Genomic DNA, 56,975 nt, shown 5'->3' with positions numbered 1-56,975 from the left:
CCTCGAGTCCGTCCAGCGCAAGGTGGCCGCCATGCCGTGGGAGAAGTTGGTGGACAAGCTGCGCAGTGGGCCACCACGGCTCAGCCCCTTCCGACTGCCCGGTGTGGACGAGAAGGCCAACCTGTCGGAGTTCTTCGTGCACCACGAGGACGTGCTGCGCGCGGGCGATCATCCGCAGGCACGGCGCGAACTGCCGGACGGGGAGCAGGCCGCCCTCTGGGGGATCCTGCCGCGCATCGGCGCGCTGACGCTGCGCAACGTGCGCACCGGCGTCGTCGCCGACTGCCCCGGCCACGGCCGACGCAGCCTGCGCGGCGCCAAGGACGACCACGGCAGCGTCGTGCTGCACGCAGCACCCGCGGAGGTGCTGCTGCACATCTTCGGCCGCGGCGCGGTCACCGACGTGGAGTTGGACGGGTCCGACGCCGACGTCGCGGCGTTCCGCGAGTCGTCGCTCGGTTTCTGATTCACCCCGACCGCACGAGCTCGTCCGGAGCCCCCGGCGGCCCTCAGCGCACCTCGTGGCCCGCGGCCCGCAGGGCGTCCTTCACGTCGCGGATGGTCAACTCGCCGAAGTGGAAGACCGAGGCCGCGAGCACCGCGTCCGCGCCGGCATCGACGGCCTCCACGAAGTCCTCCACCCGGCCCGCGCCGCCACTGGCCACGATCGGCACGGTGACCTCGGCACGCACCGCACGGATCAGCTCCAGGTCGAAGCCGTCCTTGGTGCCGTCGGCGTCCATCGAGTTGAGCAGGATCTCACCTACTCCGAGTTCGGCCGCACGAGCGCACCACTCGATCGCGTCGAGATCGGTGGACTTCAGCCCGCCGTGGGTGGTCACCTCGAAGTTGCCGTGCTGGGAGCGTCGTACGTCGGCGGACAGCACGAGCACCTGAGAACCGAAGCGGTCCGCGATCTCGGCGATGACCTCCGGTCGCGCGATCGCTCCGGTGTTGATGCCGACCTTGTCCGCGCCGGCCCGCAGCAGGCGGTCCACGTCGTCCACCGTGCGCACTCCCCCGCCGACGGTCAGCGGGATGAACACGTGCTCCGCGGTCCGGCCGACCACGTCGTAGGTCGTCTCGCGTCCCGCGGAGCTCGCCGTCACGTCCAGGAAGGTCAGCTCGTCGGCACCCTGGCGGTCGTAACGATCCGCGAGTTCGACCGGGTCCCCGGCGTCCTGGAGGTTCTCGAAATTCACTCCCTTGACCACGCGTCCGGCATCGACGTCGAGGCAGGGGATGACACGCACGGCAACCGTCATGGGTCAAGGATAGAGACCGCGCCGGAATCACCCGGACGTAGCCCGTCCCACATGATGAGATCGACTTTTCGCGCGGATCCGCCACACCTCTCGACGTCGAGCTATCCACGGCATCATGCGGAAACTGCGTTCCCCCAATCGAATTCGATGGCGGGTGACCAGCACCGATTCCGCTTGACTTGGCAGCACGAGCGCTTAACGTCGAGGGCAGTCATGCCGATACCAATCGAAGTACCGACCCGACCGCAATCCACCCACCACCGCACGACCCGTGCGCTTCGCTCGCACGTTCCCCGCACCGCCGCCCAGTCCGGGTTGGTGGTGCGACCGCCGGAACCGTCCGACGGGGCCCAGATGTGGGCGCTCGCCCGCGATGGCGGCGAGCTCGACCTGAACTCGTCGTACGCCTACCTGTTGATGGCCCGAGATTTTGCGACGACCTGCCGGATCGCGATGTCGGACAACGAGATCGTGGGCTACGTGCTCGGCTTCCGGCCACCGGAGCGGCCATCGCACCTGTTCGTCTGGCAGGTGGCTGTGCGCGGCGACCAGCGGGGGCGTGGCGTGGCTCGCCGGATGATCGGGCACCTGCTCGAGACCACGGAGTCGATCGACGCCCTGGAGGCGACGGTCGAGGAGACCAACAGCGCGTCACGAGCACTGTTCGGCAGCATCGCCCGCCAGCACGATGCGGAACTGACCTGGTCAGAAGGCATTCCGTCTGCGCACTTCCCCGACGGCCATGCCGGCGAGCCGATGCTGCGCATCGCCCCGTTGCGCTGATCGCCTGACCCCAGCAGCACTTTTCCGCCACGGACCACGCTCCGTGGCGCGCGTTCGGAGCGTCTGCCCGAACGTCATTCGATCGACCGAAGGATTGCCATGACCGTGACCACCGACACGACCACCCTCGAGTCCGGTGTCCGGAGCTACTCCCGCACCTGGCCCGTGACGTTCGAGCGCGCGCAGGGCAGCTTCCTGCACACCCCGGACGGGAAGGAGTACCTCGACTTCTTCACCGGCGCCGGAGTGATGAACTACGGGCACAACAACCCGATCCTCAAGGACGCGTTGCTGCAGTACTTGGCCGAGGACAACATCGTTCATTCGCTGGACATGTTCACCACGGCGCGCGAGGACTTCCTGGCCACGTTCACCGAGCAGATCCTGCGGCCACGCGGACTCGACCACACCGTCATGTTCCCCGGCCCCGGCGGCGCCAACGCCGTCGAGGCAGCGCTCAAGCTCGCCCGCAAGGTCACCGGCCGCGAGTCGATCATCAACTTCACCAACGCATTTCACGGTATGACGCTGGGCGCCCTCGCCGTCACCGGAAACTCGATGAAACGGGAGGGTGCGGGTGTACCGCTGGTGCACTCCACGCCCATGCCGTACGACGACTACTTCAACGGCGACATCCCCGACTTCGTCTACTTCGAACGTCTGCTGGCCGACTCCGGCTCGGGCCTCAATACACCGGCGGCGGTCATCGTCGAGACGGTGCAGGGTGAGGGCGGGGTCAACACGGCGCGCCTGGAGTGGCTGCGCCGGCTCTCGGAGATCTGCCGCGAGCACGAGATCCTGTTGATCGTCGACGACATCCAGGTCGGGTGTGGTCGCACGGGTGGCTTCTTCAGCTTCGAGGAGGCCGGCATCGTCCCCGACATCATCTGCCTGTCCAAGGCGATCAGCGGTTACGGCCTTCCGCTGGCCCTTACCCTGCTGCGGCCCGAGCTCGACGTGTGGGACCCGGGCGAGCACAACGGCACCTTCCGTGGTTTCGCGCCGGCGTTCGTGACTGCGGCGGAGGCGATCCGCACCTACTGGGCGGACACGACGCTGGAGGACTCCACGGTGACCAAGGGAGCCTTCGTCGAGGCGACGCTCAACAGCATCGTCGCCAAGCGTCCCGAGGGTGAGCTGACGGCAAAGGGCCGCGGCCTCATCCGCGGTCTGGAGTTCGCCGACCCCGACGCTGCACAGGCGACCTGCCGCAACGCCTTCGACGCGGGGCTGCTCGTGGAGACCTCCGGGCCGCGCGACGAGGTCATCAAGCTGCTACCGCCGCTGACGATCAGCGAGGACGAGCTGACCCGCGGGCTCGCGACCCTGCGCACCGCGACCATGGACGCGCTCGGCTGACGAACGCCGCTGCCCGCCATACGAATCCAAAGCCCACTCGAGAGGAACTTCCCATGCTGGTCCGCTCCATCGACGAGGTCACTGACACCGTCGACGACATCAAGACCGACAACTGGCGCAGCAAGCGCATCGTGCTGGCACGTGAGGGTGTCGGCTTCTCCGTGCACGAGACCACGCTGTACGCCGGGACCGTCAACGACTTCTGGTACGCCAACCACATCGAAGCGGTGTTCATCGTCGAGGGTGAGGGCGAGATCGTGAACAAGGCCACCGGTGAGCGGCACGCGTTGCAGCCCGGCTCGCTCTACCTGCTCAACGACCACGACAAGCACCAGGTGCTGCCGCGCACCGAGATGCGCACGGTGTGCGTCTTCAACCCGCCGGTGACCGGCCGCGAGATCCACGACGAGAACGGCGTCTACCCCTTGGTGCTCGAGGCCTGAGACGCCGACAGCACCACACGATCCACCCGGAAGGACTGCATTTCGTATGACGACCACGACCGCGACCCTCGATGCCTACCCGACCCGCACGCAGGGCGGTGAATTCCTTGCTCGGAGCCACCCGACGGTGTGGGGGTCGGGTACCGACGGCCCGTTCGACGACGTCGCGCTGAAGGCACATGCCCGTCGTGGTTACACGATCCTGCCGGACTTCATCAGCGCCGACGAGGTCTCGGAGTTCAACGCCGAGTTGCATCGGCTGAGCACCGACCGGTCACTTCTCGGTGACGAGCGGATCATCACCGAGAAGGTCTCGGGAGAGGTTCGGTCGATCTTCCAGGTCGAGCAGCTCAGTGCCCGGATCGACGCACTGACCCGTGACCCGCGGTTGCTTGATCGGGCGCGGCAGTTGCTCGGTTCCGAGGTCTACTTGCACCAGACCCGGATCAACTACATGCCGGGTTTCAAGGGCACCGGGTTCTACTGGCACTCGGACTTCGAGACCTGGCACGCCGAGGACGGACTCCCGGCACCGCGTGCGGTGAGTTGCTCGATCGCGCTGACCCGCAACTACCCGTTCAACGGCGGCCTGATGGTGATGCCGGGATCCCACGAGGTCTTCGTGCCCGGCGTCGGCGAGACACCGGCCGACAACCACGCGTCCTCACTGCAGGAGCAGACGGTCGGCGTGCCGAGCGAGGCGTCGATCGCGGCTCTCGCCGAACGCTGCGGGATCGACCAGTTCACCGGCCCGGCCGGTTCGGCGCTCTGGTTCGACTCGAACATCATGCACGCGTCGGCGAACAACATCACGCCGTACCCGCGGTCCAACATCTTCCTGGTCTTCAACAGCGTCGAGAACGCTCCGCAGCAGCCGTTCGCCGCAGCCGCCCCGCGGCCGAACCACATCGCGAACCGGGACGTCACCCCGCTGTCCTGATGCAGCCGGGTCGCCGGGCCGCTCGCCGTCAGGACCCGCCGCTCGCCCGCTAGGTTGCTCCGTGTGAGCGACGGACCCTCGGCCGAGCAGGTGGATCTCGTCGCGGGTCGTGCCCGCGCGATCCGCACCCGTCCGGCGATCGTCGCGATCGACGGGCGCAGCGGCTCCGGCAAGACCACGTTCGCCGCCGCCCTGGCCGCGCGGTTGCCGGATGCCGGCGTCGTCCACCTCGACCACATCTACCCCGGCTGGGACGGCCTGGCCGCAACCCCGGCGCTGCTGGCCGCGCAGGTGCTCGCGCCGCTACGTCGTCACGAACCGGCTGCGTTCCGCCAGTTCGACTGGGAACACGACGAATTCGGCCCCCTGGTCGCAGTGTCCCCGGCCGCTGTGGTGATCGTCGAGGGCGCCGGCAGCAGCGTCGGCCTCGCGCGACCGTATGCCGACCTCCGCGTCTGGCTGGACGCCGACGACGCCACCCGCAAGCATCGCGCGCTCGCCCGCGACGGTGACGCCTACCGACCGCACTGGCAGCGCTGGGCGCTCCAGGAGGAGCAGGTCTTCGGCGCCGACCGCACCCGCGAGCACGCCGACCTGATCCTGCGCACGCAGTAACGTCCGACCCTGCGCAAGCCGGCTCCTTCAGTCGTCGCGCGGGGGGCGGTTGTGGGCCTCGACGAGCGCCGCGAGCCGGCCGGCCTCCGCCTCGGCGAACGCACCGTCGGACCGCTGCACCGCCATCACCGCCAACGTCTCGGTGTCACTGAGTTCCAGGGTCAGCCAGGGTGCGCCGTTGCCGAACTGCACGTTGACGATCTCCGCCCAGTCCAGGTCGCGCGAGACGATCAGGTTGGTGACGTGAAGACCCTCCGGGGTGGGTGTCGCGTGCACGAAGGCGTACCGCAGCAGGAACGCCGCGACCGCCACCGCGAACGCGATCATGGCGACGGAGTCGGGGGTGTTCCAGCCGGTCACTCCCCCGTGCGGGATCCGCAGCGCCACGATGACGAACACCACGACGAGCGCGATCCCCACGCCGATGCTCACGAATCGCGACCTGCGCGGCCGGAACGTTGCATAGGCGGCCATCGCACGGCCGGAGTCCGACGTCACTGCCGTCACAACCGGCAGGCCGCGATCTCGGTGACCAGGATCGCCCGTGCGCCGATCTCGTAGAGCCGGTCCATCACGGCATTCGTGGATGACCGCGGCACCATGGAACGCACCGCGACATACCCCTCGCGATGCAGCGGCGACACGGTCGGCGACTCCAGACCCGGCGTCAACGCACAGGCCTGCTCGACCAGCTCGACCCGTATGTCGTAGTCCATCATCACGTAGCGGCTGGCCGTCTGGACACCCTGCAACCGCCGGATCAGCACTTCGACGGCAGCATCCGGCTCCGCCACCCGGTCCTGCGGCCGGATCAGTACCGCTTCGGAGTGCAGGATCGGGTCGCCGAAGACCTCGAGCCCCGCATTCCGGAGCGTCGTGCCGGTCTCCACGACGTCGGCGATCACGTCGGCGACTCCAAGGGTCACCGCCGTCTCCACGGCTCCGTCGAGATGGACCACGGAGGCGTCGATCCCCTTGTCCGCGAGGTCCTTACCGACCAGGCCGGCGAAGCTGGTCGCGATGCGCTTGCCGTCGAGTTCGTCGACCGACGAGATCTGTCCCGTCCGCGCGGCGTAACGGAAGGTGGACGCACCGAAGCCGAGCTGCATGACTTCGGTCGCGGGGGCACCGGAGTCGAGCAACAGATCCCGGCCGGTGATGCCGACATCGAGGTGACCGCGGCCGACATACACGGCGATGTCACGCGGCCGCAGGTAGAACAACTCCACCTGCTGCTCGGCGTCGACGACCACCAGTTCCTTGGACTCCCGACGCACACGGTAGCCGGACTCGCGCATGATCTGCGCACTCGCCTCGGCGAGCGCGCCCTTGTTGGGCATGGCGACACGGAGCATGTCAGAGGTGGGCATAGACGTCCTCCAGCGTGATGTCCTGGGCGATCATCAGCACCTGCAGGTGGTAGAGCAGTTGGCTGATCTCCTCGGCGGTCCGCTCCACGCCCTCATGCTCAGCTGCCATCCAGACCTCGGCGGCTTCCTCGACGATCTTCTTGCCGATGAAATGCACGCCGGCGTCGAGCTCACGCACGGTGCCCGAATCGGCGGGCCGATCCTTGGCCTTGGTCCTTAGCTCAGCAAACAGCTGATCGAACGTCTTCACGTCAGCCAAGGCTAATTGCACCGGACTTCACTGCTGCAGCTGGACCACACTCTGATCCCTGGTCGGATGGCGTCACGCCCGGCACGCTTAGCTCTCACGCAGGGTCATGGCGGTGGCCACGGCTGCCGTCGCCGCCTCGAACCCCTTGTCCTCGGCGGACCCCGGCAACCCCGCGCGGTCGAGCGCCTGGGCGTCGTCGTCACAGGTCAGCACCCCGAAGCCGACCGGGGTGCCGGTCCGGACCGACACGTCGGTCAGGCCGTGTGTCGCCGCCGTGCACACATAGTCGAAGTGCGGTGTGCCGCCGCGGATCACCACACCGAGCGCCACCAGTGCGTCGTATGACGGGGCGAGCCGCGCGCACGCCACCGACAACTCGAACGTGCCGGGCACCCGGACCACCTCGGCGTCCGGGATCCCGCACGCGTCGAGACCGCGCCGTGCGCCGTCGATCAACCCGTCCATCACCTGCTGGTGCCAGGAAGCCGCCACGACGGCCACTCGCAACCCGCTGCCGTCCACTGCTTCAGGGGCGGGCGCGCCGTGTTTACTCATGCTGTGTCTCCGAGGTGGTGGCCGAGGCGGTCCCGTTTGGTGTCCAGGTACCGGCTGTTGTTGACGGTGCGGCCGGTGACCAGCGGCACCCGCTCCACCTGCAGACCCAGCGCCGCCAGCTGCTTCTCCTTCTGCGGGTTGTTCGTCAGCAGTCGCATCGAGGTGATCCCGAGGTCACGCAGGATCGCGGCGGCGGCGCCGAACTCGCGGTCGTCGATCGGCAGTCCGAGCTCGGTCTGCGCGTCGACGGTGTCGAAGCCGCTGTCCTGCAGCTCGTAGGCGCGCAGCTTGTCGAGCAGGCCGACGCCACGTCCTTCGTGACCGCGCAGGTAGACGATCACCCCGCCGCCGGCGCCGATCCGCCGCATGGACTCGGTCAGCTGTGGACCGCAGTCGCACCGCGTCGAGCCGAATGCGTCGCCGGTGAGGCACTCCGAATGCACGCGGACGAGCGGTGATTCGTCGGAGATCCCGTGGGGTGACACCAGTGCCACGTGATCATGACCGGTGAGCAGGTCGGTGTACCCGAACATCGTGAATGCGCCGTGCGGCGTCGGCAGCTTCGTGCGCGCCCGGCACACCACCCGGTCGTGCAGCCTGCGCCAGGCCACCAGGTCCTCGATCGTGATCACGAGCAGCCCGTCCCGGGCGGCGAGCTCCTCGGCGTCCCCGAGCCGCATCATCGACCCGTCGTCGTGGACGAGTTCGACGATCGCGCCGACCGGGGAGCACCCGGCCAACCGGGCGAGGTCGACGGCGGCCTCGGTGTGGCCGGTGCGTTCGAGCACGCCTCCCTCGCGGGCACGCAACGGGAAGATGTGTCCGGGGCGGGTGAAGTCCGCCACCACCGAGCTCGGGTCGGCCAGCGTGGCAAGGGTCTTCGCCCGCTCGGCGGCGCTGATCCCGGTTGCGAGACCGGTCGCGTCCACGGAGATCGTGTATGCCGTGCCCTTCGGGTCCTGGTTGTCCTGCACCATCGGTGGGAGCCCCAGCCGATCGGCCACGGTATGTGTCATCGGCGCGCAGATCACGCCGGACCCGTGCCGGACGGCCCAGCCGATCCACCGCGCGTCCGCATGCTGCGCGGCCATCACGAGGTCGACCTCGTTCTCCCGGTCGGCGTCGTCCGCGACGAGCACCGGCCTGCCGGCGGCGATTTCGGCCAGGGCGGCCTCGATCGAATCTGTCATGACCTCACCAACTCTTCATCGACGTCGGACGGATCGCCCGCCCGACGGCTGACTCGCAACCACACGAAGAAACCCCAGATGACGAAACATGCGTAGAACGCGTAGAGCGCGGCCGACGGGTAGTACTGGAAGTGGATCAGCTCCGGGACACCGACGAGGTCGACCGCGATCCAGACCAGCCAGAAGTCGTTCCAGCCGCGCGCCATGGCGAACGTCGCCACGATCGAGCCGACGAAGATCCACGCGTCGGCCCAGTAGTACCAGCTCGGCGGTGTCCAGCCGACACCGATCACCCGGCTGCTCCACTGCACGAGAACCACTGCAACCAGCCAGAAGCCGAGATAACCGAGCCGCTCGGCGCCGGTGGCCCAGTGCGGTTGTACGGCCGGGGCGTCCGGGCGACGACCGGCCTTGTTGCGCTGCCAGATCCACCACCCGTAGATCGAGGTGATGATGAAGAACACCTGCCGGCCGGCCTGGCCGAACATCACCTGTCCGCCGTGGGCGGTGAAGCCGAGCGCGAAGAAGACCGTGAAGAGCAACGCGTTGCCGACGATCCCGACCGGCCAGGCCCAGACCTTGCGCCGCATGCCGCCGATGGCCGAGGCCAGCCCGAAGAGGTTTCCGACGATCTCCCGCCAGGTGATGCCGTGCCCGCCGATGGTGATCGACGCGTCGTAGAGGCGCTCGAAGAAGTTCACTGCTGGTCTCCTCGCTGCCCGTTCAGTCCGACCATGCGCTCGACGTACTTGGCGAGCACATCCACCTCGATGTTCACCGGGTCGCCGATCGCACGCTCCCCGAAGGTCGTCAGCTGCAGCGTCGTCGGGATCAGGCACACCGTGAACGCGTCAGCCGTCACCGAGGCGACGGTCAGGGAGACGCCGTCCAGGGCGACCGAACCCTTCTCGGCGACGTATGGCGCCAGCGCCGCCGGCAGCGACAGCCGTAACTCGGTCCAGTGCTCGTGCTCCTGCCGGCCGAGCACCTCGACGACACCGTCGACGTGCCCTTGCACGATGTGGCCGTCCAGCCGTCCGTCGGCGCGCATGGCGCGCTCCAGGTTCACCTGCCCGCCGGGCGTCAGCGCCCCCAGGCTGCTCCGGTCCAGGGTCTCGGCCATCACGTCGACGGTGAACTCGTCCGTGGTGTGTTCCACGACCGTCAGGCACACCCCGTTGACCGCGATCGACGCACCGTGCTCCACCTGGTCGAGCACCCTGTGTGCCTCGAGTGTGAGCCGAGCCGAGTCGCCCTGTCGCTCGATCGCTTTGGCTCTTCCGAGCTCTTCGACGATGCCGGTGAACACGTCACTTCCTCCGATAGGTGAGTCGCACGTCGTCGGCGAGTCGCCGGATGTCGTGCAGGGTCCAGTGGGCGGCGTCCGACAGGGTGTGGACACCGAGATCGGCCACGGCGGCAGTGCCGGAGCCGAGCAGTACGGGTGCGACATACACGACGACTTCGTCGACGAGACCGGCCCGCTGGAAGGCGGCGCCGAGTGTCGCACCGCCTTCGAGCAGGACGGACCGGACGCCGCGTGCGTGCAGGTCCTCGAGCACGACCTCCGGCTCGTGGGTGCGCAGGTGCACCGTCGGCGCGGCGTCGTCCAGCACCCGTGCCGCCGCGGGAAGTTCCCGCTCGCCGACGACGACCCGCAACGGCTGCGGCCCGGTGACGGCACCGGCCGCGGAACGTGCGGTCAGCTGCGGATCGTCCGCGAGCGCGGTGCCGGTGCCGACCATGACGGCGCCCACTCGGGCCCGCAGTTCGTGCACTTCGGCACGGGACTCGGGGTTGCTGATCCACTGGCTCGTCCCGTCGGCCGCGGCCGACCGGCCGTCCAGCGTCATCGCGAACTTCCACACCACCCAGGGCCGTTCGTGGGTGACCGCGAACGACCAGGTCTCGTTGAGGGCTGCGGCCTCGGCGGCCAGCACACCGCCGTGCACCTCGATCCCGCGGTCGCGGAGCACCGCGGCGCCGCCCTGCGCGACCGGGTTCGGGTCCTCCTGCGCGTAGACGACCCGGGACACGCCGGCCGCGCTGAGTGCTGCGGTGCACGGTCCGGTGCGGCCCTGGTGGGCACATGGCTCGAGCGTGACGTAGGCGGTGGCGCCGCGCGCGAGCTCACCGGCGTCGGCGAGTGCCACCACTTCGGCGTGCGGCGTCCCGGCGCCGGCGTGCCAGCCTCGGCCGACGACGGCCTGGTCACGCACGATCACGCACCCGACCCGCGGGTTGGCGTCGGCGACGGGGCCGCGCGCGGCCAGTTCGAGGGCAGCGCGCATCGGCTGCTCGAAAGCTGAGGGGTGCTGCACCGCCTCGTCACTCCTTCCGGTCCGGTCTCACCGGCTCCGGGGATGACGAGCGGTTGCGGTCGGCCAGGATGGCTGGCCTTGCACTGCCGCCGGGGTCTGCCAGAGGGCACACCCCACGTGCGCCTCCCATCCGGACTTTAACCGTCGGTCCTGGAGTTCCACCAGGTCAACCGGCTGCCGAAGCAGTCGGGTCGCGGACTATCACCGCCGGCTCGGAATTTCACCGACCCCGGAGCACGTTCGGCAACATTATGACACTGCAGTCAAGCCCTGCCGCAAGGAGCGTCCACCTGGTGAGTCAGCGGTGGCCGGCGCACGCCTGCGCGAGGCCGCGCAACTCCTCGACCGCGGCGGCTGCGTCCTCCGCCCCGTAAACGGCTGAGCCTGCGACGAATACGTCAGCGCCGGCCGCCGCGCACTGTTCGATCGTGGAGGCGGCGACGCCGCCGTCGACCTCGATGCGGATCTGGCCGCCGCGCCGGCCGATCGCCTCCCGGACCTCGCGCACCTTCGGCATCTGGTCGGCCATGAAGCTCTGCCCGCCGAACCCCGGCTCCACGGTCATGACCAGGACCATGTCGACCACGTCCAGCAACTCCTCGTACGGCGCGAACGGTGTCCCCGGCTTGAGCGCCATACAGGCCTGCGCGCCGGCCGCGTGCAGGTCCTTCGCCAGCGTGCGCGGGTCACGGGCCGCCTCGATGTGGAAGGTCACACTGTGTGCCCCCGCCTCCGCGTACGCGGGCGCCCACCGGTCCGGGTCCTCGATCATCAGGTGGCAGTCGAGCGGGATCGGGCTGACCCGTTGCAGTGCCTCGACGACGGGCAGCCCGAGGGTGAGGTTGGGCACGAAGTGGTAGTCCATCACGTCGACGTGCGCCCAGTCCGCGTTCGCGATCCGGTGCAGGTCGCGCTCGAGATTGGCGAAGTCGGCCGACAGGATGCTCGGTGCGATCAGCACGCGTCCTCCAGGTTTTCTCATGACGAATCGTGGTGCGGTATCTGCTAATTCACTTCTTGCGCAGCAGCGCGAAGAACATCGCGTCGGTGCCGTGCAGGTGCGGCCACAGCTGCACCGCCGGCCCGTCACCGAGATCGGCGAGCTGTGCACCTGCGGCGTCGCGGAAGAGCGGCCGCGCGTCCTCGACGACGACGTCGTCACGGCCCGCGGTCACCGAACGGACCACCTCGGTGGTCTCCGCGACGTGCGGGCTGCACGTGACGTAGGCGACGACACCTCCGGGTTTGGCCGCGTCCAGGGCCGAGGTCAGCAGGTCCGACTGCACGGTGGTGAGGTCGGTGACGTCGCTCGGTGTCCGTCGCCAGCGTGCCTCCGGCCGGCGCCGCAGCGCGCCGAGACCGGTGCACGGTGCGTCGACCAGGACCCGGTCGTAGGTGTTCGGCTCCTCCGCGCCGAGCTCACGGCCGTCGCCGGTGCCGATCATGACCTCGGCACCGGCGTCGATCGCGGCGCGCATGGTCCGCCGCACCAGCTCGGTGCGGTGCTCGCTGACCTCGTTGACGAAGACGGTGACGTCCGGTCGGTCGGCCGACAGCGCGGCCAGCAGTGCCGCCTTGCCACCCGGCCCGGCGCACAGGTCGAGCCACTCCTGCGGCCCCTCACCCTCCCGCGGCGCCGCGGCGAGCGCGAGCGCGACCAGCTGAGAACCCTCGTCCTGCACCGCCGCCCGGGTCTGCCGGACGGCCGGTATGTCGGCCGGGTCACCGCCGGGCAGCACCGCGCCGACGGGTGACAGGGTGGACGCCTCGGCGCCGGCGTCGACCAGCTCCTGCACGGTCGCGAGACCCGGACGGGCGACCAGTGACACCGCCGGTGCGGCGTTGTCCGCCTCCAGTAGCGCGACCAGCGCATCGTCCAGGCTCGCCTCGTCGGCCACTCCCCCGGACCGCAACGCTCCGCGCAACGCCCGCACCACCCAGGCCGGGTGCGAGTACTCGACGGCGAGCGCGTCCTCAAGGGACCGGCCGGCCGTGACCTCTCGGACCCACTCCTCGCGGGTGCGCTCGGTGATCCGCCGCAGCACGGCGTTGACGAAGCCCGAGGCCCCGGTGCCGTTCATCTCGCGTGCCAGGGCCACCGTCTCCGAGGCGGCGGCGTGCGACGGGACCCGCATGCCGAGGATCTGATGGGCGCCGAGACGCAGCGTGTCCAGCACCGGCGGGTCGATCTGCCCGACCGGTCGCCCGGCCGCGAACTCGATGACGGCGTCGTACAGCCCGCGCATCCTGATGGCGCCGTACGTCAGCTCCGTGGCGAACGCGGCGTCCCGTCCGTGCAGGTCCGCCGCCCGGAGCACCTTCGGCAGCTCCAGGTTGGCGTAGGCACCGTCGGCCACCGACCGCATGACCTGCCACGCAGCCTTGCGGGTGGGGTCGCCGCCGCGACGCCGGTCCGCCGGCCGGACGGCGGTGCGGTTCTTGCCGCCGGCGCGTCGTGACGCGGGGCGCTGCCGGCCGCGCTCGTCGCGGTACCCGCCAGGTTGGTCGCTGTTGTTCACCCGAAAGTCTCTCCTTCGTCGACCCGCACACCGCGGGCCCAGTCCGCACCGGGCATCGCCTTCTTGCCGTGCGGCTGGACGACATCCAGCCGCACGGGAGTGCTGCCGGTGCCGACATACACGGCCTTCTTGGTGGCGCGCAGTTCGCCCGCTGCCGGCTGGATGTCGTCCGGCGCGCTCGGCGTCAGGCCGCCGATCTTCAGGCGTGTCCCACGGAACGTCGTCCACGCACCCGGTGCCGGCGTACAGGCTCGAACTCGTCGGTCGATGGCGAAAGCCGGGTCGCTCCAACGGATCTCACCGTCGGCGGCGGTGATCTTCGGCGCCATGGAGACACCGTCGGCGGGTTGCGGCACCGGGGCGATCGAACCGCTCTCCAGCCCGTCGAGTGCTGCGACGAGCAGTCCCGCGCCCGCTTCGGCCAGCCGCCCCAGCAGGTCGCCGCTGGTGTCGGCCGGGCGGATCGTCTCGGTCATCGTGCCCAGCACGGGACCGGTGTCCATGCCTTCTTCGAGCAGGAAGGCCGTCGCGCCGGTCACCTCGTCGCCGTGCAGGATCGCGTGCTGCACCGGGGCGGCGCCGCGCCAGGCCGGCAGCAGCGAGAAGTGCAGGTTGACCCACCCGAGGCGCGGTATGTCGATGACCCTGCGTGGCACCAGTGAGCCGTAGGCGACCACCGGGCACACGTCCGGTTGCAGCGCCGCCAACTCCTCGGCGAAACCCGGGTCCTTGGCCGACCGCGGGGTGAGCACCGGCACGCCCAGCTCCGCACCGAACTCGCCGACCGGTGACGGGCGCAGGGCGCGGCCCCGACCGGCCGGCGCGTCCGGACGCGTGACCACGCCGACGATCTGGTGCGGGGACGCCGCGATCGCGCGCAGGCTGGGCAGCGCCACCTCGGGTGTGCCGGCGAAGACGACACGCATGTCAGGCCCCGTACGACGGGTTGGCGTGCGGACTGTCCCTGACGATCGGCCCGGGCAGGCCGGCCCACTCCGCGTTGCGGATCTCCTTGAGCGCGAGCCTGCGCTGCTCCTTGTCGAGCCGGTCGATGAAGAGGATGCCGTCCAGGTGGTCGGTCTCGTGCTGGATGCAGCGGGCCAGCAGATGGCTGCCCTCGAGGGTGAGCGGCTCGCCATACATGTCGAACCCACGAGCGACCACGGAAACCGACCGGGGCGTCGGCCAGGAGAACGCGGGGATCGACAGGCACCCCTCGTCGTCGGTCTCGAGCTCGCCGGACAGATCCAGGTCGGGGTTGACGAGGTGTCCGAGCACGCCGTCGACGTAATAGGTGAACACCCGCAGCCCCACACCGAGCTGTGGAGCGGCCAGCCCGGCACCGGGTGCATCCATCATCGTCTCGGTCAGGTCGGCGACGAGGGTGCGCAGCTCCTTGTCGAAGGTCGTGACCGGTGCGGCCGGGGTGCGCAGGACGGGGTCACCGTAGAGCCGGATGGGCGTGATCGACATACCGGCTCCTACCGTTCGACCGGGAGCCCGCGCACCAACAGGTCGGCGCGCAGCTCCTCCGGGGTGGTGAACTCGATCGCGTCCAGGCCCGCGAGGGTGGCCGCCTGCACGTTGGCCAGCTTGTCGTCGATGAAGATGCAGTCGTCGAGGCTGCCCAGGTGGCGCACCCGGTCGGCGAGTTCCTCGAAGATCTCCGGGTCGGGCTTGGCGACGCCCTCCTCGCCGGAGACGATGATGTCGTCGAAGAGGTCGAGGAAGTCGAACTTGTCGAGCGCGACCGGGAACGTCTCCGCGGACCAGTTGGTGAGCGCGAGCAGTGGGATCTGCGCGGCGTGCAACTGCTTGAGTATGGCGACCGTGCCGTCGATCGGCGCGCGCAGCGACTCGCCGAAATTGGCTCGGTAGGAACGGATCTCGTCCGCGAGGTGCGGGAACTGCGCCGTTGCGGCGGCCTCACCGTCGGCGAACGTGCGGCCCGCGTCCTGCGCGTGGTTCCAGGCGCCGAAGTCGAACTCCCCGCCGGTGAGGAACGCCTCGGCACGCTCGTCACCGACACCCGCTGCGATCGCCGGCCGGGGGTCCCAGTCGATCAGCACGTTGCCGAGGTCGAAGACGACGGCGTCGACCGGTGACGGCTTCAGGTTCGGGTCCTCTGCGGTCAGCACTTGCTGCGAATTCATCACTCAGACACTAGCGATATCGGCGCGTCGGCCCGTTGCCGGGGCAAGGTCTCGTGACGGCGACTCAGAGCAGCGCGCCGCTCGGATCGACCCGGACCGTCACGGTGCCCGGCAGCTTGCGTGCGCTGCGCACCGCACGGGCGGCAGCGACCGCCCGGGAAGCCGCCGGGGCGTGCGGGAGCGCGGTCCGCAGCAGCAGCGCCGTCCCCTCGCCGCCACCCGGAGCGGGCATGGGTCCGATGCGCTCCAGCGGGATGCTGTCGTCGAGGGCGTGCCGTGCCGCGTCCGCGAACGCGCCCAGGTCGGCCGCGTCCCCGGTCACCAACGCCATCCAGGACGCGGGCGGTAGGTCCAGCTCGCGGCGCGCGGCCAGCTCGCGCTCAGCGAAGGTGGCTGGTGCCCAGCGGGCGAGCGCCTCCACCGGCGGCAGGGTGACACCGGAGGCCGCGCCGCAGACGACCACGGCGCCGCCCCGCGCCGCCGGCCGGGTGAGTGCGGCCGCGGCGAGCCACCGCCGCAGCGTCTCCTCCCCGGCGTCCAGTGCCGAGCGGTCCAGCAACGCCCAGGCGTCCAGCAGCAGCGTTGCGGCATACCCCGTCTCGGCGACCGGCTCGGCTCCCGGCGTGGCGATCACCAGCTTCGGCTCCGGGCCGACGTGACCGAGCACCTCCCCGGCCCCGGACCGCAGCACCGTGGTGCCGGGGAAGGCCCGCCCGAGCTCCTCGGCGGTGCGTCGTGCCCCGACGACGGCCGCGCGCAGGGCGGTGCCGTAGCACTCGGGGCAGCGCCAGGGGCTCGCCTGCCGCCCGCACCAGCGGCAGCTCGCCGGGGCCGTCGGCGCGGTCAGTCCGAGCGGTCCGTGGCAGGCGCCGCACCGGGCGATCTGCCGGCACTGGCCGCATCGCAGCGTCGGCAGGTAGCCGCGCCGTGGCACCTGCACCAGCACCGGGCCGTCAGCCAGGGCGGCGTGGGCGGTGGACCAGGCCACCGGTGGCAGGTGCGCGTGTGCCGCGGCGCCGGCCCGCTCCACCTCACGTTCGTCGCCGGCCACCACGACCCGCGGGACGGAGCCCGGGGCGGTCCGCGCGCTGACGTCGCGGACCGTGCCGGTCGCCAGCCAGCGTTGGACGGGCACCGAGCGGGCGAACCCGCCGAGCAGCAGCGCGGCACGCTCCCGGCCGGCGCGCACGCGCAGCACCTCACGGGTCTGCGGGTATGGCGAGCGCGGCTCGGCCAGTAGGTCGTCCCCGTCGTCCCAGCACGCCAGCAGCCCCAGGTCCCGCACCGGCGCCCAGGCCGCGGCGCGGGTGCCGATGACGCACCGGACGTGACCGCGCAGTGCCTTCAGCCAGGCGGTGTAGCGGGCCTGCGGACCCTGCTCGGCGGTCAGCCGCACGTGTCGGCCCTCGCCCAGCGCGGCGATCACCGCCGCCTCGAGCCGGTCCAGGTCCCGGTGGTCGGGCACGACGAGCACCGCACCACGCCCGCCGTGCAGCGTTGCGCGGGCGGCGTGGGCGAGCGCGGCCGGCCAGTCCTGGTCGGGATCGACCGTCGGCGCCGCGAGCCAGGACGCGGCCGGGTCGTCGCCGGCGGCCAGACGACGCAGGAAGGCGTCGCCGGCCGGATAGCGTTGCCAGGCGGTCGAATCCTCGCCGCCGGGCCGTGCCGGCTCCGTCACCGGTTTGGCGTCGAGCGCCTTCTCGGCGGCGGCGTGCCGCGGTGGCACCGCGAGTCGCAGCACATCGGCCAGGGGCCCCGCGTAGTGGTCGGCGATCGTGCGGGCGGCGGCCAGCACGGACGCCGTGAGCACCGGCTCGGGGCTGACGACCCGGCGCAGCGGCGTCAGCTTGCCGGTGTGCTCGGGTTCGTCCACCCGGTCGACGACGAAACCCGACACGTCCTTGCCGGCGAAGCGCACCTTCACCCGCACCCCGGGACGGGCGCTCTGAGCGAGGTCGGCCGGCACCGCGTATTCGAACGGCCGGTCCAGGTGCGCCAGCGACACGTCGAGCACCACGCGCGCGACCGGCTGCGGCACCGCAGGCTCGTCCGGCTCCGCACGCACCCGCTCCGCGACGACCCTCGGCGCCGCCGCGTGCAGCAGGTGCAACTGCTCGGGAGTGGCCGGTGCGGGCGGCTCGTCGGACGGCTGCATGCCCCTGTTTATACGCGACGTGTCGGACACGCCGACGCCATACCTCCCCCGGCCGCTGGCCAGCACCTCCCCCACCCTTCCCCCATTCCGCCGACAGGCTCAGAAACGCACCCAGAGGCCCAGTAATTCGGGCGGAAACCGGGCGAATCCGCTCGAACTACTGAGCCTCTGGGCGATAAGTAGGCCTGTCGGCCGGGAAGGCTAGAGCGCGCTGCGCAGCGCGTCGACCTTGTCGGTGCGCTCCCAGGTGAAGGCGTTCTCGACGCCGTCCGCCTTGGTGCGGCCGAAGTGACCGTATGCCGCAGTCGCCCTGTAGATCGGGCGCAGCAGGTCCAGCTCCTCGACGATGGCAGCGGGGCGCAGATCGAAGACGGTGGTGATGGCCTTCTCGATCTGCTCCAGCGGCTTGGTCTCGGTGCCGAAGGTCTCGACATACAGGCCCACCGGCTGTGCCTTGCCGATCGCGTAGGCGACCTGCACCTCGCACCGGTCGGCCAGACCCGCGGCCACGACGTTCTTGGCCACCCACCGGGTGGCGTATGCCGCCGAGCGGTCCACCTTCGACGGGTCCTTGCCGGAGAAGGCGCCGCCGCCGTGGCGCGCCATACCGCCGTAGGTGTCGACAATGATCTTGCGGCCGGTCAGACCGGCATCACCCATCGGGCCACCGATCTCGAACTTGCCGGTCGGGTTGATCAGCTTGCGGTAGGCCGAGGTGTCCAGCGAGTTGCCGCTGGCCGCGAGCTCCTCGAGCACCGGCCGGATCACGTGCTCGTCGATGTCCGGCTCGAGCATGCCCTCCAGCGAGATGTTCGGGGCGTGCTGGGTGGACAGCACCACGGTGTCCAGCCGGACCGCCTTGTCACCGTCGTAGGCGATGGTGACCTGGGTCTTGCCGTCCGGGCGCAGGTAGGCGAGTTCGCCGCTCTTGCGCACGCTGGTCAGCCGCTCGGAGAGGCGGTGGGCCAGGAAGATCGGCAGCGGCATCAGCTCGGCGGTGTCGGAGCACGCGTACCCGAACATCAGGCCCTGGTCACCGGCGCCCTGGGAGTCACGCTGCTCGGTGCCCCCCTCGGTGCGGTGCTCGTGCGCGGTGTCGACGCCCTGGGCGATGTCCACCGACTGGTCGCCGATCGAGATCGACACGCCGCAGGTGCGGCCGTCGAAGCCCTTGAGGGAGGAGTCGTACCCGACGTCGACGATGGTGTCCCGGACGAGCTTGGCGATCGGGACGTAGCTCTGGGTGCGCACCTCACCTGCGACGTGCACCAGACCGGTGGTGACCATGGTCTCGACCGCGACCCGGGATCCCGGGTCCTCGGCGAGCATGGCGTCCAGGATGGAGTCGCTGATCTGGTCGCAGATCTTGTCGGGGTGCCCCTCGGTCACGGATTCCGAGGTGAAGAGACGGGCCACAGGTTGCTCCTTCGTGTGCAGCGGCTGCTGGCTGGCCCGGCGATGTCGCAGGACCGCTTCGGATCTTAGACGGTTTCCAACTGGTGCTCGACGGCGTCCCAGATGGCTGCGGCCAACGTCACTTTGTCGGCCGGACCCACCGTGGTCTCGTCGCCCGCACGGCTCAGGATGTGTATGACGGCCTCGTCCTGGCCGAACGTCACACCCGGCCCGACCTCGTTGACCACCTGCAGATCACTGCCCTTGCGCGCGAACTTGGCACGCGCATGGTCCATGACCGAGCCGGTGGCGTCACCGGTCTCGGCCGCGAAACTGACGATGACCGGTGCGGTGGCCGCGCCGCGCGCCGCCACCAGCCCCTTGACGATGTCGGGGTTCTCGACCAGTTGCAGCACGAGGTCGTCGCCGCTCCCGGTCTTCTTGATCTTGTGGTCGGTGTATGCCGCAGAGCGGTAGTCCGCCGGCGCCGCCGCCATGACGACCGCGTCCGCGTCCTTGCCCGCAGCGGTCACGGCCTCCTGCAGCTGGACGGTCGTCTCGACCTCGACGAGGTCGACACCGTCCGGGACGGCAAGCGCGGCATTGGCGCTGACCAGGGTGACGCGCGCACCGCGCCGCGCGGCGACGGCAGCCAGCGCGTAACCCTGCTTCCCGCTCGACCGGTTGCCGATGAAACGCACCGGGTCGATCGGCTCCCGGGTGCCGCCGGCGGAGACCACGACGTGCCGGCCACTCAGCGACCCCTCGGCGGGCTGTACCAAACCCAGTGCGTAGGAGGCGATCTCGGCGGGTTCCCGCAGCCGGCCGGGGCCGGTGTCGGCACCGGTGAGCCGCCCCGACGCCGGGTCCATGACGTGCACGCCGCGTTCGCGCAGCGTTGCGACGTTGGCGACGGTCGCCGGGTGCAGCCACATCTCGGTGTGCATCGCGGGCGCGATGACGACCGGGCAGCGGGCGGTCAGCAGGGTGTTGGTCAGCAGGTCGTCGGCCAGGCCGTGTGCCGCCTTCGCGATCAGGTCGGCGGTGGCCGGTGCCACCACGACGAGGTCGGCCTGTTTGCCGAGCCGGACGTGCGGAACCTCCTCGACCCGGGTCCAGACGTCGTCGGCGACGGGTTTGCCGGACAGCGCGGACCAGGTGGGCGCCCCGACGAAGTTGAGTGCGGACGCGGTCGGGACGACGGTGACGTCGTGACCCGACTCGGTGAACCGGCGCAGCAGCAGGCATGCCTTGTAGGCGGCGATACCCCCGCTGACGCCGAGAACGATGCGCATGGAGCGGGGAGACTTAGGCTTCGACCTGCTCGATCGACAGCAGTCCATCGTTGATCTCACGCAGCGCGATCGACAGCGGCTTGTCGTTGACCTGGCTGTCGACGAGCGGCCCGACATACTCCAGCAGGCCTTCGGACAGCTGCGAGTAGTAGGCGTTGATCTGCCGCGCCCGCTTGGCGCCGTAGATGACCAGCGCGTACTTGGAGTCGGCGACCTGCAGCAGGTCGTCGATCGGCGGGTTGGTGATGCCCTCGGGGGCAGCCTTGGTGCCAGACACGAAGAAAATCTCGCTTCTAGTTGGTGGGTGTTTGACCGTCAGCACGAGCGCCACCCGGGGCGGCGCAGACATGCTGCTGCATCAATTGTACGAGTTCCTCGGCCGCACGCCGAACATCGTCGTTGACGATGGTCGTGTCGAACTCCTCCTGGGCCGCCAGCTCCCGGCGGGCGGTGGCCAGCCGGACCTCCCTCTCGGCCGCGCTTTCGGTGCCCCGCCCGACCAGTCGCCGCACGAGTTCGTCCCAGCTGGGCGGTGCCAGGAACACGAAGTAGGCCTCCGGCATCTGCTCCCGGACCTGTCGCGCGCCCTGCAGGTCGATCTCCAGCAACGGCAGTTTTCCCTCGGCTGCGGCTCGCAGCACCGGCCCGCGGGGCGTGCCGTAACTGGCCCGGCCGTGGACGACCGCGTGCTCGAGGAACTCGCCCTCGGCAACCATCCGGTCGAACCGCTGCTGGCTGATGAAGTGGTAGTGCTTGCCGTCGACCTCCCCCGGGCGGGCCGGCCGCGTGGTCGCCGAGACCGACAGCCAGACCTCAGGGTAGTGCTCACGGATGTATGCCGACACGGTGCCCTTGCCGACGGCGGTCGGACCGGCGAGTACGACCAACGGAGCGCAGTTCTTCGGAGCGGTCTCCTGACCGCTGTCGGGTTGCGCCGCTGCGGTCACGAATCCCCGTCCTGCTCAAAGTGTTCCAGCAGCCGCTGCACCTGGTTGGCGCCCAGCCCCCGCACCCGGCGGGTCTCCGCGATGCCGATCTCGGCCATGATCTGCCGGGCCCGGACCCGGCCGACCCCCGGCAGCGACTCCAGCAGGGCGGAAACCTTCATCTTGCCGATGACCTCGTTGTCCTTGCCCGCGTCGATCACCTCGCGCAGCGAACCCTGGGCATACTTCAGGCGGTTCTTGACCTCGGCCCGTTCTCGTCGCGCCGCTGCCGCCTTGGCGAGTGCCTCAGCGCGCTGTTCCGGCGTCAATTGCGGTAGGGCCACGTGTCTTTCTCCTGCGTGTGTCCGATGGGAGGAACTCGGTGTCCGTGCGGTTCGACCCGCACTCCAGCGAACCTAGCGACTGTCCGCGCGGTTCGGCAACGAGGGGTGTCATGTCGAGCGGTTACCGTGAGGGATGGCTTCCGACAATCGAGGCACCGCGGACCTCGTCGACACCCGCGCTCCGGCGCGCCTCACCCAGAAGTGGCGTGCCCTCTCCCCGCTGCAGCGACGGCTCGCGGTGGCAGCGGCAGCGATCGACACCGCGGCCAAGACGGCCGCGGTCATCGACCTCGCTCGCCGCCCGGCCGATGCGGTGCGCGGCCCGAAGGTGGCATGGGCGGTCGCACTTCCGGTCGTCAACTCCGCCGGGTTGCTGCCTGCCGCCTACTTCCTGTTCGGCCGGCGTCGCTGACCCGTGACCGACAGCCTGGTCGCGCTGATCCGTGCGGAGCTGGCCCGGGCCGCCGACCCGGGGCTCGCACCGGGTATGCAGGCGTACATGAAGTCGGCGCTGCCGTACTACGGGGTGCGGGTGCCGCGGGTGCGGACGCTGACGCGTGCCGCCGCGAGGCAGCTGCCGCCCGCGGATCTCGCTGAGCTCGCGGACGCCGCCCGCACCCTGTTCGATCGGGCAACGCACCGCGAGGAGTGGTATGCCGCCCTCGCGCTGGTCGGTATGCCGCTCGCCCGCGGCCGGCGCGAGCTGACCGGTCTGCACGAGCATTTCGCGGTCGCCGGCGCCTGGTGGGACGTCGTCGACGAGACCGCGCACCGCATCGCGGAGCTGCACGATGCGCAGCCTCGTCATACCGCCGGGATCGTGCGCCGCTGGAGCGTTCACGACGACATGTGGTTGCGCCGGTTGGCGATCATCAGCCAGCTGGGCCGGCGGAACCGGGTCGACGCACGGTTGCTGACCGAGGTGATCGAGGCGAACCAGGCGGACCGGGAGTTCTTCATCCGCAAGGCGATCGGCTGGGCGCTGCGGGAGTACGCCCGGCAGGAGCCGGAGTGGGTGCGCCGGTTCGTCGCCGATCACGAGCAGCTCAGCCCACTGTCGCGCCGGGAGGCGCTCAAGCACCTGCGCGGCTGAGCCGGCGACCGGCGCTCAGCGCACCACCGCGACCGGGCAGGGTGCGGTCGCGAGCAGCCGGCGGCTCACCGAGCCCAGTAGCAGCGACCGGAAACCGCCACGTCCACGGCTCCCGGCCACCAGGAGTCCGGCATCCTCGGCGATGCGGGCGATCTCGACCGCTGCCTGCCCGCGGGTGACCTCGGTGGTCACCATCAGGTCTGCGTGCCGGGCGAGGACGGTGCTGCGCGCGGCCTGCAGGTCGTCGTTGACGGCCTCCGCGATGTCGTTGACGTCGCCGATCGACGGCAGACCGTAGGTCATCGCCGGATCGTCCCAGGCGCCGACGATGTGCAAGGACGCACCCGATGCGGCGGCCGCTGCCGCCGCGAACTCGACGGCCCGTTGCGCCGGCTCCGATGCGTCATACGCGACGACCACGCGCGCCAGCGGGTCCACTCCGACGCCGCGGACGACGACCACCGGGCACGCCGCGTGCGCCGACACCGCGTGGCCCACCGAACCGAGCATCGTCTCGACCAGCTGGTGATGCCCTCGGTTACCCACGACCACGAGTGAAGCGTCCGACGACGCCTCGACCAGCGCATTGGCCGGGTTCGCCGAGACGCCAAGGGATTCCACCTCGGTGACGCCTTCCTCGCGGGCGACTCGCGCACCGTCGGCGGCGACCTTGGAGGCCTCCTCGGCGAACTCCTGGATGGCACTCGCCGGGAGGAACTCGCTGCCGTAGACCACCGGCATCGGGACCGCCGAGAGGATCTGCAGGGGTTCCTGCCGCCGCAGGGCCGCATGTGCGGCCCAGCGAACCGCCGCAGTGGATTGTTGTGAACCGTCATACCCGACAAGGATCATCAGCACTCATTCCTTCGCTGCCGACCAACGTCTCCGTGAGCGTAGCCTCGACTCCGTCGGCACGCCATCATTCTACTACGTCGGGTAGTAGATCAGACCGTCTCGTGCGTCACTGCTCGACCCGCAGACGCAGGCCGGAGGCCTCCTCCTGCACCGCGGACAGCGCTGCGCGCAGCGCTGCGACGTCCGGGCCGGCGGACAGGACCGCCCGGGACGTCGCGGGCAGCACCAGCGACGCGGCAACGCCGAAACCCCGCCCGACGTCACCGACGGTCGCGCCCTGTGCCCCCACGCCCGGCGCGAGCAGCGGCGCACGCGACTGGACCAGCCGCTCGGTGAGGCCGAGGTCGGCAATGTCCTTGCCGACGGTTGCACCCACCACCATGCCCACGTCACCGAAGCCGTCGGCAGGCGCCAGGGCGTTCAGCTCGGACACCGCATCGATGATGGCGCCGCCCACCGTGTCGCCGTCCCACACCGCGTGCTGCACGGACGCGCCCTCGGGATTCGACGTCATCGCCAGCACGAAGACTCCGCGCCCGGTCCGTCGAGCAAGATCGAAAGCCGGTGCCAGTGAACCAAGCCCGAGGAACGGGCTGACAGTGATCGCATCGGCACGAAGCGTCGACGAGTCGTCGAGGTAGGCCTGTGCGTAGGCGAGCATGGTCGAGCCGATGTCACCTCGTTTGACGTCGAGCAGGCTCAGCGTCCCCATCTCGCGCAGCCCGGCAAGGACATCCTCCAGGATCTCGATCCCGGCGGCGCCGAAGCGCTCGAAGAACGCACTCTGCGGCTTGACCAGCGCCACCTCGCCGCCGAACGCCTCGACGGCGATCTCGGCGAAACGCCGCAGGCCCTTCACCGACACCGGCAGGTCCCACGCCTCCAGCAGCGAAGGGTGCGGGTCGATCCCGGCACACACCGGGCCGTGCGCCTCGACCGCGGCACCGAGTCGGATGCCGAAAGGCTCGATGTCGTCGCTCATCCGATCACCCTCGCTCATCCCAGCGACCTGCCGTAGAGGTCGAGATCCTTGGCATGGTCCTGCAGCGGTTTCACCTTGAACGGCCCGGCCAGCTGGGCCTCGATGCCCTGCACCGCGGCCGCGAGCTGCTGCACCGTCGTGATGATCGGCCGGTCCATGCTGGTCGTCGCCGCGCGGATGGCGTAGCCGTCCTCGCGCGCGCCCTGTCCCGACGGGGTGTTGACCACCATCGCGACCTCCCCGTCCAGGATGCGGTCGACGATGGTCGGCTCACCGTTCGCGCCGGTGCCCTCGCTGTGCTTGCGGACAATCTGCGCTTCGATCCCGTTGCGGCGCAACACATCGGCCGTTCCGGTCGTGGCCAGTATGTCGAAACCGAGGTCGGCCAGTCGCTTCACCGGGAAGATCATCGCCCGCTTGTCGCGGTTGGCGACCGACACGAAGATGCAGCCCTCGCGAGGCAGTCCGGTCACCGAGCTGAGCTGGCTCTTGGCGAACGCGGCACCGAAGTCGTCGTCGAAACCCATGACCTCGCCGGTCGAGCGCATCTCCGGCCCGAGCAGACTGTCCACGACCTGTCCCTCGCGCGTCCGGAAGCGCTTGAACGGCAGCACCGCTTCCTTGACCGCGATCGCCGAGTCCGGCGGCAGCATGCCGCCGTCACCGGCGAGCGGCAGCAGACCGTCGTCGCGAAGCTCCTGGATCGACTCGCCGAGCATGACCCGTGCCGCAGCCTTGGCCAGGGGCACGCCGGTCGACTTCGCCACGAACGGAACCGTCCGGCTGGCACGAGGATTCGCCTCCAGCACATAGAGGGTGTCGTGCGCGAGCGCGTACTGCACGTTGATCAGACCGCGGACACCGACGCCCTCGGCCAGCAGGCGTGTCGAGGTCCGCACCCGCTCGATCTCCTGCGCGCCCAGGGTCACCGGCGGCAGGGTGCAGGCCGAGTCACCGGAATGGATGCCCGCCTCCTCGATGTGCTCCATGATGCCGCCGAGGTACATGTCGGTGCCGTCGAACAACGCGTCCACGTCGATCTCGACGGCATCGTCCAGGAACCGGTCGACCAGGACCGGGTGATCGCTGGAGGCGCGGGTCGCCCGGCTGACGTAGTCGGTCAGCGTCTCGTCGTCATACACGATCTCCATGCCGCGACCGCCGAGCACGTAGGACGGCCGCACCAGGACCGGGTAGCCGATCTCCCGCGCGACGACGAGTGCCTCGTCGACGCTGTATGCCGTGCCGTGCTTCGGCGACGGCAGCTCCGCCTCCGCGAGCACACGACCGAACGCACCGCGGTCCTCGGCGAGGTCGATCGCCTCCGGCGAGGTGCCGACGATCGGGACCCCGGCATCCTTGAGCGCCTGGGCCAGGCCGAGTGGCGTCTGGCCGCCGAGCTGCACGATGACGCCCGCGATGGGGCCGGCCTGCTGCTCGGCATGGACGACCTCGAGCACGTCCTCCAGCGTCAACGGCTCGAAGTAGAGCCGGCTGGAAGTGTCGTAGTCGGTCGACACCGTCTCCGGGTTGCAGTTGATCATGATGGTGTCGAAACCCTTGTCCTGCAATGCGAACGACGCGTGCACGCACGAGTAGTCGAACTCGACACCCTGGCCGATCCGGTTGGGGCCCGAGCCGAGGATGATCACCGCGGGCCGCTCACGCGGCAACACCTCCGACTCCTGGTCATAACTGGAGTAGTAGTACGGCGTCTGTGCGGCGAACTCGGCGGCGCAGGTGTCCACCGTCTTGTAGACAGGGCGCACCCCGAGGGCATAACGCAGACCCCGGACGACCGCCTCCGGCATACGTGCCAGCTGGGCGATCTGGGCATCGGAGAATCCATGACGCTTGGCCAGCTGCAGCAGCTCAGGCGTGAGCTGATCGGCGTCGGCGATGATCCCTGCGACCTTGTTGATCAATTGGATCTGATCGAGGAACCACGGGTCGATCTTGGTCCCTTCGTGCACCTCCTCGACGCTCAATCCCGCACGAAGAGCCTGCTGCACCAACACGATCCGGCCATCCGTCGGCGTGCCGGCCTGTTCCAGCAGGGCTTCGCCCATCTGCCGGCTCGGTGCGTTGTCGGGATCCCAGTGGAATGTCGCCCCATTGCGCTCCAGCGACCGCAGCGCCTTCTGCAGTGCCTCGGTGAAATTGCGGCCGATCGCCATGGCCTCGCCGACCGACTTCATCGTCGTGGTGAGGGTCGGGTCGGCGGCCGGGAACTTCTCGAACGCGAAACGCGGGACCTTCACCACCACGTAGTCGAGCGTCGGCTCGAAACTGGCCGGCGTCTCCCGCGTGATGTCGTTCGGCACCTCGTCCAGCGTGTAGCCGATCGCCATCTTCGCGGCGATCTTGGCGATCGGGAAACCCGTTGCCTTGGAAGCCAATGCGGATGACCGAGACACGCGCGGGTTCATCTCGATGACGATGATCCGGCCGTCCTCCGGGTTGACGGCGAACTGGATGTTGCAGCCACCGGTCTCGACACCGACCTCGCGGATGACCGCTATACCGATGTCACGCATCTTCTGGTACTCACGATCGGTCAGGGTCAGTGCGGGTGCGACGGTGATGGAGTCACCGGTGTGCACACCCATCGGGTCGAGATTCTCGATCGAACAGACGACGACCACGTTGTCGGCGCGGTCGCGCATGATCTCCAGCTCGTACTCCTTCCACCCCAGGATCGACTCCTCCAGGAGCACCTCGTGGGTGGGAGAGTCGTGCAGACCAGACCCTGCCATGCGGAGAAGATCCTCCTCGTTCCAGGCGAATCCGGAGCCGAGGCCACCCATGGTGAAGGACGGCCGCACGACCATCGGATAACCGAGTTCCTCTGCTGCGGAGAGACATTCATCCATGGTGTGGCAGATGTAGGACCGCGCGGACTCGGCGCCGACGTGATCGACCACTCCCTTGAACAGCTCGCGGTTCTCACCGAGCTGAATGGCCTCGAAGCTCGCGCCGATGAGCGGGCAGCCGTACTTCTCCAGGACACCGGCATCCTGCAGCGCGATCGCGGTGGTCAGCGCCGTCTGGCCGCCGAGGGTCGCGAGCACGGCGTCCGGGCGTTCCTTGGCGATGATCGTCTCGACCACCTCAGGGGTGATCGGCTCGACGTAGGTCGCGTCCGCGAACTCCGGGTCGGTCATGATCGTCGCCGGGTTGGAGTTGACCAGGATGACGCGCAGTCCCTCCTCGCGCAGCACCCGGCAGGCCTGTGTCCCCGAATAGTCGAACTCGCATGCCTGACCGATGACGATCGGACCGGAACCGATGACCAAAACGCTCTTGATGTCGTTCCTCTTCGGCATGGTCAGTTGCTCTCCTTCTGGGACGTCATCAGCTCCACGAACCGGTCGAAGAGGTATGCCGCATCGTGCGGCCCGGCTGCCGCCTCGGGATGGTATTGAACCGAAAATGCTGGTATGTCAAGGCATTCCAGACCTTCAACCACATTGTCGTTGAGGCCGATGTGCGAGACGCGCACCCGGCCGAACTGCTCCCCCGCGGGCGCCTGGACCGGCTCGCCGTCCCGCGGCGCGTCGACGGCGAAGCCGTGGTTGTGCGCGGTGACCTCGACCTTGTTCGTCGTGCGGTCCAGCACCGGCTGGTTGATACCCCGGTGGCCGTACTTCAGCTTGTAGGTGCCGAATCCGAGTGCGCGGCCCAGCAACTGGTTGCCGAAACAGATCCCGAAGAACGGGATCCCGGCTTCGAGGACCTGCTGCAGCACGGTCACCTGCGGGGCGGTCGACGGGTCACCCGGGCCGTTGGAGAAGAACACGCCGTCCGGGTGCACCGCCTGGATCTGCTCGAACGTGCAGTCCGCCGGAAGGACATGGACCTCGATGCCTCGCTCGGCCATCCGGTGCGGCGTCATCGCCTTGATGCCCAGATCGACGGCGGCGACGGTGAAACGCTTCTCACCCTGAGCCGGCACGACGTAGGCCTCGTCGGTGCTGACCTCGGACGCCAGCTCGGAGCCGGCCATCTCCGGCTGTTCACGCACCCGCTGGGCGAGAGCGTCCGCGGACGCGTCGGTCCGGGAGAAGATGCCGACCCGCATTGCCCCGGACTCGCGCAGGTGCCGGGTCAGTGCCCGGGTGTCGATGTCGCAGATGCCGACGACACCCTGCTCGGCCAACTCGTCCTCCAGGCTGCGCTGGGAGCGCCAGTTGGAGGGCCGCAGCGCGGGGTCCCGGACGACATAACCGCTGACCCAGATGCGCTTGGACTCCGGATCCTCATCATTGACACCGGTGTTGCCCACATGTGGGGCGGTCATCACGACGACCTGCCGGTGGTAGCTGGGGTCGGTCAGCGTCTCCTGGTAACCGGTCATCCCGGTGGAGAAGACGGCCTCGCCGAAGGTTTCCCCGATGGCGCCGTACGCCAACCCGGCGAAGGCGGTGCCGTCCTCGAGGACGAGGGTCGCACGACCGCGCCCGGTGAGTGGGTCGATGGTTGCGGTCATTGCGAAACCTCCTGGTCGAGAAGCGTGGGTCGGCCGCGCAGCAGGGTGGTCTGCACCGCGCCGGTGAGGGTCATGTCGTGCCACGGGTTGTTGCGCGACAGCGAGTGGGATGCGGCGCCATCGACCGTGACCGTCGCCGCCGGGTCGATCAGGGTGAGGTTGGCCGGTTCGCCCGCCTCGAGCGGGCGGCCGTGCCCGGTGAGCCCCGCGATCCGGGCCGGCGTCACGGACATGACCTCCGCGACCTGTGCCCAGGTCAGCAGACCCGGCTGCACCATCACGGTGTTGACGACCTGGAGCGCCTGCTCGAGGCCGAGCATTCCGAACGCGGCCTCGGCGAAAGCATGCTCCTTGTCGTGCCGCGCATGCGGGGCGTGGTCGGTGGCCACCGCGTCGATCGTGCCGTCCGCCAAGGCTTTTCGCAGCTCGGCGATGTCCTCGGCCGGACGCAGCGGCGGGTTGACCTTGTAGGTGGGGTCGTATGACGTCAGCTTGGTCGTGTCGAGCATCAGGTGGTGCGGGGTGACCTCTGCCGTCACCGCGATCCCCTGCGACTTGGCCCAGCGGATCACTTCGACGGAGCCGGCCGTCGACACGTGGGCGACATGCACCCGGGAGCCGGTGTGCCGCGCCAGCATCACGTCGCGCGCCACGATCACCTCTTCGGCCACTCCCGGCCAGCCCGGGAGCCCGAGCCGACCCGACAGCTCGCCCTCGTGGCAGCACGCGCTCTTGTCGGCGAGCCGTGGCTCCTGGGCGTGCTGTGACACCACACCGCCGAAGGCCTTGACGTATTCCAGCGCCCGGCGCATCAACCGTGCGTCGTGCACGCAGTGCCCGTCGTCGGAGAAGACCCGGACGGCGGCGCGGCTGCGTGCCATCAGGCCGAGCTCGGCGAGCTCCTCACCCGCGAGACCCTTGGAGACCGCGCCGATCGGCTGGACGTCGACCAGTCCGCGGGCGCGGCCGAGGTCGAAGACCCGCTCGGCGGCTTCCGCCGTGTCCGTCACCGGGCTGGTGTTCGCCATCGCGAGGATCGCGGTGTAACCGCCGGCCGCCGCCGCGGCGGAACCTGTCGCGACCGTCTCGGCGTCCTCCCTGCCCGGCTCCCGCAGGTGCGTGTGCAGGTCGACGAGGCCCGGCAGCGCGACCAACCCGTCCGCGTCGATGACGGTTGCGCCCTTCGCGGTGACCCGGCCGACCTCGGTGATCACGCCGTCGTCGACCAGCACGTCCTGCCGGCCCGCACCGAGCAGGTCGGCGCCCTTGATCAGATAGCTCTCACTCATGCTTGTTCCGCCCCTCCGAGCAGGTGGTACAGCACGCTCATCCGCACCGCGACCCCGGCCGAGACCTGGTCGAGGATCAGCGATCGTGCTTCGTCGGCCGCGTCGGCGGTGATCTCCAGCCCCCGGTTCATCGGCCCCGGGTGACAGATGACCGCGTGTTCGGGCAAGGCTCGGAGGCGTTCTCGCGTCAGGCCGTACCCGACGGTGTATTCGCGCGGCGTGGGGAAGAAGCCTCCCGTCATACGCTCCTTCTGGACGCGCAGCATCATCGCCGCGTCCAGCTCGGGCAGCACCTCGTCGAAGTCGTAGGAGTACGAGAACCCTGCCGCGCCGGCCCAGTCCGCGATGCCGCTGGGCATCAGCGTCGGCGGCGCCACCAGCGTGACCTCCGCGCCCAGGGTGCGCAACAGGATCAGGTTGCTGCGCACGACCCGTGAGTGGGTCAGGTCGCCGATGATGCCGACCCGCCGGCCCGCGAGGTCGCCGAGCTTCGAGCGCATCGTGTAGGCGTCGAGCAGGGCCTGGGTGGGGTGCTCGTGGGTGCCGTCGCCGGCATTCACGACGGCGGCATCCACCCACTGGGTGACCTGCGACGGTGCACCGCTCGCATGGTGCCGGATGACCAGCGCATCGACCCCCATGGCCGCGACCGTCATCACCGTGTCGCGCAGCGACTCACCCTTGCTGACCGAGGAGCCCTTCGCCGAGACGTTGATGACGTCCGCCGACAGCCACTTGCCGGCGATCTCGAAGGACGATCGGGTGCGGGTCGAATCCTCGAAGAACAGGTTCACCACGGTGCGCCCGCGCAGCACCGGCAGCTTCTTGACCTCCCGCCGCTGTACGTCGTGCATCTGGGCGGCCGTTGCCAGGATCTGCTCGGCCTCGTCGCGGCTCAGGTCGGCCGCTGACAACAGGTGCTTCATGAGGTCTCCTCGGCGTCCCCGTGAAGTGCTTCGTGAGGTGTGGCGATGCGGACTTCCTCGACGCCGTCGTGCTCGGACAGCCGGACGCTGACCCGTTCGGCGCGCGCCGTGGGGAGGTTCTTGCCCACGTGGTCGGCCCGGATCGGTAGCTCGCGGTGGCCACGGTCGACCAGCACCGCGAGCCGCACTGCGCGCGGGCGGCCGAGATCGCCGAGGGCGTCGAGCGCGGCCCGCACGGTGCGGCCGGAGTACAGCACGTCGTCCACGAGGACCACGGTGTGCCCGTCGACGCCGCCTTCGGGGATCGAGGTGTTCCCGACCGCGCGGGTCGGCTGGCTGCGCAGGTCGTCGCGGTACATCGTGACGTCGAGCGAGCCGACGGGCACGTCGGCGCCCTCGATCTCTCCGAGCAGGGTCACGATGCGCTGCGCGAGCACCTCGCCGCGCGTCGGGATGCCGAGCACGACGAGATCCTGCACACCCTTGTTGTGCTCGATGATCTCGTGCGCGATGCGGCGCAGGGCGCGGGAGATGTCGGAAGAAGTGAGAACAATGCGGCCGGCCGGGTCGGCGTCGGGCCTGGGTACAGCTGAGTCAGGACGCTCCATGCGTCGTAGACCTCCTTCGCCGCCTCACCGGACGGAATCGTTAAAGGATGTCGAACGAGGCAAGGTTACCGCCAGACCCGCTGTGACCCGCACCACGTCCACGCACCGGGCACCACCCCACGGCACCCGACCTCGCCCCCGGACCGGACACCAAGTGCACCGACAGGACAACAACGCGCCGAGCGGACACGAAAACTCGCCGGAATCCCGCGCTCCGGAGCGCCGTTTCGTGTCCTCTCGGTCTGTTTCGTGTCCCCTCGGCGTGGGGGTGGTTCAGGTGCGGAACTCGTTGATCAGCCAGAGGGCGCCATACACGACCGGCTGGTGGACCAGGTAGATCGCGAGGGTATGCCGCCCCGCCGCGGCCAGCGAGCGCACCGGAGCCGACGCGGGACGCCAGGCCCGCATCCGCGACCAACCCGCTTCCGTCGCCACTTCCTCGCCCGAAACCCCGGACAACCCCGAGCCACCCGCTACTGTCGCCACTTCCTCGTGCCCGTTGCCCGCCGCGTCCAGCAGCCACCGCATCATCCCGACCCCGGCGAAGGCCAGCGCGAGCCACGGCAGCACCGGCTGCCAGTCCAGCGCCGGCTGCGTGCCGTCGGCGAGACCGGTCCAGGAGACCCACGGCGAGCGGCCGGGCAGGTGCACCAGCCACGGCAGCGCGAGTGCGACGACTGCGAGCGCCCACGGCACGGCCCGGTGGGCCCGGACGGACGGCAGGACCAGCACCGAGGCGACCGCGATGGAGTGCAGGATCCCGAAGGTCACGACCTCCCGGGGCTGGTAGACCAGGCTGACGCCGGTGATCAGCAGTGCCAGCGCCACGAGTTTGAGCTCCCGGCGCCAGAACGCCGCCCAGCGGATCCCCCGCCGGTGGGCCAGCACCAGCGAGACGCCGACCAGCACCAGGAAGGTGCCCGCGATCGCGTGCGCGATCACCTTGCCCGACCAGTGCGCGCTGATCCGCCACGAGATCAGCCCGAGATCGCCGAGGTCCCAGGTGGTGTGGAAGGCGACGACTGCGACGATCGCGACGCCACGCAGAACGTCGACGACCGCCCACCGCGGGCGCGGTGAGCGGTCGGAATCCGGCAGTCCGCTACCGGCGTCAGCCGGTGCGTGGTCCGGACCGGTCGAGGAGACCGGTGCCTGGGCGGCTCTCGTCATACGCAGTGGGACTCACCCGATGCCGCTTCGGCTCCGTCAGACCAGCGACTGTTTGACGCCGGCGATCTTGTCGAGCAGGCCGTTGACGAATTTCGGCGAACTGTCCGTGGACAGCTCCTGGGCGAGCTTCACGGCCTCGGAGATCACCACCGGGGAGTCGACGTCGCTCCAGACCAGCTCCCAGGTCGCCGACCGCAGCAGCGCCCGGTCGACGGCGGGCATCCGCTCCGGCGGCCAGTCGCTGCTGCTGTAGGTCTGCAACGCGTCATTGATCGCGGCCCAGTGCTCGACGACGCCACGCACGATCTGCACGGTGTAGTCCGGCAGCGGCGTCTGCGTCGTCGGCTCGGCAACCCGCTGGTCGACGAGCTCCCGGGCGTTGACACCGCGCTGTTCGGCCTCGAAGAGCAGGTCGAGCGCCTTCTTGCGGGCCTTGCTGCGCGACCCGCGCCGCGCTGGGGTGCTCACGAACGGGGTCCCCGCGAAGTATCGGAGCGAGGTACGAGCGGAGAACTTCGTGGGGTGTTCATCAGCTGACGCGGCCCAGGTAGGAACCGTCCCGGGTGTCGACCTTGACCTTGGTGCCGGTCTCCAGGAAGAGCGGCACCTGGATCTCGGCGCCGGTCTCCAGCGTTGCGGGCTTGGTGCCGCCGGACGAGCGGTCACCCTGCAGGCCGGGCTCGGTGTGGCTGATCTCGAGCACCACGGAGGCGGGCAGTTCGACATACAGGACGGTGCCGTCGTGCTGGGCGACGATGGCTTCCTGGTTCTCCAGCAGGTAGTCGGCCGCCTTACCGACGACGTCGGCCGGGATCGGCAGCTGGTCGTAGGTCTTGGTGTCCATGAAGATGTAGTCGGTTCCGTCGTTGTAGAGGTACTGCATGTCGGAGCGGTCGACGTTGGCGGTCTCCACCTTCACGCCGGCGTTGAAGGTCCGGTCGACGGTCTTGCCGGACAGGACGTTCTTCAGCTTGGTCCGGACGAACGCCGGACCCTTGCCGGGCTTGACGTGCTGGAACTCGACCACGGACCACAGCTGGCCTTCGATGTTGAGCACCAGGCCGTTCTTCAGGTCGTTGGTTGATGCCACGTTCTGCTTTCTCCTTCGGTTGGGCGCCCGGGGGCGCTCAGAAATATGAGTCGACGTGCGCCTGCGGCGCTGACGGATGTATGCCGCGCCACGGCGACACGGGCTACGGATCCGGGCGTGGGGCAGCCGCGCAAAGTGGCGGGAGGCTCCAGTCTACCGGTCGACGGCCGGTGCTCCGGTCACGCGCCCGCCAGTTGCGCCTCGAACAGCGCCAGGGCGTCGGCCCCGAACAGTGCGAACGTGACCTCGGCCACGGAGGTCTCGGTCCCCTGCACGGTCCGCACCGCGATGCGTGCCGCGTCGTCCATGGGCCAGCCGAAGATGCCCGCCGAGATCGCCGGGAACGCGATGGTCCGTGCACCCACCTCGTCCGCCACGCGCAACGAGTTGCGGTAGCACCCGGCGAGCAGCGCGGAGCGGTCCTCCTGCCGGGAGTGGACCGGACCCACCGTGTGGATCACCCACCGTGCGGGCAGTTCACCGGCGGTGGTCGCCACCGCCTGACCGGTCGGCAATCCGTCGGGGTAGCGGGTCTCGCGCAGTTGCCGGCACTCCTCCAGGATCGTGCGGCCACCCGCCCGGTGGATCGCACCGTCGACTCCCCCGCCGCCCATCAGCGACGAATTCGCAGCATTGACAACGGCATCCACGTGCAATGTGGTGATGTCGGCAAGGACCGCAGACACGTTCATACTCACGACCGTACGGCGTCGAACGCCTCTCGCAACAGGTCCTCGTCCGGGCCGACGAGCCGGGTCGGCGCCGCGACGTCGGTCAGCGCCACGAAGCGCAGCGTGGAGCCCCGGGTCTTCTTGTCACGACCCATCGCCGCCCGTAGCGCGCGCCAGCGCTCGTCGACGTCCCCGTCGATGCTGTATGACGTGGGCAGACCGACCGTCTGCAGCGCCCGCCGGTGCCGCGCGACCAGGGCGTCGTCGATGAGGCCGGCCCGACGGGACAGCTCCGCGACATACACCATCCCGAGCGCGACGGCGTCGCCGTGCCGCCAGCTGAAGCCGGAGACCTGCTCGACCGCGTGCGCGAAGGTGTGTCCGTAGTTCAGGATCTCCCGCAGCCCGGCCTCGCGCAGGTCCGCGGACACCACATCGGCCTTGACCTGCACCGCACGGGCCACGAGTTCGGGCAGCACCGCGCCCTGCACGTCGAGCGCCGCGTCCGGATCCGCCGCCAGCTCCAGGATCCGCGGGTCGGCGATGAAGCCGCACTTGACCACCTCGGCGAGTCCGGCCACCAGATCGGCCCGGGGCAGGGTGTGCAGCAGGTCGAGGTCGCAGATCACCGCAGCGGGCGGATGGAACGACCCGACGAGGTTCTTGCCCTCGGGGATGTTGATGCCGGTCTTGCCGCCGACGGCGGCGTCGACCATCCCGAGCACCGTGCTGGGGACCTGCACCACCGGCACCCCGCGCAACCAGGTCGCCGCGACGAAACCGCCCAGGTCGGTCGTCGCGCCACCGCCGAGTGCGATCACCGCGTCGGTCCTGGTGAACCCGGCCTCGGCGAGCACCGACCAGAGCCGGATCGCCACGTCGGCCGTCTTGGCGGCCTCGGCGTCGGGCAACGACTCGACGAAGGGCTCCAGCCCCGCGGCGGTGGCCGCGGCGGCGATCGTTGCCGCGGCGTCGGCCATCACCGGTGCATGCACGACGAGGACCCGTTGGGCGCCGTCCGGCACCGCGGCGACCACCTGGTCCAACACGCCGTTGCCGATCACCACGTCGTAGTCGTCACCGACCCGGATCACATTGGCATTACTCATGATTCACCTTAGCCACGACCTCGGCCGCGACATCCTCGGCGACCCGGCCCTCGGTGTCGACCACCCAGGTCGCCAACCGCTCGTAGGTCGGGCGGCGCTCGGCCATCAGCCGCGTCCAGGTCGCGCGGGGGTTCACCGCCAGCAGCGGACGAGCCGTGGAGAAGCCGACCCGGACCGCCGCGTCGGCGATCGTCACGTCCAGGAAGACCACGGGCAGCGACTCCAGCAGGGCGGCCGTCGACTCGGTCATCGGCGCGCCGCCACCGACCGCGACGACGCCGTCCCAGGTCGTCGCGCGGGCGACCGCTTCCGCCTCCAGCTCACGGAAGTGCGGTTCGCCGTCCTCGACGAAGATCTCCGCGATCCGCCGACCCTGCTCGGCCTCGATCACCTGGTCGGTGTCGACGAACGGCACCTCGAGGGCCTTCGCGACCAGCTCCCCGACCGTGGTCTTGCCGGACCCGGGCGGGCCGATGAGCAGCACCACCGGCCCGCCGCTCGCCGGGGTCATCGAAGCAGCTCCGGGATGGCGGCAAGGTATGACGCATGGTTGCGCGCGACCTCGGCGACGCTGTCGCCGCCGAACTTCTCCAGTGCCGCCTTGGCCAGCACCAGCGCGACCATCGCCTCGGCGACGACTCCGGCCGCCGGCACGGCGCACACGTCGGACCGTTGATGTATGGCGGTGGCCTCCTCCCCGGTCGACACGTCGACGGTCCGCAACGCACGCGGCACCGTCGAGATCGGCTTCATCGCCGCGCGCACGCGCAGCACCTCGCCGGTCGACATACCGCCCTCGGTGCCGCCGGCACGGTTGGTCTCGCGGCGGATCCGGCCCTCCTCGCGGACGATCTCGTCGTGCGCAGCCGACCCGCGGCGCGCGGCGGTGCGGAATCCGTCGCCGACCTCGACGCCCTTGATCGCCTGGATCCCCATCAGTGCACCGGCGAGCTGGGAGTCCAGCCGCCGGTCCCCGTGCACGTGGGACCCGAGTCCCGGCGGGACGCCGTACGCGAGCACCTCGACGACCCCGCCGAGGGTGTCGCCGTCCTTCTTCGCCGCATCGATGACGGCGACCATCCGGGCCGAACCGTCCGCATCCAGGCTGCGCACCGGGTCGGCGTCGAGTTCGGCGACATCGTCCGGGCCGGGCAGCGGTGCGTCGTCGGCGACCTCCTCGCCGCCGATCGCGACCGTGTGCGAGACCAGCCGGATCCCGAGCGCCTGCTCCAGGAACGCCGCGGCCACCCGGCCGAGCGCGACCCGTGCTGCGGTCTCCCGGGCCGACGCGCGCTCCAGCACGGGACGGGCCTCGTCGAAGCCGTACTTCTGCATGCCCACCAGATCGGCATGTCCCGGGCGTGGCCGGGTCAGCGGCCGGTTGCGGGCGATCTCACCGGACGCACCCACGTCCGCGGCCGCCGCGAGCGCCTCCGGGTCGATCGCCTCGGGGCTCATCACGACCTGCCACTTGGGCCACTCGGTGTTGACGATGGTGATCGCGACCGGCGAGCCCAGGGTGCTGCCGTGCCGGACACCGCCGTTGAAGGACACCTTGTCCTGCTCGAACTTCATCCGGGCGCCACGCCCGTACCCGAGCCGGCGCCGCGCGAGCGCATCGGCGAGGTCTTGCGCGCTGATGGTGATCCCGGCCGGGAGCCCGTCGATCACGGCGGTCAGCTCCGGCCCGTGGGATTCACCTGCAGTCAACCAACGAAGCATGCCGCGATCTTTTCACGCGGCGCGGACCGGTCGCCGCGCGCCACCGTATGCCGGGACGCCCCGCCCCGCGCCGGGGCACGAGGAACCGACGACAGTAGTCAGTTGGGCGCGCCGTGGACCAGACCGGCGGCCGCACGACCCGCACGCTGCATCGCCTCCAGCGGCGCGGCATGCCCGGTCATCAGCTCCACCTGGGCCGCGCCCTGGTGGATCAGCATCTCGATCCCGGGCACCACCCGGGCACCGTATGACGCCGCGGCCTCGGCCAGCGCGGTCGGCCAGTCGGCATACACGACGTCGAGGAGCACCCCGCCGGCGACGGCGGCACCGGACCGCGCCGCCTCCTGTGCGACGGCGAGCGCCAGCGAGTCCGCCGCGCCCGCGGGCACGGCGCTGATCACGAGCGGGGACTGCAGCACCATCGCCGCTGCCTCCTGGTCACGCACCACGGACACGCGGAACCCGTGGTCCCGTGCCTGCGCGAGGGTCGACGCGCGCACGCGCTTGCGGACGGCGAACACGACCTCGGCGACACCGAGGTCGGCCAGTGCCGCGAGCGCGGAGCGGGCGGTGGCACCCGAGCCGACGACGACCGCCCGCGAGACCGGGTGACCGGAACCCACGCCGGCGTCCTTCAGCGCCTCCCGGATGCCGAACACGTCGGTGTTCTCCCCGTGCCACCGCGCGCCGTCGCGCACCAAGGTGTTGACGGCGCCGGTCTGCCGGGCGATGACGCTGGAGGTATCGGCGATCAGCAGCGCCTCCTCCTTCAGCGGCATGGTGAGCGACAGCCCGCGCCAGGTCGGTCCGAGGCCCGCGACGAGCTCGCGCAGACCGGCGGCGTCGCATTCGCGCACGTCGTAGGACCACTCGGCGAGGCCGAGCGCGTCGTAGGCCGCCCGGTGCAGCACCGGCGACAACGAATGGGCGATCGGCTTCCCGAGGACCGCCGCGCGATGGCGGGTCAGCACTTGCCCTGATGCTGTTTGCACCACGTGTGGAACACCTGCTCGTTCTTGTGTTGCTGGTCGAAGGTCGTCGCGAAGAGCGTCTTGCCGGTCTCCGGGTCGACGGTCACGAAGTAGAGCCAACTGCCCGGTGCCGGGTGCAGCGCGGAGGTGATGGAGTGCATCCCGGGGTTGTCGATCGGCGTGGGCGGCAGGCCCTGGTTGAGGTAGGTGTTGTACGGGCCCTTCTTGGCGCGCTCTGCGTCGGTCGTGGTGATCTTGCCACGCTTGCCCTCCGCATAGTGGATGGTCGAATCGAGTTGCAGCGGCATGTTCTTGGCCACCCGGTTGGTGATGACACGGGCGACCTTGGGACCGTCGTCGGGCAGTTTGGACTCGGCCTCCACCAGGGACGCGATCACCATGACGTCGTGCAGTTTCGCGGCCGGGATGTGCAACGGCTCGATCTTCTTGCGCCACTCGGCCACCATCGCGGTCAGTTGCTGCGTGGCGGTCATCCTGCTGGTGAAGTTGTAGGTGGAGGGGAAGAGGTAACCCTCCAGATGACCGTTCGCCGCCTTGGGCAGGCCGAGCGACGCCGCGGTGACCTTCTTGTAGTCGGCGACCGGGACACCGGTTCGCTGGGACAGCACCGAGAAGATCTGGCTGGCCCACAGCCCTTCGGGGATGGTGACCCCGGTGCTGGAGAAGCTCTTGGGGTCCAGCATCAGGTCGAGCGCTGCGCGCGCGCTCATCTTGCGGTGCAGGGTGTATCGGCCGGGCTGGATGGTGCTGAAGTCGCGGCTGACGTTGGCGACCTGCACGAACGCCGTGGTCGACTTGACGACACCGGCCTTGAGCAGCGTCTGTGCGATGTCCGCGCCGGTGTCACCCTCCTGCACGGTGATCTGGACCGTGCCGGAGCCGGTGCCGGAGTAGTCGGGAGCCCCCTGCGACAGGCCCGGCAACGAGATGTGCCCGAGCTTGCTGGCCGCATAGCCGAGGCCGCCGATGACCAGCACCATGACCAGGATCAGCAGCAGGCAGGACCGCCCGGCGCGCCGCTTGTGGTGCCGTTTCATGGCCTCGTATGACGTGTGCTGGCCCCGGATCCCGTGCTCCTCCGCACCCGACCAGTCGGAGAAGCCCTCCCAGGGTTCGTCGTCCGGATGGACCGCCACGAGCTCGCCGGTCTCGTCCTCGTCCGGCAGCGCTGCGGGAGCGTCGTCGACGTCGTCGGCGGCACCCTGCCCCAGGCGGGCCGCCTGCTCGCGAGCTTCCCGCCGGGTGCGCGGTGTCGGCTCACCGGCGGTGTCCGGGTTCGAGGGTGTGCTCATCGACCAGCCTCCGGTCGCCGGACGCGTCCGAGCACCACGTACTGCACCTTCACTCAACGCCTCTCCGTGCGGGTCCTCGACGAATGCCGGGGTTTGCGTCCGCCGAGCAACTCCCCGGAAGGTTGTCCGGAAACACGCTCGGCGTCAAGCGCGGCCTGCAGGATCAGCACTGCTGCCTGCTGATCGACGATCTCACGTCTGCCGCGTTCGCGCAGGCCACTCTCCCGCATCGCCCGATGTGCGGCAACTGTGGTCAGCCGCTCGTCGACCAGCCGGACCGGCAGCCCCGGGGCGCGGCGACGCAGCGCCGTTGCCCAGCCGCGTGCCGCCTCCGCGGCCGCGTGCTCGTGCCCGTCCAGGGACAGCGGCAGCCCGACGACGACCTCGACGGCCGCGCGGTCCGCCGCCAGGTCGGCGACAGCCTGTATGTCGGACTCGTCGCCGGCCCGGCGGAACGTGCCGACCGGGGTGGCCAGCAGTCCGTCCGGGTCGCACGAGGCGACGCCGACGCGGACACTGCCCACGTCGACGCCGACCCGCACACCCTGCCTCACTGGACCCCTGCGAGGTCGTGCAACTGGCGCTCGACGGCCTCCAGCGCCGCACCGACCGCGGACGAGTCGGTGCCACCGCCCTGGGCGATGTCCGGCTTGCCGCCGCCACCGCCGCCGAGGACCCCGGCCGCGACGCGCACCAGGTCGCCTGCCTTGATGCCACGGTCCCGGGCCGCCGCGTTCGTGGCGACGACGACGAGGGGACGGCCCTTGGCGGACCCGGTCACCGCCACGACCACCGGCGCCGCGTCGCCGAGGCGACCGCGCAATCCGGTCACGAGCGTGCGCACGTCGTCGGCGCCGGCATCGCCGGCGTCGTGGGTCAGCACCCGGATCCCGCCGATGTCGGTGGCCGACCGGACGAGCTCGCCGGCCTGCGCCTGCAGCTGTTGCTGGCGCAGCGCGGTGATCTCCCTCTCGGCGTTCTTCACCCGGGTGAGCAGCTCCTCGATGCGCTCGGTCAGCTCACCGGGTTGCGCCTTCACCAGGCGGGCCGCCTCGGCGACGATCGCGCGCTCCTTGGCGAGGTACCGCATCGCGTCCATGCCCACGAACGCCTCGACGCGGCGGACACCGGAGCCGACCGACGATTCGCCGGTGAGGGTGAGCGCCCCGATCTGCGAGGAATGGGCCACGTGGGTGCCACCGCACAGCTCGCGGGACCAGGGGCCGCCGATCTCGATGACCCGGACCTGCTCGTCATACGTCTCACCGAACAGGGCGAGCGCCCCCCACTCCCGTGCCTCGGGCAGCGTCATGTACTGCGAGGACACCGGCAGGTCCTGGCGCAGCGCCAGGTTGGCGACCTCCTCGATCTCGGAGCGGGTCTCCGCGGACAGGCCGCTGTTCCAGGCGAAGTCCAGCCGCAGGTAACCCGGCTTGTTGTACGAGCCGCTCTGCAGCGCCGACGGGCCGAGCACCTGCCGCAGCGCCGCGTGCACCACGTGGGTGCCCGAGTGCGCCTGGCACGCGGAGATGCGCCAGTCGGGGTCGACCTGCGCCTGCACCTCTTCGCCGACCTTCACCTCACCCGAGGCGACCTCGACCGTGTGCACTACCAGACCCTTGACGGGCCGCTGGACGTCGAGCACCCGCAGCTGCCCGGTCGAGGTGGTGATGACACCCTCGTCGGCGATCTGGCCGCCGGACTCCGCGTAGAACGTCGTCCGGTCGAGCACGACCTGCCCGGTCGTGCCCTCCGACATACCGTCGACACGCTGCCCGTCGACGACCAGCCCGACGATCTTGCCCTCGGTCGAAAGTGCCTGGTAGGCCTGCCAGTCGGTGGCGCCGAGCTCGCGCAGTTCCTTCCAGATCTCGGTGTGGGCGTGGCCACTCTTCTTCGCCTTCGCGTCCGCCTTCGCACGCTGGCGCTGCTCGGTCATCAACCGCCGGAAACCGTCACGGTCGACCTCGACGCCCTGCTCGCCCGCCATCTCCAGCGTCAGGTCGATCGGGAAACCGTAGGTGTCGTGCAGCGCGAACGCCTCGGAGCCGGGCAGCGTCGGGGTGCCGTTGCCACCGAGCGCCGCGGCCGACTGCTTCGCCTTGGTCACCGCGGTGTCCAGGATGGTGGTGCCCTGGTCGAGGGTGCGCCGGAACGCGTCCTCCTCGCCGTACGCGATCTGGCTGATCCGGCCGAAGTCGGTCTCCAGTTCGGGGTATGACGCCTTCATCCGCTCCAGGCTGACCGGCAGCAGCTCTGGCAGCGCCTTGTCGCGGTAGCCGAGCAGTCGCATGGCACGCACGGCCCGCCGCAGCATCCGGCGCAGCACGTACCCGCGGCCCTCGTTGCCGGGCGTCACACCGTCGCCGATCAGCATCAGCGACGACCGCACGTGATCCGCGACGACCCGCAGGTGCACATCGTCCGGGTGGCTGGAGGTCGCCGAGTGCCCGGAGTGTTCGCCGTAGATCTTGCCGGTCATCTGCGCCGCCTTGGCCAGCACCGGGTAGACCTCGTCGATCTCGTAGAGGTTGTCCTTGCCCTGCAGCAGGGTCGCCATCCGCTCCAGGCCCATGCCGGTGTCGATGTTGCGCTTGGGCAGCGGCCCGGCGACGTCGAAGTCGGCCTTGCTGCGCACCTCCGACAGCTCCTCCTGCATGAACACGAGGTTCCAGAACTCCATGAACCGGTCCTCGTCGACCGCGGGTCCGCCGTCGGCGCCGAACTCCGAGCCGCGGTCGTAGAACAGCTCCGAGCAGGGGCCGCCCGGTCCGGGAACACCCATGTGCCAGTAGTTGTCGTTGGCGTCCCGGCGGGTGATGCGCTCGGTGGGTATGCCGATCTGCTCGTGCCAGATCGCGAACGCCTCGTCGTCGTCGGTGTAGACCGTCGGCCAGATGCGCTCCGGGTCCAGGCCGTACCCGCCGTCGTCGCGGGACGCGGTGATCAGCCCCCAGGCGAGCCGGATGGCGCCTTCCTTGAAGTAGTCACCGAAGCTGAAGTTGCCGTTCATCTGGAAGAACGTGCCGTGCCGGGAGGTCTTGCCGACCTCCTCGATGTCACCGGTGCGCACGCACTTCTGCACGCTGGTGGCACGGTCCCAGGGTGGCGTCTGCTGGCCCAGGAAGTAGGGCTTGAACGGCACCATGCCGGCATTGACGAACAGCAGGTTCGGGTCGTCGTAGATCAGCGGTGCGGACGGCACCACCGTGTGGTTGTTCCGCTCGAAATAGTCCAGCCAACGTCGCCGGATCTCCGCGGTATCCATCATCAGTTCCTTTACGTTTCAGTCAAGTTCGCGTGCACGGGCGGCAACTCACACAGGTGTGGAGCGCCCGAGCCGTGCCTGGTCGGGAAGCGGGGCCTAGCGGCCCTCGATAGCTCGCGCGCCGTCGACCTGCTCGCCGGGCAGCGTCAGGTGGGTGTCCATCGCGAGCACCTCGCGAAGCTGGGCCTCCCGGGTGCCCATGCCGACCCGGACATCGCGGGAGAAGCGGGCACACGCCTCCCGGACCGCGGGCCGGCTCGCAACCGCGGCGCCCGCCGCGACGACGCCGACCGGGATCAGCCACCTCATGACCGCCCACCGGCCTTGTTCACCGGCTTGAGCCGCCGCACCTCGACGGCGGACCGGACACCGTAGGTGAACGCCGCGATCTTGATCAACGGGCGACCCACGGTCGCCGTCGCGACCGAGGTCAGCGCGCTGACGTTGGTGGTCATCGTGGCGACGTTCGAGGAAATGGTGTCCAGCCGCGCGACCTGCTGACCGGTGGCGGCGACGGTGTCGGTGACCTCACGGAGCAGCGGCACCGTCTCGTCGGTGATCTCGCGTACCCCGGCGCGGGTCTCGTCGAGCACCTTGCCCGCCTTGCCCACCACGGAGCCCATACGCAGCACGAGGACGACGAACGCCAGTGCGGCGATCATCCCGGCGATGTCTCCGAGGGAGATGCTCATAAGAGGACTCGTTCCATGATTGCGTCCCAGCCTACCCAACCCGGGCACGCCGGCCGGTAGTCATATCCGGACGCGCCGTACCGGGTCGCCGCGGTGCCGGTCCCCCGGACAGCGCCGGGCCCGTCCCACCGGCTGCGGTGGAACGGGCCCGGTCGGCACTGCGGCTGCGTCAGGACGCGTCGCTCTCGGCGACGAGGTCGGTCTTCACCTCCGGGAAGTGGCAGGCGATGACGTGCTCCGGCTTGTCCTTCGCCGGGTCCAGCGGCGGCTCCTCGGCGGCGCAGATCTCCTGTGCCTTCCAGCACCGGGTCCGGAATCGGCACCCGCTCGGCGGGTCGATCGGGCTCGGAACGTCACCGATCAGCCGGATCCGCTCGTTCGGGACGGCGCCGCGGACCACGTTCAGGTCCGGAGCGGCCGACAACAGTGCCTGCGTGTAGGGGTGCTGCGGGCGCTCGTAGATGTCCTCGCGGTCCCCGACCTCCACCATCTTGCCGAGGTACATGACCGCGATCCGGTCGCAGAAGTGCCGGACGATGCCCAGGTCGTGCGCGATGAACACGAACGCGATCCCGAGTTCGCGGCGCAGCTTGCTCATCAGGTTCATGACCTGTGCCTGGATCGACACGTCGAGCGCCGAGACCGGTTCGTCGGCGACGACGATCTTCGGCTCGACCGCCAGCGCCCGGGCGATACCGATCCGCTGGCGCTGCCCGCCGGAGAACTCGTTCGGGTAGCGGTTGACGTGCTCGGGGTTCAGGCCGACCAGCTCCAACAGCTCCTGGACCCGCGCCTTCACCTGGTTCTTGGGCACCATGCTGTGGATCTCCAGCGGGGCACCGATGATCTTCTCCACGGTGAAGCGGGGGTTCAGCGACCCGTACGGGTCCTGGAAGATCATCTGGATGTCCCGACGCAGCGGGCGCAGTTGCTTCTCCTTCAGGTGCGCGATGTCGTGCCCCTGGAATTCGATGCTGCCCGAGGTGGGATCCAGCAGCCGGGTCACCAGCCGGCCGGTGGTCGTCTTGCCGCAGCCGGACTCCCCCACCAGGCCGAGGGTCTCCCCCTTGGCCAGGTCGAAGCTGACCCCGTCGACCGCTCGTGTCTGCAGCGTCTTGGGGAACAGCCCGGTGTACTCCTTCACCGGGAAGTGCTTGACCAGGTCGGTGACGGTCAGCAGGATCTCGCGATCGCGATTCGAGTCGTGCACGACCGGCTCGGCGCCCTTGTCGAGAGTGAAGCCGGTGTCGCCCTCAGCCGGTCCGGCGTCCGGAGCAGCATCCGTGGTGTTGTCAGTCATCGATCACTCCAGGTTCGGGGCGACTTCGTCGGCGAAGATCGCGGCGGGGTCGGCCAGATGGCAGCGGGTCAGCCGTCCCGGCTCACCGGGGACCTCCAGGAACTCGGGCATCTCGGTCTTGCACCTGTCGCCCGGCACCCGGTCCGAGTAGGGGCACCGCGGCTCGAACGCGCAGCCGGCCGGGAGGTGGAGCATGCTCGGCGGGTTGCCCGGGATCGGCTTCAGGTCGGAGCCGATGTCGGCGGTCAGCGACGGCACCGAGCTGAGCAGACCCCACGTGTAGGGCATGCGCGGGTTGGCCAGCACCTCCTGGGCGGTGCCCTTCTCGACACTGCGCCCGGCGTACATGACCAACACGAAGTCCGCCACCTCGGCCACGACGGCCAGGTCGTGGGTGATCATGATGATCGCCGACCCGAACTCGCGTTGCAGGTCGTTCATCAGGTCGAGGATCTGCGCCTGGACGGTCACGTCCAGCGCGGTCGTCGGCTCGTCCGCGATCAGCAGCTTCGGGTCGTTGACCAGGCCCAGTGCGATCATCGCGCGCTGCCGCATACCGCCGGAGAACTCGAACGGGAACTGCTTGGCCCGGCGGGCCGGGTTGGGCACGCCCACCCGGTCCAGCATCTCCACGGCACGCTTCGCGGCGACCGACTTGGACACCTTGTGGTGCGCCAGGTAGGCCTCCGCGATCTGCGCCCCGACCTTCTTGAAGGGGTGCAGCGAGGACTGCGGGTCCTGGAAGATCATCGCCACGGTCTCGCTGCGCAGTTTGCGGAAGTGCGACTGCGACGCCCCGACGAGCTCGTCGCCGTCGAGCTTGATCGAGCCGCTGATCCGGCTGCGCTTCGGGTCGTGCAGGCCCATGACGGCCATCGACGAGACGCTCTTGCCCGAGCCCGACTCGCCGACGATCGCCAGTGTCTGGCCCGCCTTGACCTCGTAGGACACCCCGTTGACCGCGTTGACCAGACCGTCCTCGGTCGGGAACTGCACCTTGAGGTCCTCGACGGACAGGATGACCGGAGCGTTCGGGTCGAGCGGTGGGCGCCGCTGGGTGCCCGGCTCGCCGGCCGGGTTTGCCAATATCTCTGTCATGTCAGCTTCACAGTCGGGTCGACGGCAACGTAGAGGAGGTCGACGAGCAGGTTTCCGAGCACGATGAACGCGGCGCCGACCAGGACCGTTCCGGCGATCACCGGAAGGTCACTGGTGCTGATCGCGTTCAGGGCGAGTCGACCGATCCCGAGCACGTTGAAGACCTGCTCGGTGAAGATCGCACCGGTGAGCTCCAGGGACACGTTGACACCGACCAGCGTCAGGTACGGCGCCACCGTCGCCCGCAGCGCATGTCGCCATACGACACGTCTTTCCGAAATGCCCTTCGATCTGGCGGTCCGTACGAAATCGCTCGACAGCGTGTTGATCATGAACGCTCGGATGAACCGCACGTACGCCATCGAGTTGAAGATGCCGTAGATCACCCAGATCGCGAGGAATCCCGTGAACCAGGTGCCCGGGGACTCCGAGACCGGCGTGTAACTGGTGGCCGGCAGGACCCGCCAGCTGAACACCAGGTAGAGGTTGAAGATCAGCGCCACGGCGAAGTAGGGCATCGAGCTGATGACCTGCGAGACGCCGACGATCGCCCTGTCCAGGGGTGAGCCACGATTACGACCGCACACGACGCCCAACAGCAGGCCGAGCGGGATCCACACGAACATGCTGCCGAAGACGATGGAGAAGGTCACCGGCATGACCTGCTTCACCTGCGTCGTCACCGACTGGCTCTGCACGTAGGACCAGCCGAGGCAGGGCGCACCGCAGTGCCCGGTCACTTCTCCATCGCTGGTGATGTCGCGTCCGACGACCAGGCCCTTCATGTACTCGCCGAACTGCGAGACCACGGGCTGGTCGAGACCGAGGCGATGGTTCGTCGCTTGGACGATTTTGGTGGTGCAGTGCGTGCCGCACAGCTGGTAGGCGACGGCGTCCTTGGAGGGGCCGGCGAAGAACAGCCCGAAGGTCAGCACGACCGTGGCGAACATCACCGAGATCGCGAGCAACAACCGCCGCGCGATGTAGACGATCACGTAATGGCTCCTTGGAAGAGGGTTACCTGCCGGTGACCGGAGGGAGAGGTCATCTCCCTCCGGCCACCGTCAGTGTGACGAATCCGTCAGCTGGACACCCACAGCTGCGACAGCGTGGGCATGCTGATCAACGGGTTCAGCTGAACATTCTTGACGTTCTTGCCGAATGTCGCGGTGTTCATCGAGTACGAGTCCGGCAACGACGGGACGTACTTCGTCATGAGCTCCTTGTCCAGGGCGGCCCACTGCGGGGCGGCCTTGGCCGGGTCCATGGCGCTGATCGCGTCCATCTTCTTGTTGACGGCGGCGTTCTTGAACTGACCCACCGACAGACCGTCGGAGATGCCCGCACCGTTGAAGAGGACCGGGTAGACCGAGTCACCGGTCGGCCAGTCGTAGCACCAACCCGGGGTGCCCTGACCCATGTTGACCGGGGCCTTCGGGTCGGAGATCTTCTTGGTGTACTCGGCGGTCGAGACCGGGATGTCCTTGACCGTGAAGCCCGCCGCCTTCAGCGCCGCCTTCTTGGCGTTGTTGCTGTTGACGCTGGTCGGCTTGTCGCTGCGGTAGTAGTAGGACAGCTGGAAGCCGACCTTGTTCGCCTTCTGCAGGATGGCCTTGGCCTTGGCCGGGTCACCGTTGCCGGTGCCGGTCGCGTACGGCAGCGCCGGGTACTTCTTGAAGCCCTGCAGGCTGGGCGCCGCGAACGTGGTGGCCGGCTGGTAGTTCAGCGTCGACAGGCCGGCGGCCTTGCGCATCTGGTTGAACGGCCACGCGTAACCGATCGCCTTGCGGATGTCGAGCGGCACCTTGCGGGTGTCGATCTCCACGAAGTACTCACACGACGACGGGCCGATCGCGAACTGGCTCTTCTGCGCACCGGTGACCTTCGAGGCCAGCGAGGAGTCGATCGCGTCGATGTTCAGCGTGTTGGCGCCGACACCGCTGTTGGACAGGATCCGCTGCTGCGAGGGCAGGTCCTCGATGGAGAAGTTGATCTGCACCTTGTCCGGGTAGGCGTGCCGCACCGGGTCGCTGTTGGCGTCCCAGTTGGTGTTGCGCACCAGGATCATCTTCTGGCCCTTGGTGTAGGACTGCACCTTGTACGGACCCGTGGTCAGCGGGTTCATCTGGTACTTGTCCTTGGTGTCCTTGGCCTTCGGCACCGGGGTGAACTCCGGGAACGAGGCGAAGTAGTTGAACGCCGGGACCTTCTTGGCCAGGTGGAACACCAGCGTGTCGCTGCCCTCGGTGGTCACACCCGCGAACTTGGCGTTCGGCTGCTTGTAGGGACCCTTGTAGGTGTCGCCACCCTTGAGGTATTCCATCTGGTAGCCGGTGCCGTTGGCGCCGACGCTCTCCTTGGCGAAGGAGCGCTCGATGCCGTAGACGAAGTCCTCGATCTTGACCGGGGAACCGTCGGAGTACTTCAGACCCGAGCGGATCTTGAACTTCCAGGTCAGCCCGTCCGTCGAGGGCTCGCCGACGTTCTCGGCGAGGTCGGGCACCAGCACCGGCTTGCCGTCGACGATCTTGTACTGCGTCAGCGCACGGAACATGTACTGGGTGGCGAACGCGTTCGAGTCGACGTAGTAGATGCCGGCCGGGTCCATGGTCGGCGGGTTACCACCGTCGTCCAGGTAGAGCGTCCCGCCCTTCTTGGCGCCCTTGACCTCCGGTGCCGGACCCTTCAGGTTCGGGTCCTGCGCCGCAACAGCCGCCGACGTCTGCTGTCGGACAGCCGTGTTGTCGCCGCCGCCGCTTGCTCCGCCGCTGCCGCTACCCGACGGTCCTCCGCTGCTGCATGCCGCCAACGACACCGCAGTAGCGCCCGCGGCGGTCAGCGCAAGCAATTTCGTCCAGCGCATGTGTCATTCTCCCTTTTTCGTTACTTCCCGGCACTGCCCGGGAAGAGTCTTGTGGTCGCCCCTACGGCAGGTCATCAGCGCCGTGTGTTGGGGTTGAAGGCGTCGGAGACCGCGTCGCCGAGCAGGCTCAGACAGAGCACGAGGACCAGCAACCCGAACAGCGGCACGAGCATCGGCAGGGGGAAGTTCTGCATCTGCTGCTGCGCTTCGGAGATGTCCAGTCCCCAGTCAGCGGTCGGCGGTTGCAGTCCGACACCGAGGTAACACAGGCCGGCCTCCGCGCCGATCCAGGCGGGCAGGGCCGAGGTCGCCGACACCAGGATGATGCTCGTCAGGTTGGGCAGCATCTCCTTGAAGAGGATGCGACCGGTCGGCGCGCCGATGGACCGCGCGGCCTGCACGAACTCGCGTTCGCGCAAGGACAGCACCTCGCCGCGGATCAGGCGGCACAGTCCGGCCCAGCCGAAGAAGATCAGCACGACGAACATGGACACGATCCGGATCTGCTGCGCCTGCCCGGACGTCGCCTGACCGCCGGGGATCAGGTAGGCCGAGAGGATCGGCACCAGCGCGATCGCGAAGAGCAGGAACGGCAGCGACAGCGTGAAGTCGACCAGCCAGCCGATCACCCGGTCGATCCAGCCGCCGAAGAAGCCGGCGACCAGGCCGGCCACGACACCGATGATCGTGGTGCAGATGGTCACCGTCAGGGCGATCAGGAACGACGGCCGGATGCCGTAGACGAACCGCGCGAACACGTCGTAACCATTGTTCGAGGTGATGCCCAGCCAGTGTGAACCGTTGGTGTAGAAGGTCGGCAGGTTGTCGTCGCCGATCAGCTCGAAGTGCGGGGTCGTCGCCGACTGCCCCTCGAGGGCGGCCAACAACGGCGCGAAGATACCCATCAGCAGGAACAGCGCGATGACGACCGCGCAGGTCATCGCCACCCGATCCTTGCGCAGCCGCGCCAGTGCGATCCGGGACGGCGACTTGCTCTGCTGCGGCTGCTGCCCCTCCAGGTCCGGCTTACCGAGAACGGCTGTCGCGCCGTCGGTGTCGTGCACCCGGCCGATCTCGGCCAACGCCTCGTTGACGTCGCCTCCGCCTCCGCCTGGCCCAGCGGTCATCGATCCTCCATACGAGCTCGTGGGACGTCGGCCATCGTTCGCGATGCCGACTCGTGGTGGTCAATCGGCCGCGCCCCGCCCGCCGTGACGCATCAACGATGCCACAGCAGACGGGGCGTCGGGCCGTGTCCACATGATGGTCACCCAATCGTTACATTGGGCGCGGAACTGTCAACCGACCCAGATCTGGGCGAAGTCCGGCAGGCCCTTGTTCGGGTCGTTCGCGATGTTGTGCACCTTGTTGCCGAACACGTAACTGCTCTTGGAGTACGACAGCGGGATGCCCATGACCTGCTTGGTCATCTTCTTGTCGAACGCGAGCCACTTGGGGGCCGCCGCGGTCGGATCCATCGAGCTGATGTCGTTCAGCTCCTTGTCGATGGCGGCGGTCTGTAGGTTGGCGACGGACCGGCCGTCCTTGGCGGTGGTCGAGCTGAACAGCTGCGGGTAGATCGAGTCACCCGACGGCCAGTCGTAGCACCAGGAGCTGATCCCCTGCCCGAGGTTCTCCGGTGCGTTCTCGTCGGTCTCCTTCTCCGAGGCCTCGGCCGTGCTGACCGGCACATCCTTGACCTTGAAGCCGGCCTTCTGCAGCGCCGACTTGAGCGCGTTGTTGGCCGACACCGACTCGGGCTTGTCGCTCACGTAGTAGTACGAGAGCTCGAACCCGACCTTGTTCGCCTTCTGCAGCATCGCCTTGGCCTTCGCCGGGTTGCCCGGGCCGGTCCCGGTCAGGCCGTTGACCGGCGGGTACTGCTTCATCCCGGGAACCTGCGGGGGCGCGTAGGTGGTCGCCGGGTCGAAGGTGAGGGTGCTGTCGCCGCCGGCCTTGCGGGTCTGGTCGTACGGGTAGGCGATCGCGAGCGCCTTGCGGACCGCGAGCGGGATCTTCTGCGAGTTCAGCGGCAGGTAGGACTCACACGGCGACTGGCCGAAGACCACCTGGTCCGACTGCGACTTGGCCTTGCTCTCCACGCCCGCGTCGAGACCCGAGATGTCGATCGAGGTGGCACCGGTGCCGGAGTTGGCGAAGATCTGCTGCTGCTGGGTCAGCGCGGTGACACCGAGACGCACGTCGATCTCGTCGGGGTACTGGTGGCGCACCGGGTCGGACTTGGCGTCCCAGTTCGGGTTCTTCACCAGGGTGATGCGCTGACCCTTGGTGAACGTCTTGAACATGTACGGGCCGGTGGCCAGCGGGCTGTTCTGGTAGGCGCCCTTCTTCTCCGCCGACTGCGGAACGGGCGAGGCGGCCGGGAAGGCCAGGTAGTAGGGCAACGTCGGCCACTTGCGGACCAGGTGGAAGATCACGGTGTCGTCGCCCTGCGACGTCACACCCGCGAACTTCTTCCCCGCGTCCTGGAACGGGCCCTGGTAGGTGTCGCCGCCCTTCAGGTACGTCTTCAGGTAGGGCACCGGTCCGTTGCCGCCGAGATCCGGGTCGAAGGACCGCTCGACGGCATACACGAAGTCGGCGGCCTTGACCGTGTCACCGTTGCTGTACTTCATCCCCGGCTTGATCTTGAAGGTCCAGGTCAGCCCGTCCGAGGACGCCTTGCCCAGACCCTGGGCGAGGTCGGGCACGAGCGTCGAGACGCCCTTGCTGTTGATCTGGTAACCGGTCAGGCCGCGGGTGACGAGGCCGGACAGGATGCCCATCGAGAACTCGTAGTAGGCGCCCGCCGGGTCCCACGTCGGGGGCGAACCCGCGTCGGTGATCGTGAGAGTGCCACCCTTCTTCGCCCCGGCGACAGCCGGAGCCGGGCCCTGCACGGAGGCGTCCATCGCGGAGGCGGTGACCTTCGCCCTCGGCGTCGACGATGTCTTCTCCGAGGTGTTCTTGCTGCTCGGTCCGCTGCTGCTGCACGCCGCGAGCGGCATCGCCAACATCACCACAGCAGCCGCGATCTTGCTCGACCTACGCATTTGTTCTCTCCGATTCGGTGAAACGACGGGGGACGATGCACCGCACGGTGTCACGAAAACCGCGTGTACGTGCGGTATTTACGACTCCTGAAACGAGATCGTTACTTGTTTACCACTAGGTTTCGTACGGCGGAAGGGAATCTCACGAACCGCGTATGACGTCCCGCAGCGACTTCCAGCGCGGGCCGAGATTCTGCTCCCACCCGCGATCGGTCGGGTGGTAGTAGTCCGCGTCCAGCAGATCGTCGGGTAGGTACTGCTGCGGGCCGACACCGCCCGGTTCGTCATGGCTGTAACGGTAGCCGTCACCGTGGCCCAGGGCGGCCGCTCCGGCATACCCCGAACCACGCAGGTGCGGCGGCACCGCGCCGCCGCGTCCGGCGCGCACGTCCTCCAGTGCCGCGTTGATGCCGCTGTACGACGCGTTCGACTTCGGCGCCAGTGCGTTGTGCACGACCGCCTGCGCCAGGATGATCCGGGCCTCCGGCATACCGATCTGCGCGACCGCGTGCATCGCCGCGACGGCGGTCTGCAGCGCCGTCGGATCCGCCATACCGACGTCCTCACTGGCACTGATCACGATGCGCCGAGCAATGAACCGCGGGTCCTCCCCCGCCTCGAGCATCCGTGCCAGGTAATGCAGCGCGGCGTCGACGTCGCTGCCGCGCATCGACTTGATCAGCGCGCTGGCCACGTCGTAGTGCTGGTCACCCGCGCGGTCGTAGCGGACGGCCGCGGTCGCCATCGCCTGCTCGACGTGCGCGAGCTCGATGGGCACCGGGTGGGCGTCGGAACCGGCCGCATCCAGGGCAACCCCGGCAGCCGCCTCCAGAGCGGTCAGCGAGCGCCGGCCGTCGCCGCCGGCCATCCGCACCAGATGTGCGCGGGCGTCGTCGGTCAGGGTGAACTCCCCTGCCAGGCCACGGTCCTCGGCGACGGCGTCGTCGAGCAGGCGGCTGACGTCGTCGTCGTCGAGGGACTCCAGCCGCACCAGCATGGAGCGCGAGAGCAGCGGCGCGATCACGCTGAAGCTGGGGTTCTCGGTGGTCGCGGCGACGAGCACGACCAGGCGGTTCTCGACGCCCGGGAGCAGCGCGTCCTGCTGGGCCTTGCTGAACCGGTGGATCTCGTCGAGGAAGAGCACCGTCTGCCGGCCGTAGAGGCTGCGGTCCCGGGTCGCCTGCTCCATCACGGCGCGCACGTCCTTGACGCCGGCGTTGATGGCGGACAGCTCGACGAACCGCCGGTCGGCGGCGTTGGCGACCAGGTGCGCCAGGGTCGTCTTCCCCGTCCCGGGCGGGCCCCACAGGATCGCGGAGATCGGGCCGGCCGCGCCTTTCGCCCCCTCGATCAGGCGACGCAGCGGACTACCGGGTTTCAGCGCCTCGCGCTGTCCGCGCACCTCGTCCAGCGACCGCGGGCGCATGCGCACGGCGAGCGGCGCCGCCGTCTCGCCCGCGGGCCCGTCGTCGCTGGTGGCGCTGAACAGATCATCGGACACGCGTGCCACGCTAATGCTTGTGCCGGACACCACGATTCGTCGCCTCCCCGGGAGCGCACTGCACGAGCTCTTCCCCGACGACCCGTTCCTGCGCTGGGACGTCGCGCGGCCGCATCGCACGACGGTGTGGGTGAACGGTGCCGCGGTCGCCTTCCAGCGGCGCTCGCACTCCCGGCACATCCACGGGGTGTCGCTGCTCGGCGCGGCGCACGACCTGCCGGCGCTGCTCGACGCCGTGCTGGAGCAGTTGCCGCCGCAGGTCAATGCGGTGTCTCTCGAACGGCCCTACCTGCCCTTGCTGGCCGACCGGCTGGGCGACCGGTTCGCGGGCGGCGGCGACTGGGATTGGCTGTGGACCGACGTGGCGCCGCCGCGGCTCGCGGCCGAGGACGCGCTCGTGCCGTTGGACGACCTGCGCGACGCCGCGGACATCACGGCGCTCAACGAGCTCGGGAACCCCAGCGCCGAGTCCGAGCCGGGCACCGGACGCACGGAGGTCTGGTTGGGTGCGCGGGAGCGCGGTCGGCTGGTCGCCGCGGGCGCCATACATCGAACGCCGGGTGGGGCACCGCACCTCGCGGGAATCGTCGTCGATCCGCAACTGCGCGGCCGCGGTCTCGGTCTCGCGCTGACCGCCGCCCTGACCAGGTGGGCGATCGCGAGCGACGGCGTCTGCACGCTGGGGATGTATGCCGACAACGACCGTGCGCGCGGCGTGTACGAGCGGCTCGGATTCACCGTGGCACGCGCGTGGGCCAGCCGCCGCCTCACACCCGCTCATACTGGCGGGTAGGGGTTCCGCCATCATGTCTTCATGAGCGAACTCGGCGACGCGCTGCGACTCGCACCATCCGACACCGGATGGACCGGCGAACTCAGCAACGACTGGGCGATCGGCGAGGCCGTCAACGGTGGCCTCCTGATGGCGTTGGCCACCACCGCCACCGCGCGGTCCAGTGAACAGGCCGGCGGTCACGTCGGCCCGCTCAGCTTCTCCGGCGTCTTCCTGTCCCCCGGCGCACCCGGTCGCGTCGATCTCGAGCCGCAGATCCTGCGTGTCGGACGGTCGATGACGAGCGCACAGGTGACGGTGAGCCAACCGGTCGACGGTGCACCCGTCGAGCGACTCCGGGCGCTGCTGACCCTCGGTGATCTGGACCGGTATGTCGAGCCGGTCCTGAAAACCGTTGCAGCACCTGAAATCCCACCACCGGACAAGTGTGTGTCGGCGCGTGGCGCGCCGCCGTCCTCGCTGACACAGTCCGGCTTCCTGAAGCGGTTCGACGCACGGATGGACCCGGCCACGATCGGCTGGGCGACGGGTGAGCCCAGCGGCGACGGCGAGATGCGCGGCTGGCTGCGGCTGGCCGACGGCGCCGAGATCGACGCCATCGGGCTGCTGCTCGTGCTCGACTCGTTCCCGCCGGTGTCGTTCGACCTCGGCTCGGTCGGCTGGGTGCCGACCGTGGAGTTCACCGGATACGTCCGCGGCAAACCCGCGCCGGGCTGGCTGCAGCTGCGGCTGCGCACCGAGCACGTCGCCGGCGGCCTGCTCAACGAGGACGCCCAGGTGTGGGACTCCACCGGCCGGCTCGTCGCGCACTCCCGGCAGCTGGCGTCGGCCCGCTTCCGCGCGCTGGTCGAGTAGGCCGAGCCGATAGGCGAGGCCGTATCGAGACCGCGCCAAGTCGCTACTGTCGTCGGTTACGCGGACGGGGCGCTCTCTGGGGTGCCCTTCTTCTCCGGTTTCGCGTCGACGCCGGCCTCCTTGCGCTGGGCCGCGGTGATCGGGGCCGGCGCCGCGGTGAGCGGGTCGTAGCCGCCGCCGGACTTCGGGAACGCGATGACCTCGCGGATCGAGTCGGCGCCGGCGAGCAGCGCGCAGATACGGTCCCAGCCGAACGCGATGCCGCCGTGCGGCGGTGCGCCGAAGGCGAAGGCGTCCAGCAGGAAGCCGAACTTCTCCTGCGCCTCCTCCTCCGACAGGCCCATCACCTTGAACACCCGCTCCTGAATGTCCTTGCGGTGAATACGGATCGAGCCGCCGCCGATCTCGTTGCCGTTGCACACCATGTCGTAGGCGTACGCGAGCGCCGAGCCGGGGTCGGTGTCGAAGGTGTCGAGGTATTCCTTCTTCGGCATGGTGAACGCGTGGTGCACCGCGGTCCACGCACCGGCACCGACCGCCACGTCACCGGAGGCGACGGCGTCCGCGGACGGCTCGAACAGCGGCGCGTCCAGCACCCACAGGAACGACCACTTGGACTCGTCGATGAGCTCGCACCGGCGGCCGATCTCCAACCGCGCGGCACCGAGCAGGGCACGCGACGACTTGGCGTCGCCCGCCCCGAAGAAGATGCAGTCGCCCGGCTTGGCGCCGACGTGCGCCGGCAGTGCGGCGAGCTCGGCCTCGGTGAGGTTCTTGGCGACCGGGCCGCTGAGCGTCCCGTCCTCCTTGACCAGGATGTACGCGAGACCCTTGGCGCCGCGCTGTTTTGCCCACTCCTGCCAGGCGTCGAGCTGGCGGCGGGGCTGCGACGCACCGCCGGGCATGACGACCGCTCCGACATACGGGGCCTGGAAAACCCGGAACGTCGTGTCCTTGAAAAGCTCTGTGCACTCGACGAGTTCGAGGTCGAAGCGCAGGTCCGGCTTGTCGGAGCCGTACTTGGCCATCGCGTCGGCATACGTCATCTGCGGGAACGGCGTCGGGATGTCGACCCCGATGACCGCCCACAGCGCCTTGGCGATCGCCTCACCGAGCTCGATGATGTCGGCCTGCTCGATGAAGCTCATCTCGATGTCGAGCTGGGTGAACTCCGGCTGCCGGTCGGCCCGGAAGTCCTCGTCGCGGTAGCACCGGGCGATCTGGTAGTAGCGCTCCATCCCGGCCACCATGAGCAGCTGTTTGAACAGCTGCGGGCTCTGCGGCAGGGCGTACCAGCTGCCCGGCTGCAGCCGGGCAGGCACCAGGAAGTCGCGGGCGCCCTCCGGCGTGGAGCGGGTCAGCGTCGGGGTCTCGATCTCGACGAAG

58 protein-coding genes and 1 riboswitch (2 of these 59 cut by a window edge) are annotated in these 56,975 nt (G+C 69.4%); of the genes, 10 read left to right on the top strand and 48 right to left on the bottom strand.

Annotated elements, in window-relative coordinates:
* Nucleotides 1–466 carry the 3' portion of a TIGR03085 family metal-binding protein gene (locus FHU39_RS06595; protein ID WP_183319611.1) on the top strand. 179 nt of this gene lie to the left of the window's left edge, so only the last 466 of its 645 coding nucleotides appear in the window; its start codon lies off the left edge, out of view; the stop codon is at nt 464–466.
* Between the two features lie 43 nt (nt 467–509).
* Here FHU39_RS06595 and hisF read toward each other — a convergent pair whose 3' ends face one another.
* Nucleotides 510–1,265 (bottom strand): imidazole glycerol phosphate synthase subunit HisF, encoded by a 756-nt coding sequence (gene hisF / locus FHU39_RS06590; protein ID WP_183319610.1) that lies wholly within the window; start codon nt 1,263–1,265, stop codon nt 510–512.
* A 213-nt stretch (nt 1,266–1,478) separates the two neighbouring features.
* Between hisF and ectA the strand changes: the two genes are divergently transcribed.
* The 5 genes from ectA to FHU39_RS06565 all read left to right on the top strand — a co-directional run bounded on the left by ectA (nt 1,479) and on the right by FHU39_RS06565 (nt 5,405).
* On the top strand, nt 1,479–2,048 hold the full coding sequence (ectA, locus tag FHU39_RS06585) for a diaminobutyrate acetyltransferase (protein ID WP_183319609.1): 570 nt from the start codon (nt 1,479–1,481) through the stop codon (nt 2,046–2,048).
* 99 nt (nt 2,049–2,147) lie between these two features.
* The gene (ectB, locus tag FHU39_RS06580; protein ID WP_183319608.1) at nt 2,148–3,407 is read left to right on the top strand and encodes a diaminobutyrate--2-oxoglutarate transaminase; all 1,260 of its coding nucleotides are present in this window, start codon (nt 2,148–2,150) and stop codon (nt 3,405–3,407) included.
* A gap of 53 nt (nt 3,408–3,460) precedes the next feature.
* A complete protein-coding gene (locus FHU39_RS06575) occupies nt 3,461–3,850 on the top strand; it encodes an ectoine synthase (protein ID WP_183319607.1) in 390 nt (129 codons plus the stop codon).
* A gap of 46 nt (nt 3,851–3,896) precedes the next feature.
* A complete protein-coding gene (gene thpD / locus FHU39_RS06570; protein ID WP_183319606.1) occupies nt 3,897–4,790 on the top strand; it encodes an ectoine hydroxylase in 894 nt (297 codons plus the stop codon).
* Between the two features lie 63 nt (nt 4,791–4,853).
* Nucleotides 4,854–5,405 carry a nucleoside/nucleotide kinase family protein gene (locus FHU39_RS06565; protein ID WP_343065755.1) on the top strand — a complete coding sequence of 184 codons (552 nt, stop codon included), beginning with the start codon at nt 4,854–4,856 and terminating at the stop codon, nt 5,403–5,405.
* 27 nt (nt 5,406–5,432) lie between these two features.
* Here the strand turns inward: FHU39_RS06565 and FHU39_RS06560 are convergent, their stop codons facing one another.
* From FHU39_RS06560 to mihF, 19 genes are all read right to left on the bottom strand, one after another.
* Entirely contained in the window at nt 5,433–5,837 is a 405-nt protein-coding gene (locus FHU39_RS06560) for a PH domain-containing protein (RefSeq protein ID WP_183319605.1), read from the bottom strand.
* 71 nt (nt 5,838–5,908) lie between these two features.
* Nucleotides 5,909–6,760: an ATP phosphoribosyltransferase gene (hisG, locus tag FHU39_RS06555; protein ID WP_183320928.1), complete on the bottom strand. Its 852-nt coding sequence runs from the start codon at nt 6,758–6,760 to the stop codon at nt 5,909–5,911.
* A gap of 1 nt (nt 6,761) precedes the next feature.
* Nucleotides 6,762–7,025, bottom strand: a complete 264-nt coding sequence (locus FHU39_RS06550; RefSeq protein WP_183319604.1) for a phosphoribosyl-ATP diphosphatase — start codon at nt 7,023–7,025, stop codon at nt 6,762–6,764.
* 87 nt (nt 7,026–7,112) lie between these two features.
* Nucleotides 7,113–7,580, bottom strand: a complete 468-nt coding sequence (ribH, locus tag FHU39_RS06545) for a 6,7-dimethyl-8-ribityllumazine synthase (RefSeq protein ID WP_183319603.1) — start codon at nt 7,578–7,580, stop codon at nt 7,113–7,115.
* Complete coding sequence (gene ribA / locus FHU39_RS06540; RefSeq protein WP_183319602.1) at nt 7,577–8,770, bottom strand: GTP cyclohydrolase II; 1,194 nt, start codon at nt 8,768–8,770, stop codon at nt 7,577–7,579. Before ribA ends, ribH begins: the two co-directional genes overlap by 4 nt.
* Nucleotides 8,767–9,471, bottom strand: coding sequence for a nicotinamide mononucleotide transporter (locus FHU39_RS06535; protein WP_183319601.1), 705 nt, complete (start codon nt 9,469–9,471; stop codon nt 8,767–8,769). Before FHU39_RS06535 ends, ribA begins: the two co-directional genes overlap by 4 nt.
* Complete coding sequence (locus FHU39_RS06530; protein WP_183319600.1) at nt 9,468–10,079, bottom strand: riboflavin synthase; 612 nt, start codon at nt 10,077–10,079, stop codon at nt 9,468–9,470. Before FHU39_RS06530 ends, FHU39_RS06535 begins: the two co-directional genes overlap by 4 nt.
* Before the next feature lies 1 nt (nt 10,080).
* Nucleotides 10,081–11,091: a bifunctional diaminohydroxyphosphoribosylaminopyrimidine deaminase/5-amino-6-(5-phosphoribosylamino)uracil reductase RibD gene (gene ribD, locus FHU39_RS06525; RefSeq protein WP_425484763.1), complete on the bottom strand. Its 1,011-nt coding sequence runs from the start codon at nt 11,089–11,091 to the stop codon at nt 10,081–10,083.
* A gap of 114 nt (nt 11,092–11,205) precedes the next feature.
* Nucleotides 11,206–11,332, bottom strand: a riboswitch (FMN riboswitch).
* Between the two features lie 57 nt (nt 11,333–11,389).
* Nucleotides 11,390–12,073, bottom strand: coding sequence for a ribulose-phosphate 3-epimerase (gene rpe, locus FHU39_RS06520; protein WP_221185156.1), 684 nt, complete (start codon nt 12,071–12,073; stop codon nt 11,390–11,392).
* A gap of 28 nt (nt 12,074–12,101) precedes the next feature.
* The gene (locus FHU39_RS06515; RefSeq protein ID WP_343065754.1) at nt 12,102–13,610 is read right to left on the bottom strand and encodes an RsmB/NOP family class I SAM-dependent RNA methyltransferase; all 1,509 of its coding nucleotides are present in this window, start codon (nt 13,608–13,610) and stop codon (nt 12,102–12,104) included.
* Nucleotides 13,607–14,536 carry a methionyl-tRNA formyltransferase gene (fmt, locus tag FHU39_RS06510; protein WP_183319599.1) on the bottom strand — a complete coding sequence of 310 codons (930 nt, stop codon included), beginning with the start codon at nt 14,534–14,536 and terminating at the stop codon, nt 13,607–13,609. Before fmt ends, FHU39_RS06515 begins: the two co-directional genes overlap by 4 nt.
* A gap of 1 nt (nt 14,537) precedes the next feature.
* The gene (gene def, locus FHU39_RS06505; protein ID WP_183319598.1) at nt 14,538–15,083 is read right to left on the bottom strand and encodes a peptide deformylase; all 546 of its coding nucleotides are present in this window, start codon (nt 15,081–15,083) and stop codon (nt 14,538–14,540) included.
* 8 nt (nt 15,084–15,091) lie between these two features.
* Nucleotides 15,092–15,763, bottom strand: a complete 672-nt coding sequence (locus FHU39_RS06500) for an HAD family hydrolase (protein WP_183319597.1) — start codon at nt 15,761–15,763, stop codon at nt 15,092–15,094.
* A gap of 64 nt (nt 15,764–15,827) precedes the next feature.
* Nucleotides 15,828–17,918, bottom strand: a complete 2,091-nt coding sequence (locus FHU39_RS06495) for a primosomal protein N' family DNA-binding protein (protein WP_183319596.1) — start codon at nt 17,916–17,918, stop codon at nt 15,828–15,830.
* Nucleotides 17,919–18,119: 201 nt separating this feature from the next.
* Nucleotides 18,120–19,334 carry a methionine adenosyltransferase gene (metK, locus tag FHU39_RS06490; protein WP_183319595.1) on the bottom strand — a complete coding sequence of 405 codons (1,215 nt, stop codon included), beginning with the start codon at nt 19,332–19,334 and terminating at the stop codon, nt 18,120–18,122.
* 65 nt (nt 19,335–19,399) lie between these two features.
* A complete protein-coding gene (coaBC, locus tag FHU39_RS06485; RefSeq protein ID WP_183319594.1) occupies nt 19,400–20,608 on the bottom strand; it encodes a bifunctional phosphopantothenoylcysteine decarboxylase/phosphopantothenate--cysteine ligase CoaBC in 1,209 nt (402 codons plus the stop codon).
* Between the two features lie 13 nt (nt 20,609–20,621).
* Nucleotides 20,622–20,885 (bottom strand): DNA-directed RNA polymerase subunit omega, encoded by a 264-nt coding sequence (gene rpoZ / locus FHU39_RS06480; protein WP_183319593.1) that lies wholly within the window; start codon nt 20,883–20,885, stop codon nt 20,622–20,624.
* Nucleotides 20,886–20,901: 16 nt separating this feature from the next.
* The gene (gene gmk, locus FHU39_RS06475; RefSeq protein ID WP_183319592.1) at nt 20,902–21,555 is read right to left on the bottom strand and encodes a guanylate kinase; all 654 of its coding nucleotides are present in this window, start codon (nt 21,553–21,555) and stop codon (nt 20,902–20,904) included.
* Nucleotides 21,552–21,878 carry an integration host factor, actinobacterial type gene (gene mihF / locus FHU39_RS06470; protein WP_183319591.1) on the bottom strand — a complete coding sequence of 109 codons (327 nt, stop codon included), beginning with the start codon at nt 21,876–21,878 and terminating at the stop codon, nt 21,552–21,554. The genes gmk and mihF overlap by 4 nt, the downstream gene beginning before the upstream one ends.
* Before the next feature lie 133 nt (nt 21,879–22,011).
* Here mihF and FHU39_RS06465 point away from each other — a divergent pair, with 133 nt between their 5' ends.
* Both FHU39_RS06465 and FHU39_RS06460 read left to right on the top strand, forming a co-directional pair.
* A complete protein-coding gene (locus FHU39_RS06465) occupies nt 22,012–22,290 on the top strand; it encodes a hypothetical protein (RefSeq protein WP_221185154.1) in 279 nt (92 codons plus the stop codon).
* 3 nt (nt 22,291–22,293) lie between these two features.
* Nucleotides 22,294–22,971, top strand: a complete 678-nt coding sequence (locus FHU39_RS06460; RefSeq protein WP_183319590.1) for a DNA alkylation repair protein — start codon at nt 22,294–22,296, stop codon at nt 22,969–22,971.
* A 15-nt stretch (nt 22,972–22,986) separates the two neighbouring features.
* On the opposite strand, the gene FHU39_RS06455 is transcribed toward FHU39_RS06460, so the two are convergent.
* The 27 genes from FHU39_RS06455 to FHU39_RS06325 form a co-directional block, all read right to left on the bottom strand.
* Nucleotides 22,987–23,823 carry a universal stress protein gene (locus tag FHU39_RS06455; RefSeq protein WP_183319589.1) on the bottom strand — a complete coding sequence of 279 codons (837 nt, stop codon included), beginning with the start codon at nt 23,821–23,823 and terminating at the stop codon, nt 22,987–22,989.
* Nucleotides 23,824–23,932: 109 nt separating this feature from the next.
* A complete protein-coding gene (gene pyrF, locus FHU39_RS06450) occupies nt 23,933–24,808 on the bottom strand; it encodes an orotidine-5'-phosphate decarboxylase (protein ID WP_183319588.1) in 876 nt (291 codons plus the stop codon).
* Between the two features lie 14 nt (nt 24,809–24,822).
* Entirely contained in the window at nt 24,823–28,134 is a 3,312-nt protein-coding gene (gene carB / locus FHU39_RS06445) for a carbamoyl-phosphate synthase large subunit (RefSeq protein WP_183319587.1), read from the bottom strand.
* Nucleotides 28,135–28,136: 2 nt separating this feature from the next.
* On the bottom strand, nt 28,137–29,297 hold the full coding sequence (carA, locus tag FHU39_RS06440) for a glutamine-hydrolyzing carbamoyl-phosphate synthase small subunit (RefSeq protein ID WP_183319586.1): 1,161 nt from the start codon (nt 29,295–29,297) through the stop codon (nt 28,137–28,139).
* Complete coding sequence (locus tag FHU39_RS06435; RefSeq protein WP_183319585.1) at nt 29,294–30,586, bottom strand: dihydroorotase; 1,293 nt, start codon at nt 30,584–30,586, stop codon at nt 29,294–29,296. Before FHU39_RS06435 ends, carA begins: the two co-directional genes overlap by 4 nt.
* Nucleotides 30,583–31,512: an aspartate carbamoyltransferase catalytic subunit gene (locus FHU39_RS06430; protein ID WP_183319584.1), complete on the bottom strand. Its 930-nt coding sequence runs from the start codon at nt 31,510–31,512 to the stop codon at nt 30,583–30,585. Before FHU39_RS06430 ends, FHU39_RS06435 begins: the two co-directional genes overlap by 4 nt.
* Complete coding sequence (pyrR, locus tag FHU39_RS06425; RefSeq protein WP_183319583.1) at nt 31,509–32,120, bottom strand: bifunctional pyr operon transcriptional regulator/uracil phosphoribosyltransferase PyrR; 612 nt, start codon at nt 32,118–32,120, stop codon at nt 31,509–31,511. Before pyrR ends, FHU39_RS06430 begins: the two co-directional genes overlap by 4 nt.
* A gap of 273 nt (nt 32,121–32,393) precedes the next feature.
* Nucleotides 32,394–33,290: an acetyltransferase domain-containing protein gene (locus FHU39_RS06420; RefSeq protein WP_183319582.1), complete on the bottom strand. Its 897-nt coding sequence runs from the start codon at nt 33,288–33,290 to the stop codon at nt 32,394–32,396.
* A 36-nt stretch (nt 33,291–33,326) separates the two neighbouring features.
* Nucleotides 33,327–33,758 (bottom strand): transcription antitermination factor NusB, encoded by a 432-nt coding sequence (gene nusB, locus FHU39_RS06415; protein ID WP_183319581.1) that lies wholly within the window; start codon nt 33,756–33,758, stop codon nt 33,327–33,329.
* A 61-nt stretch (nt 33,759–33,819) separates the two neighbouring features.
* Nucleotides 33,820–34,380: an elongation factor P gene (gene efp, locus FHU39_RS06410; protein WP_183319580.1), complete on the bottom strand. Its 561-nt coding sequence runs from the start codon at nt 34,378–34,380 to the stop codon at nt 33,820–33,822.
* A gap of 179 nt (nt 34,381–34,559) precedes the next feature.
* On the bottom strand, nt 34,560–35,072 hold the full coding sequence (locus FHU39_RS06405; protein WP_183319579.1) for an O-acetyl-ADP-ribose deacetylase: 513 nt from the start codon (nt 35,070–35,072) through the stop codon (nt 34,560–34,562).
* A 2-nt stretch (nt 35,073–35,074) separates the two neighbouring features.
* Entirely contained in the window at nt 35,075–36,160 is a 1,086-nt protein-coding gene (gene aroB / locus FHU39_RS06400) for a 3-dehydroquinate synthase (protein ID WP_183319578.1), read from the bottom strand.
* Nucleotides 36,153–36,671, bottom strand: coding sequence for a shikimate kinase (locus FHU39_RS06395; protein WP_183319577.1), 519 nt, complete (start codon nt 36,669–36,671; stop codon nt 36,153–36,155). The genes aroB and FHU39_RS06395 overlap by 8 nt, the downstream gene beginning before the upstream one ends.
* Nucleotides 36,668–37,882: a chorismate synthase gene (gene aroC / locus FHU39_RS06390; RefSeq protein ID WP_183319576.1), complete on the bottom strand. Its 1,215-nt coding sequence runs from the start codon at nt 37,880–37,882 to the stop codon at nt 36,668–36,670. Before aroC ends, FHU39_RS06395 begins: the two co-directional genes overlap by 4 nt.
* Nucleotides 37,883–37,980: 98 nt before the next feature.
* On the bottom strand, nt 37,981–38,853 hold the full coding sequence (locus tag FHU39_RS06385) for a shikimate dehydrogenase (protein WP_343065753.1): 873 nt from the start codon (nt 38,851–38,853) through the stop codon (nt 37,981–37,983).
* Nucleotides 38,847–40,166, bottom strand: coding sequence for an endolytic transglycosylase MltG (gene mltG / locus FHU39_RS06380; protein WP_183319575.1), 1,320 nt, complete (start codon nt 40,164–40,166; stop codon nt 38,847–38,849). Before mltG ends, FHU39_RS06385 begins: the two co-directional genes overlap by 7 nt.
* 53 nt (nt 40,167–40,219) lie before the next feature.
* Nucleotides 40,220–40,720 carry a Holliday junction resolvase RuvX gene (gene ruvX, locus FHU39_RS06375; RefSeq protein WP_183319574.1) on the bottom strand — a complete coding sequence of 167 codons (501 nt, stop codon included), beginning with the start codon at nt 40,718–40,720 and terminating at the stop codon, nt 40,220–40,222.
* Nucleotides 40,717–43,434, bottom strand: a complete 2,718-nt coding sequence (gene alaS, locus FHU39_RS06370) for an alanine--tRNA ligase (RefSeq protein ID WP_183320922.1) — start codon at nt 43,432–43,434, stop codon at nt 40,717–40,719. The genes ruvX and alaS overlap by 4 nt, the downstream gene beginning before the upstream one ends.
* Nucleotides 43,435–43,530: 96 nt before the next feature.
* Complete coding sequence (locus tag FHU39_RS06365) at nt 43,531–43,743, bottom strand: hypothetical protein (protein ID WP_183319573.1); 213 nt, start codon at nt 43,741–43,743, stop codon at nt 43,531–43,533.
* Nucleotides 43,740–44,120, bottom strand: a complete 381-nt coding sequence (locus FHU39_RS06360; protein WP_183320921.1) for a DUF948 domain-containing protein — start codon at nt 44,118–44,120, stop codon at nt 43,740–43,742. Before FHU39_RS06360 ends, FHU39_RS06365 begins: the two co-directional genes overlap by 4 nt.
* Nucleotides 44,121–44,295: 175 nt before the next feature.
* On the bottom strand, nt 44,296–45,426 hold the full coding sequence (locus FHU39_RS06355; RefSeq protein ID WP_183319572.1) for an ABC transporter ATP-binding protein: 1,131 nt from the start codon (nt 45,424–45,426) through the stop codon (nt 44,296–44,298).
* A 3-nt stretch (nt 45,427–45,429) separates the two neighbouring features.
* Entirely contained in the window at nt 45,430–46,524 is a 1,095-nt protein-coding gene (locus FHU39_RS06350) for an ABC transporter ATP-binding protein (protein ID WP_183319571.1), read from the bottom strand.
* Complete coding sequence (locus FHU39_RS24925) at nt 46,521–47,519, bottom strand: ABC transporter permease subunit (protein ID WP_183319570.1); 999 nt, start codon at nt 47,517–47,519, stop codon at nt 46,521–46,523. Before FHU39_RS24925 ends, FHU39_RS06350 begins: the two co-directional genes overlap by 4 nt.
* Nucleotides 47,520–47,605: 86 nt before the next feature.
* Nucleotides 47,606–49,387: an ABC transporter substrate-binding protein gene (locus tag FHU39_RS06340; protein ID WP_183319569.1), complete on the bottom strand. Its 1,782-nt coding sequence runs from the start codon at nt 49,385–49,387 to the stop codon at nt 47,606–47,608.
* Between the two features lie 74 nt (nt 49,388–49,461).
* Nucleotides 49,462–50,514, bottom strand: a complete 1,053-nt coding sequence (locus FHU39_RS06335) for an ABC transporter permease (protein WP_183319568.1) — start codon at nt 50,512–50,514, stop codon at nt 49,462–49,464.
* A 171-nt stretch (nt 50,515–50,685) separates the two neighbouring features.
* Nucleotides 50,686–52,440 (bottom strand): ABC transporter substrate-binding protein, encoded by a 1,755-nt coding sequence (locus tag FHU39_RS06330; protein WP_183319567.1) that lies wholly within the window; start codon nt 52,438–52,440, stop codon nt 50,686–50,688.
* A gap of 142 nt (nt 52,441–52,582) precedes the next feature.
* Nucleotides 52,583–53,941 carry an AAA family ATPase gene (locus FHU39_RS06325; RefSeq protein WP_183319566.1) on the bottom strand — a complete coding sequence of 453 codons (1,359 nt, stop codon included), beginning with the start codon at nt 53,939–53,941 and terminating at the stop codon, nt 52,583–52,585.
* Nucleotides 53,942–53,960: 19 nt separating this feature from the next.
* On the opposite strand from FHU39_RS06325, the gene FHU39_RS06320 reads away from it, so the two are divergent.
* Together FHU39_RS06320 and FHU39_RS06315 are read left to right on the top strand one after the other, a co-directional pair.
* Entirely contained in the window at nt 53,961–54,734 is a 774-nt protein-coding gene (locus FHU39_RS06320; protein WP_183319565.1) for a GNAT family N-acetyltransferase, read from the top strand.
* A 21-nt stretch (nt 54,735–54,755) separates the two neighbouring features.
* Nucleotides 54,756–55,589, top strand: coding sequence for a thioesterase family protein (locus FHU39_RS06315; protein WP_183319564.1), 834 nt, complete (start codon nt 54,756–54,758; stop codon nt 55,587–55,589).
* Nucleotides 55,590–55,645: 56 nt separating this feature from the next.
* On the opposite strand, the gene aspS is transcribed toward FHU39_RS06315, so the two are convergent.
* Nucleotides 55,646–56,975: the 3' portion of an aspartate--tRNA ligase gene (gene aspS / locus FHU39_RS06310; protein WP_183319563.1), read on the bottom strand. The gene runs 470 nt beyond the window's last position; 1,330 of the gene's 1,800 nt are visible here — the last part of the coding sequence; the start codon falls outside the window, past its right edge; it ends in the stop codon at nt 55,646–55,648.

The sequence above is a fragment of the Flexivirga oryzae genome (genome assembly GCF_014190805.1).
Taxonomy (GTDB): Bacteria; Actinomycetota; Actinomycetes; order Actinomycetales; family Dermatophilaceae; genus Flexivirga; species Flexivirga oryzae.
The sequence above is the reverse complement of the archived record's forward strand: the minus strand, read 5'-3'. Positions and strand labels throughout refer to the sequence as shown.

Bases quoted from the DNA above. Each gene is read 5' to 3' on its own strand.
- hisF (WP_183319610.1), bottom strand. From the start codon at position 1,265: ATGACGGTTGCCGTGCGTGTCATCCCCTGCCTCGACGTCGATGCCGGA.
- ectA (WP_183319609.1), top strand. From the start codon at position 1,479: ATGCCGATACCAATCGAAGTACCGACCCGACCGCAATCCACCCACCAC.
- ectB (WP_183319608.1), top strand. From the start codon at position 2,148: ATGACCGTGACCACCGACACGACCACCCTCGAGTCCGGTGTCCGGAGC.
- FHU39_RS06575 (WP_183319607.1), top strand. From the start codon at position 3,461: ATGCTGGTCCGCTCCATCGACGAGGTCACTGACACCGTCGACGACATC.
- thpD (WP_183319606.1), top strand. From the start codon at position 3,897: ATGACGACCACGACCGCGACCCTCGATGCCTACCCGACCCGCACGCAG.
- hisG (WP_183320928.1), bottom strand. From the start codon at position 6,760: ATGCTCCGTGTCGCCATGCCCAACAAGGGCGCGCTCGCCGAGGCGAGT.
- ribH (WP_183319603.1), bottom strand. From the start codon at position 7,580: ATGAGTAAACACGGCGCGCCCGCCCCTGAAGCAGTGGACGGCAGCGGG.
- ribA (WP_183319602.1), bottom strand. From the start codon at position 8,770: ATGACAGATTCGATCGAGGCCGCCCTGGCCGAAATCGCCGCCGGCAGG.
- rpe (WP_221185156.1), bottom strand. From the start codon at position 12,073: ATGAGAAAACCTGGAGGACGCGTGCTGATCGCACCGAGCATCCTGTCG.
- fmt (WP_183319599.1), bottom strand. From the start codon at position 14,536: ATGCGTGTCGTCTTCGCCGGCACACCCGAGGTGGCGCTGCCCAGCCTG.
- def (WP_183319598.1), bottom strand. From the start codon at position 15,083: ATGTCGATCACGCCCATCCGGCTCTACGGTGACCCCGTCCTGCGCACC.
- FHU39_RS06500 (WP_183319597.1), bottom strand. From the start codon at position 15,763: ATGAATTCGCAGCAAGTGCTGACCGCAGAGGACCCGAACCTGAAGCCG.
- FHU39_RS06495 (WP_183319596.1), bottom strand. From the start codon at position 17,918: ATGCAGCCGTCCGACGAGCCGCCCGCACCGGCCACTCCCGAGCAGTTG.
- coaBC (WP_183319594.1), bottom strand. From the start codon at position 20,608: ATGCGCATCGTTCTCGGCGTCAGCGGGGGTATCGCCGCCTACAAGGCA.
- FHU39_RS06465 (WP_221185154.1), top strand. From the start codon at position 22,012: ATGGCTTCCGACAATCGAGGCACCGCGGACCTCGTCGACACCCGCGCT.
- FHU39_RS06455 (WP_183319589.1), bottom strand. From the start codon at position 23,823: ATGATCCTTGTCGGGTATGACGGTTCACAACAATCCACTGCGGCGGTT.
- pyrF (WP_183319588.1), bottom strand. From the start codon at position 24,808: ATGAGCGACGACATCGAGCCTTTCGGCATCCGACTCGGTGCCGCGGTC.
- carB (WP_183319587.1), bottom strand. From the start codon at position 28,134: ATGCCGAAGAGGAACGACATCAAGAGCGTTTTGGTCATCGGTTCCGGT.
- carA (WP_183319586.1), bottom strand. From the start codon at position 29,297: ATGACCGCAACCATCGACCCACTCACCGGGCGCGGTCGTGCGACCCTC.
- FHU39_RS06435 (WP_183319585.1), bottom strand. From the start codon at position 30,586: ATGAGTGAGAGCTATCTGATCAAGGGCGCCGACCTGCTCGGTGCGGGC.
- FHU39_RS06430 (WP_183319584.1), bottom strand. From the start codon at position 31,512: ATGAAGCACCTGTTGTCAGCGGCCGACCTGAGCCGCGACGAGGCCGAG.
- pyrR (WP_183319583.1), bottom strand. From the start codon at position 32,120: ATGGAGCGTCCTGACTCAGCTGTACCCAGGCCCGACGCCGACCCGGCC.
- FHU39_RS06420 (WP_183319582.1), bottom strand. From the start codon at position 33,290: ATGACGAGAGCCGCCCAGGCACCGGTCTCCTCGACCGGTCCGGACCAC.
- FHU39_RS06405 (WP_183319579.1), bottom strand. From the start codon at position 35,072: ATGAACGTGTCTGCGGTCCTTGCCGACATCACCACATTGCACGTGGAT.
- aroB (WP_183319578.1), bottom strand. From the start codon at position 36,160: ATGAGTAATGCCAATGTGATCCGGGTCGGTGACGACTACGACGTGGTG.
- FHU39_RS06395 (WP_183319577.1), bottom strand. From the start codon at position 36,671: ATGACCCCGGCGAGCGGCGGGCCGGTGGTGCTGCTCATCGGCCCGCCC.
- aroC (WP_183319576.1), bottom strand. From the start codon at position 37,882: ATGCTTCGTTGGTTGACTGCAGGTGAATCCCACGGGCCGGAGCTGACC.
- mltG (WP_183319575.1), bottom strand. From the start codon at position 40,166: ATGAGCACACCCTCGAACCCGGACACCGCCGGTGAGCCGACACCGCGC.
- alaS (WP_183320922.1), bottom strand. From the start codon at position 43,434: ATGGATACCGCGGAGATCCGGCGACGTTGGCTGGACTATTTCGAGCGG.
- FHU39_RS06365 (WP_183319573.1), bottom strand. From the start codon at position 43,743: ATGAGGTGGCTGATCCCGGTCGGCGTCGTCGCGGCGGGCGCCGCGGTT.
- FHU39_RS06355 (WP_183319572.1), bottom strand. From the start codon at position 45,426: ATGACTGACAACACCACGGATGCTGCTCCGGACGCCGGACCGGCTGAG.
- FHU39_RS06350 (WP_183319571.1), bottom strand. From the start codon at position 46,524: ATGACAGAGATATTGGCAAACCCGGCCGGCGAGCCGGGCACCCAGCGG.
- FHU39_RS06340 (WP_183319569.1), bottom strand. From the start codon at position 49,387: ATGCGCTGGACGAAATTGCTTGCGCTGACCGCCGCGGGCGCTACTGCG.
- FHU39_RS06335 (WP_183319568.1), bottom strand. From the start codon at position 50,514: ATGACCGCTGGGCCAGGCGGAGGCGGAGGCGACGTCAACGAGGCGTTG.
- FHU39_RS06330 (WP_183319567.1), bottom strand. From the start codon at position 52,440: ATGCGTAGGTCGAGCAAGATCGCGGCTGCTGTGGTGATGTTGGCGATG.
- FHU39_RS06315 (WP_183319564.1), top strand. From the start codon at position 54,756: ATGAGCGAACTCGGCGACGCGCTGCGACTCGCACCATCCGACACCGGA.